The sequence below is a fragment of the [Leptolyngbya] sp. PCC 7376 genome (assembly GCF_000316605.1).
In the GTDB taxonomy this organism is placed as follows: Bacteria; Cyanobacteriota; Cyanobacteriia; order Cyanobacteriales; family MRBY01; genus MRBY01.
Genome location: NC_019683.1, coordinates 1 through 57,671, shown reverse-complemented (window position 1 = coordinate 57,671; position 57,671 = coordinate 1). Strand labels below are relative to the sequence as shown.

Here is a 57,671-nt window from a genome sequence, read left to right as displayed (position 1 = left end):
AATTTTAGGATTTGTGCAAGTTTTACAGCGATCGCCTAATCTGAACAGCGAGCAACAGAAAAACCTCGACATTATGCAGCGCAGTGGCGAGCATCTGCTGGATTTGATCCATGTGATTTTAGATATGTCGAAGATCGAAGCAGGTGGCATGGCACTCGCTCCTGAGCCAACAGATCTACGCCAACTGTGCCATGACCTCAGCAATCTATTTTTGATTCAGACCCAGGCTAAAAATCTAACGTTCGCGCTAAATTTACCACCCAGTCTCCCAAAATTTGTCCACGCGGATCGCCACAAGTTACGGCAGGTTTTAATTAACTTACTGAGCAATGCGTTCAAATTTACGACAGCGGGCTCTGTTTGTCTCACCATTACGGAGATCGTCAGCCAACCCAAGGAGATCACTTTAGAATTTACAATTGCCGATAGCGGTATTGGCATCCCTAAATCTGAGCAAATCAAAATTTTTGAGCCTTTCCAGCAAACTGATTCTGGAAAGCAATTGGCTGGGGGGTCAGGCTTAGGACTGACTATTTCACGCGAGTTTGTACGCATCATGGGCGGCGAAATTTCCCTAGAAAGTACCGTGATGGTCGGCTCAACATTTTCTTTTGAACTTAGCTTCCCGATTGTCGAGGAAGAGGCGATCGCCCCAACAAAAATCGTTGATCAAGTCCCAGCTTCAAGTCAGGCTCAATACAAAATTTTGATCGTCGATGACAGTCGGATTAATCGTCTACTCTTTACAAAATTATTGAAGCCCTACCAATTCCAAGTAGCAGAAGCAGCTGATGGTCGTGAGGCGATCGCCCAATGGCAAGACTGGCAGCCCCATTTGATTTTTATGGACTGGTTAATGCCGGTCATGGACGGCAAAGATGCCATCACTGCCATCCGTAAAAAAGAAGAGGGTGATGAGGCAATCATTATTGCTTGTACTGCCAGCCTCCAACTTGATGAAATATCGAGCTTCATTGACCATGGCTTTGATGATGTCCTTGGTAAACCATTCCATGCCAACGATGTTTTCCAAATCCTTAAAACCTATTTAGGGATCGACCTTATTGATGTAGAGCAACCAGAACTCTCAGACTCAGACTAATTTTTTCACCTATCACACAATAAAGTCACAGGCCATCGCCAATCCATGCAATTCAGAACAAGAGCTTAAACAGCAGGGCAACGTTGCCCCCAACCTTCATAAAGTTCTTCTGCATAGAACATAATGTCTTCGTTATCGAGATGAACCTTAGACTTTGCCATTGGGTATAAACTTTCAAGGCATTCTGTATCTTGCTGAACCACAATTGATGCTGCGTTGAGTAACGAATCTTGCATCACAGCTTTTAACTCTGGCTGACTAAATTTAGCGTAGAGCAAAATAAAAGTTTTCGTTTGATTTTCCGTTTCAGGGTAGAGCACATGGCCTTGATATGTCTGCACCTCAGGAGACTGCAAACAGAAAAACTGTGTAGACGGAAAAACATATTCCAAAAAATTATGCATCACCTCTGGAATTGCCCCTAACATCGGATTGGTGGCAATCTCCTCTGGCGTATAGTGATCCTTTTCGACTGTTTGTGCCACCTTTGCGTAAATGTCATTTTTTTCGACAAATTTAGATTGACAAGACTTACATTTAAAAAATTCTCGATGCGTGCCATTTTGATGATTGTGATCGTAATTAATCATCAAACTGCGGAGAAATTCACTCTGAATACTTTTCTCTGCTGTCACCCCTAGAAATTCATATTCTGATGCCACTTGGCGATGCAATTTAGGCACTGGCAACTTCGGCTCAAAGCCACCATAAGTCCAAATCAAATCACCATCAATAATCAACTCCAGAGTTTCGCTGATGGGCGCTTTCCCAAATTCACCATCTCGCCATAAACGACCCACACCATCAAATTCCAACGCATGGAATGGACAGGTGATCGTATTGCGTTCCTCACAAATCCAACCATTCGATAACGGGGCTTGCATATGGGGACAAATATTATTTAGCCCAAAAATCTCGCCAGCAGCATTTTGCCAAAGGACATAATCTTGACCATTCAGGGTGAGCTTGTAGGGACAATTAATACCTAGCATCGATCGATGGGCAACCAACCAAGGTGCACCGGGAAGAATAGCTTGCATACTTTCCATCTATCTAATTAAACACTCGTTTAGCTAATTAAACATATGTTTAATTAGCTCGTCAAGGGTGTTCAATGGCAGCAAAGCTTAGGCTATAGGGAGTAAATCTCGTTCGCTAGCTAAATCTATCTATGCCAAAACCGCCTCGCTCTGTCTCAAAAAAACAAAAGCAAAGTCGTAATCCAGAAGCCACAAAAGCAAAGATTTTGGCGGCGGCAACTGAAGAGTTTGCGCAGTACGGTTTATCGGGTGCCCGCACTGGGGCGATCGCCAGTCGCAGCGGTATCACAAAAGCAATGCTCTGCTATTACTTTCAAAATAAAGAGACCTTGTATCGGCGGGTTTTGCAGGGGTTGGTGGACGATATTAATCAGGCTTTTCAGCCCATCAACTGGGAAGCACTCTCGCCACGACAGGCCTTAGAAGCAGTCGCCCGTAGCTATATCACTTTTGAAATTAGCAATCGACACCATGGCATGTTGTGGTTTCAAGAGGCGATTCAAAACCAAGGCCGTTATGGCGCAGAAACAGGTTGGCAATCAGGTTTTCACGATATTGTCGATATTTTGGAGCGAGGCATCGCAACAGGAGAATTTCGCCCCCTGGATCCATTCCTGACAGCTATTAATATTTTGGGGGTCTGCTCGTTTTATTTTGATGCCCATGAAAATCTGAAGTATCTCGACGCTGAGAAAAATCTCCTCAGTGCAGAAATGGTAGAGCAGCAAACTGAAGCGGCTATCGAGTTTATTCTTGCAGGTGTCACACTTTAAGCAAGGCTTCTTGCAATAGGGCGATCGCCAACCGTCTTTGAGGGGACAAATTACGGTAAATTAAATCTCTGTCCCATTCTCGAAACCGATGCAAATTGCTACTTGGAACGTCAATTCTGTCCGCTCTCGCAAAGACCATGCCGTGCAGTGGCTCCAGAAAAATGAGATCGATATTCTTTGCCTCCAAGAGACCAAAGTAGTCGAGCCAGACTTTCCTCGCAAACCCTTTGAAGATATCGGCTACCACACCTACGTTTCAGGCCAAAAATCCTATAATGGTGTCTCTTTATTTAGCCGTGAACCTCTCGAAGAAGTATCGATGGGATTTGCGCCAATTGTTGGGGAAGAGTTAGCGGGTGATTTTGACGAACAAAAACGAGTGATCACTGGCGTAATTGGGGATTTGCGGGTGCTGAATCTCTATGTGCCGAATGGTTCGTCAGTGGGTAGCGAAAAATACGAGTACAAAATGGGTTGGTTTGAAGTACTCAAAACCTACGTCAAAACCCTTTTAGAAGAAGGGCGAGAAATGTTGATTTGTGGGGATTTTAATATTGCCCTAGAGGAACGGGATATCTACGCACCAAAAAAAGAAAATCACATTATGTATTCCGCCCCTGAGAAGGAAACTTTGCGGGAAGTGTTGGCCTTAGGCGAGTTTGCGGATGCCTTTCGGAAGGTGAACCAAGAGGAAGATCAATTTAGCTGGTGGGATTATCGGACACGGGCATTTAATACTAATCGCGGTTGGCGCATTGACCATATTTATCTCACGCCAAAATCTTACGAAGCAGCAAAGAATTGCTGGATTGATCGCGAACCCCGTGGCTGGGAAAAACCCAGTGACCACACTCCCGTAATTGTTGAGCTCTAGGGAAACAGTATGGAAAATTTAGTTCTGCGTAATCAGGAATTCCGGTGGGGCGATCGCACCTATGTGATGGGAATTCTCAATGTCACTCCAGACAGCTTTAGTGATGGCGGACAGTTTAACTCAGTTGATACAGCCCTTGCTCAAGCTGTCAAAATGGTTGAGGCGGGTGTTGATATTCTCGATATTGGTGGACAGTCAACTCGTCCTGGTGCGGCTCAAATTTCCGTGGCAGAAGAGCTAAATCGAACCATCCCAGTGATTCAGGCGATTCGCCAACAATTCGATACGGTCATCTCCATCGATACCACTCGCTCTGAAGTCGCAAAACGGGCGATCGCCGCAGGAGCAGACATCATTAATGACATCTCTGGGGCAACCTTTGATGAACAAATGTTGTTTGCGGTAAAAGCATTGAATGTTCCAATTATTTTGATGCACATTCGGGGCACACCAGAGACGATGCAATCACTCACGGATTACGACAACCTCATTGCGGATCTCAAAACTTTTTTCGAAGGGCGGATTCAGACAGCAAAAGATCTGGGCATTCGAGACGATCAAATCATCCTCGATCCGGGCATTGGTTTCGCCAAAACAGCCATGCAAAACTATGATCTGATCCGCCAACAGCAGGATTTCCGGGAGATGGGCTACCCGCTATTAGTGGGCCCGTCTCGCAAAAGTTTTATTGGCCATGTCCTCAACCAAAAAGATCCACAAAAACGTGTTTGGGGAACTGCTGCGGCCTGTGCTGGGGCGATCGCCTTCGGTGCAGATATTCTGCGAGTACATGATGTGCCAGAAATGATCGATGTCTGCAAAATTAGTGATGCCATTTGGCGACCACAATCTAAGACGTAATCACCAACATTTCATTGCCACCTTTCTGAAATTCATAGCTGACAGTTTCAATTCGCACTTGGAAATTTTGCTGCTTTAACTGCTCAATGACTGGCGCAACATGGGGAGAGCGATCACCCATTAGATTGAGCAATGGAAATATCCTCACCTCTGCAGCCACTCGCAATAACTCCTCCACTGAAGCAAGATGAAACGCCAGTGAAAGCTTATCGGCATAAAGGAATAAAAAATGGGAGCACAAACACAGCTCAAATTGCCTATCGGCAAAACCTAACTCTGGCAAACTCTGAGCTTGATAACGCCCCTCTTTTTTACCTTGGTCATAATCCACCAAAAACCTTTCCATTGCCTGTAATCTCGCTGCGCCTAATTCATCAGCATCCACAAAATTTTTCCAAACAAATCGCTCCGATTGCTCTGCCACCTGCGAGATAACCGTGTCATAAACTGCTTCAACTCGCTGCCGAATTTGCGCATCCGAAAACTGATACACCGGATCAACAGAAATCACCTTATGCCCTTGCTGAAACATCTCTGCGTTAAAACTGCCAGGCCCATCACCACATCCCAAAATAGACTTGTTTAAATCAGTCTCTGACAGATTAAACATGGCTTGATACTCAGCAAAGTTTCGACCCCATGGAATAACATTTTCGAGTTTCATAGAGTCATACTCCAACAGTTCTCCAGGATTATAGAGAATCAAACCAACTAGAGGCGATCGCCCTCATTTCTGCAAACAGCAATGCTCCCGTTGAAGATAAAACAAGATATCAATGCTCATCCGAAAAATATGATTAGAGCAATTCAAGACTGTTTATTTTTGTATCGCAACATCGAAGTGACTGTCCCTATCTCCTTGGCGATCGCCCATAAGAACTTACACCAAGGACTATTAAATGACATTGTCTTGTCAAAACAGTACCAACTCACTCGCTACTATTGGGGCTCCTCTGACCTAAATCGTGTCAGATTTTTCGGGCCTAAATCCAGACGACAATTTTGCTTCCACTTCTACGGCAAACTCTCTGGCAACAGCCATGAAACCAAGTTCGCCGGAACCATGCGATTACGCAACCTCGACTTTTATCAAGTTGCCTGTGCCGCCTTATTTCTGATTGTCTTTCTATCCACCCTGATGAAATGGGCCGCAATTTCACCACTCACCATGTTCCTAGGCTTTCTCTACAGCATGACCCAATGGCATCTTGCGTTTTATCAAAAAGAGTACCAACATCTTCTCACCAGCCTCATCAAAGGCGATCGCCCAAAACTTCCTTAAATGCCAACAATATTAAAGGTTCAATCCGTTAGAGCAAAATAAGTGGCGATCGTCACTACCATCACTGACAAGAACGAATCACATCACCTTGTGAGTCGCAACTAAAATGTCAAGCTATGTGACAAAAATTTAAGTTTGGTTTATCAAATTGTGTCAGAATGCCTATGAAATCTAGGGTTACTAGGTATTTTTTGCTAAAACTTTTTAAGGTCAATCCCAAAAAATGCCCTATTTACCTGATCATCAAAACTCCATTAGATGAGATGATCCCTAGATTTGGAATAACTATAGGTTTTTTAGATCCATCTACTTGCTGAAGTACAGGAGAATCGCTATCTATGTTCACTAACGTCAAGTCCGCCATTCGCCATATCAAACCCGATGACCTCAATGGTCGTACGTTAGTGAAGGTGGTCTATGTCGTACTGGAGTCTCAGTATCAGAGTGCTCTATCCGCTGCGGTAAAAACAATCAACGCGAACCACCCCAAAATCGCGATTGAAATCAGCGGCTACCTTGTCGAAGAATTACGGAATCCCGAAAACTACGACGAATTTAAGCAAGACATTGCAGAAGCAAATCTCTTCATTGCTTCCTTGATCTTTATTGAAGACCTAGCTCAGAAAGTCGTTGAAGCAGTCACTCCACACCGCGACAACCTAAATGCGGCGATCGTCTTTCCTTCGATGCCCGAAGTTATGCGTCTGAATAAGATGGGTAGCTTCTCTATGGCGCAACTTGGTCAATCCAAGAGTGCCATCGGCGAATTCATGAAAAAGCGCAAGGCGAAGTCTGGCTCCTCTTTCCAAGATGCCATGCTGAAGCTTCTCCGCACCTTGCCGAAAGTCCTCAAATATTTGCCTGTTGAGAAGGCGCAAGATGCGCGCAACTTTATGTTGTCCTTCCAATATTGGCTCGGTGGTTCTCCCGATAACCTCGAAAACTTCCTGTTGATGATGACCGATAAATACATCCTCGATGGCAAGTTGAACGAAGGTGGTGAAACAGAATACGAAGAACCAGTCGTTTACCCTGACATGGGTATTTGGCATCCCCTTGCCCCCAAGATGTTCGAAAGCTCCACAGAATATCTCCAGTGGTATAACGAGCGCGACGACATTAATGATGATCTCAAAGATCCTTTAGCCCCCTGTATTGGCCTTGTGCTTCAGCGGACTCATCTTGTGACTGGTGATGATGCCCACTATGTGGCAATGCTCCAAGAACTTGAGTATTGTGGCGCACGCGTGATCCCAGTATTTGCCGGTGGTCTAGACTTCTCAAAACCTGTTGATGCGTTTTTCTGGGATGACACCGTTGCTGGTGTTGAAAGATTACCTCTGGTTGACTCTGTTGTTTCCCTCACAGGTTTCGCGCTCGTTGGTGGGCCTGCTCGTCAAGATCACCCAAAAGCAGTTGAATCTCTAAAGAAGTTAAATCGTCCCTACATGGTTTCTCTTCCCCTCGTTTTCCAAACTACGGAAGAATGGGAAGAAAGCGATCTTGGACTACACCCTATTCAAGTTGCGTTACAGATTGCAATTCCTGAGCTGGATGGAGCGATTGAGCCTATCGTGATGTCTGGTCGTGACGGAATGACGGGTCGCGCCATTACCCTCCAAGACCGTGTTGAAGCGATTTCTTCCCGCGCCTTGAAGTGGGCAAACCTCCGCAAAAAGCCCAAACTCCACAAGAAACTCGCAATCACGATCTTTAGTTTCCCACCTGACAAAGGAAATATTGGTACAGCAGCTTACTTAGACGTGTTCGGCTCGATCCACGAGGTGATGAAAGGGATGCGTGACAACGGTTACGATGTCCAAGATATTCCTGAAACGGCAAAAGAACTTCTCGAAGCTGTCATTCATGATGCCGAAGCACAGTATACGTCTCCTGAGCTGAATATTGCGCACCGCATGAGTGTGGAAGAATATGAGCGCCTCACGCCTTATTCTCAACGTCTCGAAGAAAACTGGGGTCCCCCACCAGGAGAACTCAACAGCGACGGTCAAAACCTACTGATCTACGGTAAGCACTTTGGCAATCTCTTTATTGGTGTGCAACCGACTTTCGGTTATGAGGGAGACCCAATGCGTTTGCTCTTCTCTCGTTCTGCGTCACCTCACCACGGTTTTGCCGCCTATTACACCTACATCGAGAGAATTTGGGGTGCTGATGCAGTACTGCACTTCGGTACGCACGGTTCGCTCGAATTTATGCCGGGTAAGCAAATGGGGATGTCTGGGGAATGTTATCCCGACAATCTCATTGGTAATACGCCCAACATTTATTACTACGCTGCGAATAATCCTTCGGAGGCAACGATCGCCAAACGTCGGAGTTATGCAAACACGATTTCCTATTTGACGCCTCCCGCCGAAAATGCAGGTTTATATAAGGGTCTCAAGGAATTGAGCGAATTGATTGCGTCCTACCAAACCCTCAAGGATGGTGGCCGTGGTGTTCAGATTGTAAACACGATCATGGATCAGGCGCGGGTCTGCAACCTCGATAAGGATATAGATATTCCCGATGTCAATGCGGCGGACATGAGCAAAGAGGAGCGCGACAATGTGGTCGGCATCGTCTACTGTAAGCTCATCGAAATTGAATCTCGTCTCCTCCCTTGTGGTCTCCACGTTATTGGTAAGCCTCCTACCGCTGAAGAGGCGATCGCCACATTGGTAAACATTGCAAGCCTTGACCGCGAAGAAGACGAAGGTTTCCTCGGATTGCCTAGCATCATCGCGAATAGCATCGGTCGCAACATGGAGGAGGTTTACCGTAATAGCGACAAAGGGATTCTCGAAGATGTCAATCTTCTCCAAGACATCACCGAAGCTTGCCGTAAAGCAGTTCGTGCTTTGGTTGAGCAACAGATCAATGACGAAGGTCGCGTATCCCTTGTCACACGATTAAACTTCCTTAACCTTGGCAAGAAAACTCCTTGGCTCGAATCACTTCAGGAAGCAGGTTACGGCAATATTGACGACGAAACTCTCAAGCCTCTCTTTGATTATTTAGAGTTCTGCCTTGAGCAAGTCTGCGCCGATAAAGAGCTTGCTGGTCTTCTGAAAGCCCTCGAAGGTGAGTATGTTCTTCCCGGCCCTGGTGGCGACCCTATCCGTAATCCCAACGTTCTGCCCACTGGCAAGAATATTCACGCCCTTGACCCTCAGTCCATTCCAACAATGGCTGCAGTACAGTCAGCAAAAGTTGTCGTTGACCGTTTGATTGAGCGCCAAAAGCTGGATAACGATGGTGCTTATCCCGAAACGATCGCCTGTGTTCTCTGGGGAACTGACAACATCAAAACCTATGGCGAATCCCTTGCACAGATTATGTGGATGGTTGGTGCACGCCCTGTACCCGATGCCCTCGGTCGCGTAAACAAGCTTGAGCTAATTCCTCTCGAAGAATTGGGTCGTCCTCGTATTGACGTTGTTGTGAACTGTTCTGGTGTATTCCGTGACCTCTTCATTAACCAAATGAACCTGCTTGATCAAGCAGTGAAGATGGCTGCGGAAGCTGATGAGCCTCTCGAAATGAACTATGTTCGCAAGCACGCTCAAGAGCAAGCTAAAGAAATGGGTATCAATATCCGTCAGGCTGCGACTCGTATCTTCTCCAATGCTTCTGGTTCCTACTCTTCCAACGTTAACTTGGCGGTAGAGAACAGCTCTTGGGAAGAAGAGAAAGAGCTTCAGGATATGTACCTCAACCGTAAGTCTTTCGCCTTTAACTCCGATAATCCCGGTGTGATGGACGAAAACCGTAAGGTTTTTGAATCATCTCTCAAGACTGCGGATGTTTCCTTCCAGAACCTTGATTCTTCAGAGATTAGTTTGACTGACGTATCTCACTACTTCGACTCTGATCCCACCAAAGTGATTTCTCAATTGCGGGATGATGGCAAAAAGCCAGCTGCATTTATCGCAGATACAACCACTGCGAATGCTCAAGTTCGTACTTTGTCTGAGACAGTACGCCTCGATGCACGCACGAAGCTTCTTAATCCCAAGTGGTATGAAGGCATGCTTTCCCACGGTTATGAAGGTGTACGAGAACTATCCAAGCGTCTCGTAAATACCATGGGTTGGTCTGCTACTGCGGATGCGGTAGATAACTGGGTTTATGAGGATACCAATGACACATTCATCAAGGATGAGGAAATGTGTAAGCGTCTGATGGATTTGAATCCCAACTCCTTCCGCCGCATGGTCACAACGCTCCTCGAAGTGAATGGTCGTGGTTATTGGGAAACTAGCGATGAAAACCTAGAGCGTCTTCAAGAGCTTTATCAAGAAGTAGAAGACCGCATCGAAGGCATCGATAACTAAGCTAAAAATTAAAATTAACGAATAATCAAGGTGGGCTAGTCCCACCTTTTTTCATAGCTCACAGTGTATTGACGATGTAAATATGGTTTGGTTATTTTATAAGTGATGGCTGTCTTCTACACGCTAAACGGCATTACTTTTGTTTGGGATGCCGAAAAAGCACAACTCAATATTCAAAAGCATGAGGGCGTCACTTTCCAGCAAGCAGCAGAAGCTTTCTTTGACCCTTTTTTGATTGTGGTTGATGCAAGCCGTAATGATGAATTTCGTGATGCGGTGATTGGTTTAGATACAAAGTGGAATCTACTCTTTGTGGTTCACATTGAAAGAGAAGACGAGATGATTCAGATTATTTCAGCCAGAAAAGCAACTCGACAGGAGCGTGACCAGTATGAAGTTTCAAGATCTCAAAAAACGATTAGACAAAAATCGTCCGATGACAACAATTACAATGCGGATGCCTGAAGATGTAATTGAGGACTTGAAACGTATTGCACCTTTACTTGGTTTTTCCGGATATCAGCCTTTGATGCGAACTTACATTGGTCAAGGATTACGTAAAGATCTTAAAAGGCTAGAGAATGACTCCCTAAATACATTAATTGAAAGTTTAAAACGACATGGCGTTAGCGAAGAGATTATCAAAATGTCATTAGAAGAAGTTGAGTGATTTTTTAGTTAAAAGATGCCTCAAGATCGCCCTGTACCAAAAATCTATAGACAAAAATATTTAAGTCAGCCTTTAGTTCTCTATCGAGGTAGTGCCGAATTATTTTGTGAAGACCAGCAGTTATTTGGCAAAGTTACATTGGAACTAGGCTGGCATCCTTACCCAAATATAACTATCAAGTTTGTATACAATTATACGCAAGTAAAAACAGGCTTTTTAGATAGTTCTTCCTCTAAATACTCTTTAAAGCTTCAGGATATAACTCCTCAAAAGATTGTTGACTTCCGTTGGTTTAGAGATAAGCCTTTAAGGAATAAACAGAGAGAGTTGTACGGATATCTTCGAGAGCCTTTAATTATCGGCTCTTGTAAAGATTTGACTTCTCTAGTATTTAATATTACTAACTTTTTCTCTTTTAGTATTTTTAATCAGTGGGATACTTTTCCTGATGGTAAAGGAGGGTGGATCGAAGTTCAACGAGAAGGATGGCTAGGTTTTGATGGTCAGTTTACTTTTGACTATCAGAATTGGCATATTGTATTGGGCGATTTGCGTAGTGATTGGGAAATTGAAGAGCACTTGGAGGAAAGAGGAGGATTCTTAATTACACATATTTTCAAGGTTGAACATTTGGATAATACAATCCTCAATTTTCAAGAAGCTCAAAAGATTGTTAAAGCGTTCTGTTACTACTTGTCATTTGTTAGAGGATTATGGATTTCACCTTTGTTATGCTCTGGGTTTGATCAATCTGGAACATGCGTATTTGAAGAATGGAAGACTCCAGAAATTCAAGCTGACTCTTGGTTCTCTTTAGCTAACTGTTGGACAACATCTGATACAACTGAATGTGTATACTATTTTTCCGGCTTTATGGATAAGTGGAATGATCCGCAATGGAATAGTGTTATTCAAGACTCAATTCAGTGGTATATAGAAAGTTCTAAGCATACAAGTGGGAACAACACATGCATTGTTTTAGTACAAGCAGCATTAGAAAAACTTGCATGGACATATCTGAGTACGAATGAATATCTTAGTCCTGATGGTTTTAAAAAACTAACATTTGCTGATAAAACCAAGCTCATGTTAAAGATTCTAAAAATTGAGCTTATTCCATTAGACGAGAATTGGGAAATTACTAAGCTATCCAAAGAAAAGAACTGGCCTGATAGTGTTGAAGCTATTGCTCAAGTGAGAAATTTAATTGTTCACCCGACAGTGAATAAAAAGCAAAGTCAGATAACAATCTCAGAAATCATGATGGCCGAAATTTTTGAAGTAGCTCACTATTACCTATGGCAGTCTCTCTTGAAAATCTTTGGTTTTAGTATCCAATAGAGTATTTTTTCCTATCGATAATCTTCTCGTAATTCTTGCACTGCATCAAAGATTTCATCATATAAAATCCATTGGTTGAACTGAATGAGATCTAGATCTGGCAGCAAAACACTCTTTTCTATTTTTTGATATTTTTCATCATTAAGTCTGTAGAGAGAGAGTTTCTCACTTTGCCAAAACCAGACTTCTGAGACATTTAGGTAACGATAAATCTCTAGTGAATTTAGTCCACCACTGGTAATTACGACTTCAATGGCTAAGTCTGGTGTGTCCTTGCGGGAATTTAGACAATAACATTGATCTGGTTCAATACCTTTTTGTTGAGTTTCTGAGCGAAATGTAGTGGAGCCAAATGGATAAAAACGAATCCGTTTTTCTAGAAAATATGTTTCGAGCAAAATACCGATCGCTTTTTTTATAAATTCATGACGACTACTAGGAGCCATAATTTCTAATTGATTATGGGCATATTTGAAACGAGCTTGATTGGTATCTCCATTAGCTTCCAAAAGGCGGGCATAATCATCCCAAAGAACTTGGTCAACAATGAAGCGTTGTTCTTGATCTATTTCTTTAGTCTGAATCAAGGCCAGCACTTGTTGGAGATAATTTAAGCGATCTAAAACTAATGTCATTTAGAGTTTGTCCTCGCCTAGTTGATACCGCTATCTTAGAGCAGAATTTCTCAGCATTACTATGGGGAAAGTATGAGAGGCGATCGCCATGGCTCAGAAAACAATCAAAGAATTAATCGCTGAGATGTCTTTTCGGACAGTTGAACCGGAAGAGATTGAAGCAGCACGGGAATATGAGCGATCGCAGATTCCAGATGACCTAGAGATTCCGCAAACTGGTCAGATATTTGAAACGGTTCGGGATGTAGAAGTGACGGCAATGATCACTTACTCGGCTCCTGTCACTGGTGGTGAGGAATTTACCTTGCCAGCAGGAACCCAAATAAAAATCCAAGATCAGACCGATGAAAGACCCATCGTCATTGCGGCTGATCCCATTGATTACGAAGGCATAGAACAACAATTTATTCCAGAAGCTGATCGGCTATCGCCCCGCTATTCTGGTTACTTTCTTTATATCGACACCGTAAAATTTGTGGATGGATTTCGACAGATTAAACCATAGGTAATATGCTGCAAAATTCAGGGAAATGGGGTGCGATCGCCAAAATTATCAGACGTTTCTAGGGGCATCTTTTACACTGGAAGGTGTCTCTTCATATTGCTGCATAATTCATGGTTGCTACCGTCAGTCTGGATGCTATCCTCCACAAACATCGCATTCGCCCCGCGATTCAAGCTCTACAAACTGAACTCGTCGAGTGGCGGCGCACATTCCACAAGAAACCAGAATTAGCCTTTCGCGAGAATTTAACCGCAGAATTCATTGCCCAAAAGCTCACAGAGTTAGGCATTGACCATCAGACAGGTATTGCCAAAACAGGGATTGTCGCAGTCATCAAAGGTAAAGATGAGGGAAAAGTTTTAGGGATTCGCGCAGACATGGATGCGCTGCCAATCCAAGAAGAAAATGAAGTGGATTACTGTTCTCAACATGATGGTGTCATGCATGCTTGCGGCCATGACGGACATGTGGCGATCGCCCTCGGTACAGCAAAATATTTGAGCGAAAATCGTGACAGCTTTAACGGCACAGTTAAAATCATTTTCCAGCCAGCCGAAGAAAGTCCCGGTGGTGCAAAACCAATGATCGAAGAAGGGGTGCTTAAAAATCCCGATGTCGATGCAATTATTGGCCTACACATCTGGAATAATTTGCCATTGGGAACGGTTGGCGTTCGTCCCGGCGCATTAATGGCAGCAGCAGAAACCTTTCATGTGCGAGTACAGGGCAAAGGAGGCCACGGCGCACTGCCTCACCAAACCAAAGACGCGATTGTCATTGGCTCGCAAATCGTCACCGCCTTCCAAACCGTCGTTGCCCGCAGTGTAAATCCCATCGATTCTGCGGTGGTAACCGTCGGTGAATTTCACGCAGGGGATGCCCATAATGTCATTGCTGATTTTGCAGAACTAAGTGGAACAGTTCGTTACTTTAATCCCGAATTGCGAGACTTACGCGATCGCCTCGAAGCCATTATTAATGGTGTATGTCACAGCTATGGCGCAACCTATGAGCTGGACTACATTCGGATGTATCCTCCAACAATTAATGATCCGGCGATCGCCGCCCTCGTAAAAACAGTGGCAGAAGAAAGTATCGAAACACCCCTTGGCGTCGCACCAGAATGCCAAACGATGGGTAGCGAAGATATGTCTTATTTCCTTCAGGAAGTGCCCGGCTGTTACTTTTTCCTTGGATCTGCGAATCCGCAGCTCGACCTCGCTTATCCCCATCATCATCCTCGCTTTAACTTCGACGAAAGTGCCCTCGGCATGGGGGTTGAAATGTTTGTACGTTGTGTCGAAAAATTCCTCGCCTAACTGCGACATTCCATTTTCGTTATCTTTATACTTTTCCCATTATTTAGAACATATTGTGAGTGATTCCGAACAAATCAGAATGTTGCTGTCCCATAACTTTGATATTAAATCTGGGGTTGTCACGCCTTTAACTCGAGGCGAATTTGTCGAAGTATTTCAAGCAGGACTAAAAGACTATCCTGATTGCAACTGCCGCCTGATTAGCCACCCTCACTGGTCAGTGGAAATCAAGTTTCCTCAAGGTAAATTCACACCTCAACAAATTGGGGAAGTTTGTGCCAAAGCCATGCACCAAAAACGCCAAGATAGACAAACAGGCGATCGCGATCTACCGGAAATTTTGATTCTCGGCGGCATTAAGCTTTCTCCAGCGACCAGTGAACTTCCCGAAACCTTGCAACCCGGTGAATGGGGTGTAGATGTTGTGGAAACCCAAAGCCGCGATACATTCCTTGAGGCGATCGCCTGGGAAACTGTTACTGCCCAAAAAGCACCCGGCAGCATCTTTAAAGTTGAATTAAAGACCAACCCCTAATCCCAAATTGGAGGCGGATCAGCCAGTCAGAAAAATAGTGAGATGGGGCGATCGCCAAACGGCCAGCCCATCAAAATTTCGACACGAACCTGACTGGCTTACCCTCCCACACCGAACCATCGTGTAAATAAAGATTAATTAAAGACAGCAGCAGACCCTACTAAAAAATTCACAATCAAATACACGAAATAAGGGGATCACACCTACAAGAAATTATATGATTACCATAGTCTCAACTTCTTGTTCTGGGCTCCTTTACCTCAATAAATGGCTTCAGTTTTTCCCTAGTCCAATGGCACTCTCACCATTACTGACGGAGTAATTCCCCTTACTACTGGCTTTAATCCATTTCGTGTCTACCCCGCGGCTCCATTCCCTATGTTTAATAGCTTCTTTGACGGTTTCATTTCATACGGTCGTGCAGATAGCAAGGCCTTCGCAAGCAAACTACAACAGGATCTCAGCGAAGCCGGATTTAACATGTGGTTTGACCAGAACGACATTCCGCTGGGTGTAGACTTTCAAAATCAAATCGACGATGGCATCGAAAAAGCGCACAATTTCCTCTACATTATTGCGCCCCATTCCGTTAATTCACCCTATTGCCTCAAAGAAGTTGTCCTTGCCCTAAAACGAAATAAACCGATTATTCCGTTACTCCATGTCGAGAACATCACCTTTGAAACTTGGCAGCAACGTAACCCTGGTGGCACAGCAGAGGAATGGGAAACCTACAAAGCCGCAGGAAAACATTCCAGCTTTCCGAATATGCATCCCAGCATCGGCAAAATTAACTGGATTTATTTCCGTGAAGGTCTTGACGACTATCAAGAATCTCTCAAAGGCTTAATCGGCCTCATGCACAAGCAAGAAGACTATGTACACCAACATACATTCCTCTTGACGAAGGCATTGGAGTGGGATCGTAATCATCGCCAAACTCGTCTCCTCCTAACTGGGGATGAGCGTAAAGCGGCAAACAAATGGTTAAGCCACCGTTTTAAGGATGAACAGCCACCCTGCGAACCAACAGCATTGCACTGTGAATATATTTGCGAGAGTGAAAAAAATTCCAACAATCAACTAACCGATGTGTTTCTGAGCTATTCGGAACATGATCAGAATGTGATGCAGGTGGTGGCGCGGCGATTGAGACGTGAAGCGCAAACCATATGGACGAATACAACGGATATTAAGACTGGGGCAGATTTCCAGCAGGAGATTAATCACGGTATTGAGCGGGCAGATACGATCGTTTTTCTAATTTCAGAGGATTCTTTAAATTCGATCTATTGTCAGCAAGAACTGGAATATGCAGCGGAACTAAATAAGCGCATTATTTCACTATTGGTTTGTCCGACGGATATTGAAAAGATTCCAGAGAAGTGGCGATCGCTGCAATTTATCGACATTGCCAACACCGAAAACCCAGAGCAATATGAGCAGGGTTTAACTCGTCTGATTAAATCATTACAAGAAGATAGCGTTTACCACTATCAGCACAAAGCGATTTTAGTTCAGGCGCTGAAGTGGAAAGAGCAAGACGGTAACGCCAGTATCTTGTATCGAGGTTTTAACCTCAAAAATGCCCAAAGTTGGGTTACTCTCGCCGCAAAACATCCCCGCTATCCAGCTCTGCCCATTCACCATGAATTTCTAGAGGCGAGTGCGGCCCAGCCCCCCGATCAGTCGCTGGATGTGTTTATTTCCTACTCGCGCGCAGACACTGATTTTGCGCGGAAAGTGAATGAAGCATTGCAGATTCAAGGTAAAACGGCTTGGTTTGACCAAGAGAGTATTGCGTCTGGAGCAGACTTTCAGCAGGAAATTTATAAAGGCATTGAACAATGCGACAATTTCCTATTTATTATTTCGCCCGATGCGATCACCTCAGAATATTGCGTGGATGAGGTGGAGTTTGCAGCGAGTTTAAACAAACGTTTTGTCACTATCCTCCATCGTCCAGTAGCGGAAGAAAAGGTGCATCCAGCCTTTGCAAATATCCAGTGGATTGATTTTAGGCGGCACAATGGTGATTTTAATGCGAACTTTAGCGATCTCATTCGCACACTCGATCTTGACCGCGACCACGTAAAAAGCCACACCAAATGGCTCCAGCGATCGCTTGAATGGAAAGAGAAAGGCAAAACCAAGGACATGCTGCTACGAGGTAGCGAATTTACCCTTGCAGAGGCGTGGTTAAAATCAGCGGAAATAGAGCAAAAAAATCCACCTGCGACAGAGCTGCAACAGGGATTTATCACGAAAAGTAAGGCTGCCATTGAAGCGGCAATTCGTCGGGAAAAACGACAAAAAACGATCCTACAAGGTTTACTTGTTTTAGTGAGTGGTGTTGCGGCGATCGCCGTCATTATTGGTGTTTATGCTCTCAAGCAAAATAAACAACTCAAAATCAGTGAAACCCTTTCCATTACAACAACGACAAAAGCGCTATTTGCCCTGAATGACCAACTCGATGCCCTCAAAAAAGCGATTAGTGCAGGCGTCAAACTTAAAAAATTAGGGGTGGATACCGCCCCCAACGTGACGAAGGAAGTAGAGGAAGTTCTGCGACAATCCGTTTATGGTTCCCGCGCCAAAAATCGTTTTTCTGGTCACCATGCCCCCATCCTCAACGTTGCCTATAGCCCGACGGGGGAATATATCGCCTCTGCCAGCGTCGATAACACCGTTAAACTCTGGACACCAGAGGGTGAGTTATTGCAAACGATTGAAGGCCATAATGACTCCGTTTTGGCGATCGCCTTTAGCCCCGATGGCAAACTCCTCGCCACAGCAGGTGTTGACCGTGTAATCAAACTCTGGACTCTAGACGGCAAACTCGTCACCTCCCTTATTGGACACCTCGACCAGATTAATTCCCTCGAATTTAGCGAAGACAGTAAAACCATCATTTCAGCCAGTAGTGATAAAACCGCCAAACTCTGGCGCGTCAAAGGGGGTGAACGCCTCGTAACCTTTACAGGTCATGTCGATAAGTTAAATACCGCCCACTTCCATCCATCCAAAGATATGGTGGCGACAGGTAGCCAGGATACAACCATTAAACTCTGGAATCTCGAAGGCGATCTCCTCGACACTTTAGAGGGACACACAGACAAAGTGACATCTGTTGCTTTTAGTCCAAACGGTAGCCATCTTGCCTCAGTGAGCAACGATCAGAGCATCAAATTATGGGATCTCCGCACAGGAGAAGCAGAAGACGATGTGAGTAATACGGATGAAGATCACGCTCTCGCCAACAGAACCCCAGTAAATGACGTGAGCGATCTCGACAGTATTGTTAGTCATACTGCCCCCATTAACTCAGTGAAATTTAGTCATGACGGCGATTTTTTAGTGACCGCCAGTGATGACAATACGTTAAAGATTTGGTCTATTGATGGTTATCTTCTCACCACCCTTGCTGGCCATACCGATCGGGTTATCCACCTTGATGTTCATCCTAATGACAAAACGATTATTTCTGGAAGTTTGGATAACACTCTCCTCGTTTGGGAATGGCAGGGTAGTCCTCTTCTGAAAGTGCTTTACGGTCACAGTCAGGCAGTCTCTGGTATTACCTTTAATCAAGATGGTCAACGTATTTATTCCGTTGCCCAAGATGGGCGGTTAAAAGAATGGAGCCTAGAAGGCGAAAATCCAATTTTCTTGAGTTTTGAAGACGAGAGAATGAAAGCGCAACTTGTGTCTCTCGCCGTTAGCCCAGATGGTCAGCAGGTTGTCACAGGCGACGAAGAAGGGAATATGTATATTTGGACATCGGAGGGTAAGCTCGTTTCCACCTACGATGCCCATAATGACGATATTTTGGCGATCGCCTTTAGTCCTGACGGGAAACAATTTGCAACGGCAGGCCGCGATAAAGTGGCAAAAATTTGGGATAGAGGTGGGCGATTTATCACGCCCATCAATGGCCATAGTGACGCCATTACAGATATTACGTTTAGCGATAATGGCACCTTTATTGCGACGAGTAGCTGGGACAACACCGTCCGTGCTTGGAGCAGGGAAGGAAAATTGCTACACACCTTTGATGGCCATGAAGGCTCCGTGCTATCCGTTGCCATTCACCCAGATAGTAGCCTCATTGCCTCTGGTAGTGGCGACAATACTATCAAGATTTGGGATGTGAATAATCTCGAATTGCAGACAACAATTACGGGTCACCACGACTCGGTCTACAGCGTTATCTTTAGTCCCGATGGTGAAACCCTTGTTTCTGGTAGCGGCGATGATCGCATTAAACTCTGGAAACCGGATGGCGAATTTATCACAACCTATCGCGGTCATCGCAGTGATGTCATCGATCTCAATTTCAGTCCTGATGGTAAACAACTAGCTTCCGGTAGTGATGACAATACAGCCATTATTTGGGATGTCACCCAAAAACTCAGCCTAGATGAATTATTAGCTGAAGCCTGTAAATGGGGTTCTGGTTTCTTGAAATACAATGAGCGCTTAACCTCAGAAGATCGTGAACTTTGTGCAAATGTATCGGAGGTGTCTTCGGTAGAAGAATCTAAAAACGACGAGGTCACTCCCAATAATGATGAAGGAGTCTGATGGCTAAAGTAATGCGGCGATCGCCTATGCCACAGTCCCTCTCTCTTTATCCAAGTGAAGTCCAGCATTTTGAGTTCTGTATAGACTAATTATTTTGGCGATAGATTCCAGAAAAAAGTGGATAACACGGCACCGGGTTGAATCATCTACAATACAAAAGTTAGTTTGAGTCGTTGGTTGTAGACAGGTTTATGTTGAAAGGGTTTTTTCGTAAAAAATTGCTGGTTGGTTGTTGTCTCGCAATTTTAGGCTGTAGCAGTTTTTCTCCCCTCGCCCTCGCGGAAACACCCGCAGCTTCTCCCTCAATTCAGCCTTATCTCGACCAAGTGATCGAACGCATCACAGAATTTAAGCTCGATAATGGTTTGCAATTTATTGTCCTAGAAGACAGCAATGCTCCCGTGGTTTCGTTTGTCACCTATGCCGATGTGGGCGGTGTCGATGAGCCAGATGGGAAAACAGGGGTTGCCCATTTCCTAGAACACCTTGCATTTAAAGGCAGTACGAATCTCGGCACGACAGACTACGAAGCAGAGAAGGTTTTACTCGACGAACTCGATGTGATTTTTGCGGATCTCCAAAGTGCCAAAACCGCTAAAAACGACCGGGCGATCGCCGAATTACAAGAAAAATTTACAGCAGTCCAAGCCGAAGCTAATCAGTACGTTGTCCAAAATGCCTTCGGTCAAGTGGTCGAATCCGCTGGAGGAGTTGGTTTAAATGCCGCCACTTCCGCAGACTATACCCAATACTTTTACAGCTTTCCCAGCAACAAACTCGAACTGTGGATGTCTTTGGAATCCGACCGTTTCCTCGATCCAGTGTTCCGCGAATTTTATAAAGAAAAAGACGTCATTCTCGAAGAGCGTCGGATGCGAACCGACAACTCTCCCATCGGTCAAATGGTGGAAGCATTCCTTGACACAGCCTTTACAACCCACCCCTACAAACGCCCTGTTATTGGCTACAACGAAGATATCCGCAACCTCACTCGCCAAGACGTGAAAGAATTTTTCGAAGAACATTACGCCCCCGATAATCTCACCATTGCCATTGTGGGAGATGTCGATCCAGCGCAAGTTCAGATGATGGCAAAAGCCTATTTTGGTAGATTTCCGACGGATCAAAAGTCAGTTTATACACCACTTCCAGCAGAACCACCCCAAACAGAAACTCGCGAAGTCACCCTAGAACTGCCGACCCAACCTTGGTATTTAGAGGGTTATCATGCCCCATCCGTAACAGACCCTGACTTTGTGGTGTATGACATTATCGCGTCAATTTTGAGTGATGGTCGTACCTCTCGCCTCTACAAATCTCTAGTAGAAGAAGAGCAAGTTGCTTTAAATGCCGAAGGCTTCGGTGGTTTTCCGGGAAGTAAATATCCAAATCTTATGCTCTTCTATGCCCTCACTGCACCAGGAAAATCCGTGGATGATGTGGCTGTAATATTGGGCAAGGAACTAGACAAACTAAAAACTGAACTCGTTGACGAGAAAGAACTAGAGCGGGTCAAAACTCAAGCACGAGCAGGTTTGCTGCGATCACTAGATTCAAATTTAGGGATGGCGAGATTATTAGTGAGCTATGAAGTAACTACTGGTGATTGGCGCAATCTCTTTAAACAGTTAGATCAGATTGCAGCAGTAACAGCAGAAGATATTCAGCGTATCGCTCAGGAAACGTTTACGCCAGAAAATCGAACAATTGGAAAATTACTTCCCGTCGCAGAAGAGTAGTAGAATCGGCGATCGCCTCGAACTGACAAACCGGATGCCCGTATAATGTTAAGCGATGTAACATTCCAGTGCTTTAACCGTGGTCAAGCTCGAATCACCGCCCTCTCCATCACTGTCTTCACCGAAGCCATCTAAGCCAAAATCAGAGTTGGCAAATATTTGGTCGGATACTTTAGCGGTATTTTGGGGAGACTGGCTTAAGTTGCGGGTACGCCTAAAGCAGGTAGCAGCAACAGGTTTAATCTCACCGCTAATCTACATCTTGGCATTTGGTTTAGGTTTGGGTGGCGCTATTGATCGAGCGATTACACCACCTGCGGGCGACACCTATCTAGAGTTTATTTTGCCAGGGATGGTGGCACTCTCGTCAATGACGATTAGTTTTGGCGGCACAACATTTTCGATTTGTGGCGATCGCCTCTACAACAAAACTTTTGAAGAATTACTGCTGTTGCCCGTGCATCCACTCGCTTTGCATCTCGGCAAAATGATGGCAGGCATTCTCCGTGGTCTCCTCACCGCTAGCTCCGTCATTGTGGTGGCGATTTTATTTACGGGTAAAGTCTTTAGCTTCCTCAACCCCCTCTTTTTCCTACTCCTCATCCTCAACTGCTCGGTTTTTGCGGGCTTAGGTGTAATCGTCGGCCTACGGGTCAAATCCCTCGAAAGTGTTGGCATCCTCAATAATTTTCTGATTGTGCCGATGTCTTTCCTCGGTGCAACATTCTTTGATCCAGAAACATTGCCCACAGCATTTCGGACAGTAGTTTATTTAATTCCGCTGACCTACACCACAACAGGCTTAAGGTCTGCGGCCTATTTACCTTTATCTGAATTTCCTTGGCATGCGATTCCCATTTTGGCAGGTGTGGCGATCGCCTTGGCCTTTGTGGGCGCTTATCAGTTTTCCCACCAAAGAAATTAGAGGTTAGCACAATGACATGGCAAGCGGTCAAAGGCGTTTTATTAAAAGGGCATCAAGTGGCTTCCGGCTTAGCAAAAGATAGTCCCTATGAAGCTGGAACCATTGCTCTCCAAACACCCCATTTCAAACGATTAGGTCTAGACCTGACGCCTTATTTTGCGGGTACATTAAATCTATCCATTGCCCCAAAAACATTTAGATTGCGACAACCAAGCTATACTTTCCCCAATCTAAAATGGCATCCAGATTTTGACTCAGAAACATTTTCTTTTTGTCCCTGCCAAATCCTTGTGGGCGATCGCCAATATGATGGCCTAATTTATTACCCACACCCCGAGACAAAGATCAACCATTTTCAAGATCCACACACAGTAGAACTTATCGCTCCACCCATCTCTGATATCGAATATGGCGATCGCCTGACCTTAAAGGTAAGACCCCATGAAGTAGCGATAGAATAACCCCAAAGTTGGGATTTCCCTAGTCTTTCAAAACCCCTTAGCACCTTCGATATTTTCATGCCCATGTCTTTGCCCCCTTCCCCTAGCGGCGAATATTTTTGTTTAGAAAATCTCGATTTGTACGACGATCCAGAGTGCACCTCCCTCGGTAGCCAAGCCGCTCAAGGTCGCCGTATCCAGATGCTAAATAAAGAAAATGACCATGCCGTTAGAGTAATGACTGTCGAAGATGGTTATTGTACTTGGCTCAAAAAAGACCGATTGTCTGCCCTCGAAATCGCCGAAGATCATTACGAGTTTGTCCCTTATAGCCGTAACGAAATCGAGGAAAAATTAGAAGCCGTTATCATTTTTGCCCAGGCTGCAAAACGAGTGAACAACACCTACCTCTGGGGTGGCACCACAGCACCAAACTATGATTGCTCTGGCTTTGTGCAGTCTGCGTTTGCATCCGAGGGCATTTGGCTACCGCGAAACTCCTACCAACAAGGGGATTTCACCGAGAGTATTAGCCTAGAAGACTTGTTACCAGGCGATTTAATCTTTTTCGCCAAGGAACAACGCATCGATCATGTCGCTCTGTACCTCGGAGAGGGTTATTATATCCACAGCTCTGGGCGAGATATGGGTCGCAATGGTATTGAGATCGATCGCCTCTGGGAGCCTTGGGATACGATTAGCCGCGCCTACCACCAAACTCTTTTGGGATTTGGTCGGGTGAATGAGAGCTACGCCCCACCATCGTTAATTTGTCAGCTTATTTGATGCTCAGCACTGCCCCTGTGAATACTCCCGTGTCTTCTGTGACCACTAGCACAATTTCTGTTGTGGTGCCAATTTACAACGAAGTGGAAAGCCTTCCGCACCTCGTTAAGGCGATCGCCGATGTGATGCAGGCAAACAACTATACCTACGAAATTGTTTGTGTTGACGATGGCTCTCGTGATGGATCAGCCGCCTTACTCAAAAAATTAGCAGAAGAGCGGGATGACTTACGGGCAATTTTACTGCGACGAAATTACGGCCAAACCCCAGCAATGGCAGCAGGCTTTGAAAATGCAGCAGGGGAGATTGTGATTTCTCTCGATGCCGATTTACAAAATGATCCAGCGGACATTCCCAATCTGTTGGAAAAAATGGATGAAGGCTACGATCTCGTCAGCGGCTGGCGGAAGGATCGTCAGGATAATAAATGGACGCGGCTTGTGCCCTCAAAAATTGCCAATTTATTGATTGGTCGAGTGACAAAAGTGACGCTACATGACTATGGTTGCTCGCTCAAGGCATACCGTTCTGAATTGCTGGCCGACATTAATCTCTATGGCGAACTACACCGTTTTATTCCTGCATTGGCATCTATTGAGGGAGCCAGAATCGCGGAAATTCCGGTACGCCACCACGCCCGGCAATTTGGTAGCAGTAAGTATGGGTTAGATCGAACATTCCGTGTCCTTTTAGATTTGCTCACAGTTTGGTTTATCCGTAAGTTTTTAACTCGCCCAATGCATGCTTTTGGCTATCTGGGTCTACTGATGATGTCTCTTGGTTTTATACTCGGGCTTTATCTGTCGACCGTGAAAATTTTGATGGGCCAAGCGATCGGCGATCGCCCTTTACTCATCCTCGTTGCAATTTTATTTCTAGCAGGCTTACAACTTTTTGGATTTGGTCTTTTGGGTGAACTCTTAATGCGAACTTATCATGAGTCTCAAGGTCGACCAATCTACCGTATTCGTTCCATTTTTGGTAGTTCCAAAGATTTTAAAAAATAGGTTCGCAAAATCAGCAATCAGCCTTTTTGAATTATGAGAAAATAGCACGTTGCTTTTGAGCTGTTTCAATCGCTTCAAATAGCGCTTGGAAATTTCCTTCTCCAAAGCCTGTTGCCCCTTCTTTACGCTCAATAAATTCCCAGAAAAATGTTGGTTCTTTAAATATTGGCTGGGTGAAAATTTGCATTAACATCATTTCTGGCGATCGCACCACATCAACAAGAATTTCAGCTTGTTTAATGCTCGACCACTGCGATAGTTTTGAGAGAAATGGATATCGCTGTGCCAAGTTGCAATAATAGGTTTGGGGAACAGTTAAAAAATCAAGTCCTTGCCGCCGTAGTTCATGAATTTTTCCGGGTAAATCTTGTTGTCGAATTGCAATATGTTGGACACCTGCACCACGGTTATAGTCAATAAATTCCTGAATCTGTGAACGATTATCACCCGGTTGATTAATAGGGATTTGAATACCACTGGGATGTTTTAAAACCCGCGAAGTCAGGCCAGAATATTCTGTTTGAATTTGAAAAGATTGCTTCTGCTGAAACCCCAGTTTTTCGATATACCAACTCAGGGTTTTCTCTAAATCACCTTGGGCAACATTCAACACAACATGATCAATATTACTATTACTTTTAGCTATATTTTTTTCAGGGATTAAAGTGTGTTTAAATCCAACAGGATTTTCGATTGTTGTTGGCATTGAAAGATTTAAATTTAGATTAAGAAGTAGCGCCGGGCTGACAAAAAACGCCACATCTGCGACACCACAAGGATGTTGGTTGAGATAATATTTAACGGAATTATTGGAGCTATGAGGTGCAGATAAAACAAATTGAAGAGCTGACGATCTAAGCAGTACATCACAATCAGAAAGATGAGGAAAATGAACCCGAGTTTCCACACTTTCAAGGTCAAAGATTTGCTGAAACTGCTGTTGCCAATAGGGAAGATTGTCGACATAAAAATGCACATAGGCGATCGCCAAATCCTGAGAAATATTCACAACCATAAACCCTAGTTAATAGCGAAAATCGATCACAATCGTGGTGGGAGAATGAGCAAAAGATTTCCTGCTGATTCGTTGTGAGCCGACTACAAACTATTTTAAACTCGGGTTTTTTGGATGGAAAAAATCAACATAAAGCGTCATTTAATCGTCTTCACTTTGGGAGGAATACCACAGCAAACGTACTGCCAAAATTGCAAAACCAATGGCAGCAAAGCCTTTTAAAGCCTGAGTTGGAATGAATTGCGCCACTGTCCCCCCAGCAATCACCCCCAACAAGCTTGTCGTAATCAATGCAAGGGTTGAGCCGAAGAATACAGCGATCGGAGATTTTGAGCTGCCACCAAGGGCGATCGCCGCCAACTGACTCTTATCACCAATCTCTGCGAGAAAAACAGTGATAAACGTTAAACCAAGTAATTGCCAATCCATAATCTTTTCCAGCTATGCCACCATATCGACAATCAACAAACCTGCAATCACCAGCATCAAAATGCCAACTAGCGTATCTAAAACATCTGGAGCTAGCTTTTTTGCGAGCCAATAGCCAATGAGTACTCCAAGCAAACTAGTGCCAATCAAGGCCAAAGCTGCTCCCAAAAAAACAATCCAAGGAGCCGTCGACTGGGCTGCAATTAATAACGTAGCCAATTGGGTTTTGTCACCCATCTCAGCAATAAAAATTGTCAGAAAAGTCGAGCTAAATACTGTCCAAACTGACCATCTTTTTTCTGTGCGAGGTGTAGGACTCGTAGCCATAGTGTTCAAAAAAAGGAAATAAGTAGAGATAATGTAATGAAAAATCTTAAAACGCAACAATGATAAGTGTGCGTCCAAACCATCGCATAGTCTAGCAGTTTCCGCGATCGCCCTAAATATTGTTGAGCCTAATCACAACACAAATAAAATGAGCTCCACGATCAAGCAGACCAATCTATAGTCAGCCTTTGAGCGGAGAAATGTAACATTCAGCACCTCGCGAAATCATCCAATAGAGCCTTGCAAAATGCAGAATAAGGACTGGAAAAAGCAGCTTCTTTATGGGGATCAATGGTATAACCATTAGAAACCATGTAACATTTCGCAAAGAATATCTATGACATCAGCTCCTGTGCGCCCTAGCGCCACAACTCTTTTGGAAAAACATCCGAATTTGCGGATGCGGGATATCCTAAATACCATCCCAAAGTCTGTTTACGAGATTAATCCGTTAAAGGCTTGGTCTAGAGTCCTATTGAGTGTGGTGGCTGTGGTTGCCAGCTATGCTCTCTTGGCGATCGCCCCTTGGTATCTTTTGTTACCTGCTTGGTTCCTGACGGGCACTGCTCTAACAGGCTTTTTCGTAATCGGGCACGACTGTGGTCACCGCTCCTTCTCCCGGAAAAATTGGGTGAATAACCTCGTTGGTCACCTCGCCTTTTTGCCCCTCATCTATCCCTTCCACCCTTGGCGATTACTTCATAACCACCACCACACCCATACGAATAATATGGATGAGGATAACGCTTGGGCTCCCTTCACTCCCCAAGACTACGATGACGCGCCTGTATGGCTGAAATTCATCTACAAGCACATGCGTGGTCGTTTCTGGTGGTTAGCTTCCATTGCTCACCAAATGAAGTTGCACTTCGAAATGGATCGTTTCGATGGCAAAAAAGGTGAACAGTTCCGTTTTTCCGCTTGGTTTGTGATTGTCTCTGCGGCAATTATCTTCCCCGCGATGTTCTACTACCTCGGTGCTTGGGGTGTCGTCAAATTCTGGTTAATGCCTTGGATTGGTTACCACTTCTGGATGAGTACTTTCACACTTGTTCACCACACTGTCCCTGAAATTCCTTTCAAATATAGTGACGAGTGGAACGAAGCAATGGCGCAACTCGCTGGTACAGTTCACTGTGACTATCCCACGTGGGTTGAAGTGCTGTGTCATGACATTAATGTCCATGTGCCTCACCACCTCTCAACTGGTATTCCTTCCTACAATCTCCGCGCTGCCTATGCAAGCATTAAAGAAAATTGGGGAGAATATGTTTACGAAACCAAGTTTGATTGGGAATTGATGAAAACTATCACTGATGAATGCCACATCTATCATCCTGAGACAAACTATATTCCTCTTAAGCAGCATCTCCAAAATCAAGCTTAGTCTTCGCTAAATCTTGATAAGAAAAGCGTTTTAGAAAACAAAATATTTAGATTCGACACTCCAAATTTTTGGGGTGTTTTTTCTTACAAAGAGTATTCTTTTATACAAGAAAAAAACAAGGTTTTAGAGAGATGGAAATAATGAGAGGCGATCGCCAAAACTTTATCTCAGTAGTCTCAAAAAAAAGTTTTCAATAAGACCCTAATTTTTTTATGTTTTAGTCACAAAATTTACATAAATCCAGTTTCTAAACCAACACAATGGGATTTACGCGCTTCGGTCCATCTGCCGCCCTAGACCTAGAGGTTATGACATGAACGCTTTTATTTTGCACACATCCCCGTTACAAGCACGCGTCTGGCAGAAAATTTTACAATCCCAAGACTGGTCAGCATCAGTTCTCGACCAGCAAAACGATTTGCAGAAAAAAGTGCTCGTCAGTGAAGCAGAGAACCAAGCACCTGACGTGATTTTGATGTCGGAAGGCTCCGCTAACATCAGTGTCACTAATTTTTGTCGCTGGCTCGTCTCTCGCCCGACAAAAATCCCATTAATTTTACTGTCGAAAACACCCGCTCAATCAAAACTGATATTGACAAACCGTCAACTCGCAAAAGCAAAAGGTGCTTACGATCTACTCCCTGCCTTTTCTGCAGACACGATCGCCATTGAAGCAGTAAAAGGTCTAAAATGTGTAGCGGCGGCAACGGGGGAAGAAAAGATTCAAAATAGCGCCCTCATGAGCTGCATTGTTGAGTTGAAGGGAGAATTTACTCCTCCGAAAATGACAGCAGGGACTCAAACTCAAACAAAAGCGGCTAAGACGAAAAAAGTCGTGCGCAAATTTCGCGGTCAGGAATATTAACCTTCAAACACAACATATTTAGATGAAATATTAGATTGCTTGTATGTTGTCTTGATTGACTGTGGGATAATTTTGCAACAGCTAAGAGAGCACTAAATTCAACAGTTATGGATCAGAGGTGGCAAGGGTTTTGGATTCGGGATTGGCAACCAGGCGATCGCCTCCCAGCTGCCGCAGTTGTTCAAGCGGTTCTGGAAGAATACGATGTCGGCTGGGAACCAGAGCGAGCAGACAAAGAAGTCTTCGAGATTGAAACCCACTACTGGCAAAATGATGGAGAATTCTGGGTCATCGAGCAGGATGGCAAGATTGTTGGCACGGCTGGCTATCATCCAATTAGTCGCGGAGAAAAAGCCGTTGAAATTCGAAAGGTGTATCTACTGCCATCAGTGCGCAGCCAAGGTTTAGGGAAATATTTGATGACCTCACTCGAAGGGGCGATCGCCGCCAAAGATTATCAGCAAATCTGGGTGGAAACAATTACCCGTTTTCAAGCAGCCAGGCATATTTATGAATCCACAGGATACGAAGCTGCAACAGACATCGAAACTAAACGCTGCGATCTTGTTTTCGTTAAACACATCAACAACTCATCCGAACCATAAAAATTCAGACAGAAAAAGACACCATTTAGGTGCCTAAAAACTATTTTGGTTTGAAACTTTCAATCCAAATTAAAAGATTTCCATTAACGGAACATGCTGCTAACAGAGCTTTCTTCGTGAATCCGCCAAATTGTTTCACCAAGGAGGTTCGCAACGGTTAATACAGTTAACTGTTCAAACTGCTTTTCTGATGGTACTGGAATTGTATTTGTGACAATCACTTCTTCAAACAAACCACTCGATAGACGTTCTACCGCAGGGCCAGAAAATACGGGATGGGTTGCACAAGCATAAACTTGTTTTGCTCCCTCTTTCCTGAGGAGACGTGCGCCTTCCTGCAGAGTCCCCGCAGTATCAATCATGTCATCAACCAAGATCGCGGTTTTACCTTTGACATCACCAACAACATTGAGCACTTCTGCAACATTGTGAGCCTGACGACGTTTATCAATGATCGCAAGGGGAGCGTCGTTTAACTTCTTCGCGAAGGCACGGGCGCGGGCAACACCACCAACGTCTGGGGAAACAACAACAATATCATCTAGATTTTTGCTATTGAGATAATTCAAAATAACGGGCGAACCATACACATGGTCACAAGGAATATCGAAATAACCTTGAATTTGGGCCGAATGCAGATCCATCGCCAACACACGACCCGCTCCAGCTTGGGTAATGAGATTCGCGGCTAATTTTGCGGTAATAGATTCTCGTCCAGCAGTTTTACGGTCAGCACGTGCATAACCATAGTAAGGAATCACAGCTGTAATCTGACGGGCAGAAGCACGACGACAAGCATCGATCATGATCAACAACTCCATGAGGTGATCATTGACCGGACGGCAAGAGGGTTGGATGAGATAGACATCGCAACCCCGAATTGATTCTTGAATTTGAACGTACATCTCGCCATCGGCAAATTGCTTCCGAATCATCGGGCCGAGATCTAGTCCGAGATAACGGGCAACTTCATTCGCTAAAACTTGGTTAGCAGAACCGGCAAAAAGACGCAGCCGGTTATTTGATGTCGTGGTCTGGATAAGGGATTGTTGTAAGGCGAGGGTAGCGGAATGGCTCACAGCAGAATAAACCTCTATTTTGGGTTGATAAAGGACATCCAAAAGGGGGAAGCACCATAATCATTCCCTTGATCATTTCCGGGGCTTGCATCGCTAGAGTCTTTGTTTACGATTGCCAATGTGTTGAGCTCAGCAAGCTATGCGGTCATGTTTCTGGGGAGTCATCAAAATAGATGCAGCAGAAAATGGTTAATAAAATATGAAAAAAATGTTAAAGAAGCGACTGTTCTTTCAGGGACTATTGTACTCAATAACTTCTAGAATGCAATTTGAATTTTACGTATGTTAGAAAACTGTTTATTTATAGCAGGTACAGACACTGAAGTCGGAAAAACAGTGGTTAGCTCAGCTTTAATTGCCTATTGGCGGCATTTCCTGCCTCTGGCTCCTCTAGGAGTCATTAAATTGATGCAAACGGGGATCGGCGATCGCCAGTGGTATGAGAACTTTTGTGACGATCAGACAAGTTTAATTGTGCCTCTGGAATATAAAACGCCCGTTGCGCCACCTGTCGCAGCGAAATTAGAAGGGAGAGAAATCGATCTAGATTTTGTGTGGCGATCGCTCCAGAATTTGGCCGCAGAACAGGAGTTTGTGATTGCAGAATCTTTGGGAAGTTTGGGGTCTCCGGTAACGGACGACAAAATTGTGGCGGATTTGGCGGGAGAATGGCAGTTGCCGACGGTGCTGGTAGTGCCTGTCAAGCTCGGAACCATTGGTCAGACGATCGCCCAAGTGAGTTTGGCGCGAGAACGCAATGTTAAATTGCAAGGTCTGATCCTTAGTTGTGGAACGCCAGATGCCCAAGGAGAAATCGAAGAGTTGGCTCCCCCAGGCATCCTTGAAAAATTCACGAATATTCCAGTGTTAGGCGTATTGCCCTATGTAAAGGATTGGGGCGATCGCCACTCCCTAGCCCAAACTGTCGCAACTTGGAATTTAGAACAATTACTACCTAGCAAGGCATTTGAGTTAACGCGAAAAATCTAAGGCTCTTTCGTCACGGTAATTTGCCCGTGGTCAATGCGCCAACAGCGATCAGCAATACTTTCTAATTCATCGGGGTCATGGGTGACGATGAGCAATGTCCAATGTTCTTTAAGTTTGGCGAGGAGTTTTGCTAGTTGCGATCGCATTGACCAATCCAAGCCTGCCGTTGGTTCATCGAGCATCAAAAGATTAGGCTGTCGAATCAATTGCACCGCCAAAGCTAACCGTCGTTGCTGTCCACCACTGAGGTCATGGGGAGAACTTTTAAGATCCAAGTGCGTCAAATCCACTTCTGCTAAAGCTTCCTGCACTTGCTCTAAACGTAATTCGGGGTGCCCAAACCGCAACTCCTCTAAGATTGTCGATGCACAAAAATGTCGCTCAGGAAATTGGAAAACTAATCCAGCTAATTGTTGGAGATGAATACTCGTTAAATCCTGTTTTTTCCAGAGAACCTTTCCTTGGGTTTGCTCTGCCAAACCTGCCAAAATCTCTAGTAAAGTTGTCTTCCCTGAACCACTTGGCCCGACAATCATGCCCAACTCCTGAGGCGCAAGGGAGAGATTGACTTCCCGCAAAATCGGTTGCGTTGTTGCCGCCGGATGGTAGGACAAGTTTTTGAGATATAGCATTCGGGGATCTGCGATAAAGCTTTGTTTAAGGTAGCATAGCTATTTGGGTCGCAAGTCACATCTCAGAGTAATCGCCCTACAACAATTTCCTTGATTGGGAACCCTCCGAAAGCCTTCTTAATATCAAAAATAGTTGATACTCAGTTAAATCTAAGTTTGGTTTAGAAGCCTAGTATCCTCTGCCAAAGCTGCTAAATTAGGAATTGAGGAAAGAGAGAAACAACCTCTTTCTTGGCAGATAAAACAGCCATTGTCCAAGTTAGTTTAAGGAGAGTAAAACCGCTGTTTCTTTACATATCTGTCTCGTCGAAAAACGATACCACCCAAACTCAAAATCTATACTTCCAATAACTGGTAAATATAGGGAGCAACCCAGCTGAAGAACTCTGTCTTGTCTGGCATTCGAGCGATGCAGCTGCCGCCTCTAAACGATATAGCTCTCAAAATGGAAGTCACTGGGATAGTAGTTCTGGGTGGTATTGTTATGTTTAGACATCCTATTTTGCCGAAGAAAAATTTCAGTTCTTTTTTACTCTAAATAATCTCGCTACATAGATTTAGAAAAAAGTTCTTATTCTTAGTATTTTATCTACACTTAGAAATTCAAAAAATAAAAGGTGATCGCCACCGCATTATTTAATTTAGAGATAGTTTTTTAGGTTCAAAATCTGATTATCCAGAGAATTTTGCACGTTTTGTGAATGGCTATAGTGAAAGCGTGTAATGGTAAAAGGCTTGATCTTTGATGTAGCCGCGCGACTCATAAAGTGACTGAGCTACGAGGTTTTCGACTTGAGTCGATAAAGCCAAACGAATGGCGCCACTTTTCCGAGCGAAATCTTCAGCAGTTGCCATCAGCAATTGTGCAACGCCTTGTTTTCGGGAAGTGGGTTCCACAAACAAATCATTCAAAATCCAGATTGGCTTCATTGATACAGAAGAGAAGCTCGGATATAACTGTGTAAATCCAACCAGGCAATCGCCTTTTCGTGCGGCAAAAATCACAGACTCCTCTTTCTGCAAACGCTCTCGGAGGAAATCTTTCGCTGCTTGAATATCGGAAGCAGCCTGATAAAACACACGATATTGATCAAATAATTGCGCTACTTCGTCTAACTCACCAAGACCTGCCCGAAAAACGTTCATCATTCTTGAGTGCTCTCAATTTCCATTTCACTCTAACTTATCGCTCCCATCCGATAGAAAAGCATGAGTAACTTTGTTAGCGCGAAAAATAGCAATAATCGCTTTGGATCTATTCCGATCATTTTAGAAAAAGAACACTTCTCGCCCTTTAAAAACAAACACAAAGCATACCCTTACATACAAGACGATCATCGTGACAAGCAACTAAATTGATGTTTTGTTACATTGTCGAAACGAGGTTGGAATCTTGAGCTGTTGGGGTGAGACAATTAGATTAAGGAAAGTTTAAGGCAAATCCTTGCAGCGGAAACTTAGGGGTAAGGTCAATGGACGAAAAAATTACATGTGCGAAATGTCATAGTTGCAAACATTTTAGATTTGTTGTGGGGAAATGGGGGCGGTGCTCCAAATTGCATGTTGAGGTAGATGGATGCAAGAAAACTTGTCCATTTTGTAAATCACCCTTTTGAAATTAAACCAGTAGAAAGCGCAGAATCTAAGAGTAATGATTAAGCATCTTGACTGCTAAGAAAGAACCGCTTTAATTCTTCTGAAAGCACAAAGTAATTTATCCAGATTGTTTAGCTTTTTTCTGTTGACGACGTTTCCAGAAAAAGAAGCCTAAAGTAATTAAGACAAGTAGGTTACCGATGATATGGCTCGGTTCAGGAACATCTTTACTATTGCCATTATTACTCTGCTGGCTGGGAGCCACATTTTTCGCGACAGGCACTGGAGTGGTTTGAGCTTGTGGTGCTTGATTTGTGTTTGGTGTTGGGGCTATTGCAGATTCTGCAGCCATATCATCGGTTGAGGCAGATCCGGCAGAAGTCGGCGCATTCAGAGCATCAAACTCCATACCCTCAGGCTTTTCGAGGGGGACATCTTGGGTCAGTGTCTCGGCACGGGAATCCACTCGCACTTCATCGCTCACCGCTACAAACGAAGTGTAGTCAGAAACTAACCGGTAATCCAGCGCTGTATTGGTCACGGTATTAACGCCTTCTGTAGTTTCCATCCAATACATATCATTCATGTATTCTTTGATTTTTGCCCGCCCCCAAAGCTGGGCGATCGCCCCATTGCCTTGCACTTGATCAAAGTTGACATCAAAGACTTTTTCGTAGGGTTTACCACCCGCGATTGTGCCCGTAACCTTAAGTTGACCGTTCTGGCGATCACCCTTTTTCCCATGGAGAACAAGAGGTTGACTGTCATAGAGATCGGGCATATGTTCCGGATAAATTTCAGGGCGATCGCCACCACCAACCCAACTCACTTCAACATTTGTGAGCACTGGATTATTAATTTCCTCGAAAAACTCTGCCACCACTCCTTTCGGATCTTCAGATTCAGGCAAAATTTCCGATTCACCCCGTCCCACTTCTGCCAAACGATTAATCAAAAAATGATTAGTAGAGTAGCCAACCCCAAACGTAAAGATACGATTACCCGGTTTGAGCTGCTTTTCCATCATGCCGATAATCGTGCGATCATCGCCAATCAACCCATCCGTCAACAACACAATTGTGCGCAACCGACCATCTTCCGCCTCAGGAAAAGTCATCACTTCATTAATGCCATTCATTAATTCGGTGCCACCATTTGCCGAGATTTTATTGACATATTTCAGCGCTTTTTGGCGGTTAGTCTCAGTATTGTCGAGCGGCACACGAGATAACTTTTTCGTGGTATTCGAAAAGTCCATAATCGTGAAAGTATCCTGCGGATTTAGCCCCTGAATAAATTGCCGCATTAACTCCTTCGATTGGCGAATGGCCGCTCCTCGCTGAGAGCCCGATGTATCCATGAGAAAAACCACATCCTTTGGGACAATTTCGTCCTTTTGGTAATCCACTGCTGGAATGAGATAAGTCGCAAAATGTCCACCTCGCTGATCCGCCTGAGCCAACATCGTCGCTTGGGTCTCTTTACCAGTCACTTGATAGCGAACAATCAAATCTTTATTCGGGATTTCATCAGCATTAGCAAGGGAAATTCCAGTGCTGCCACTGAGAGATTGGGTCGCAATTTCATGGGTTGGCGACGTCAGGTTTTGGATGGGGACACCCGCATCAATTTCGAGATTGACGCTGATATCCTGGCCAGAACGATTTTTCGGTAATGCTTTGGCACTCGTCGCACCACCAATACTTGATGCTTGAATGTTGCCATCGCCGTAACGGGGAGCTACCACCATTGGGAAAACAAATTCGTAATCTTCCCCTTCAAATTTGAGACTATTGCTATAGCGAATGGTCACCTCAATTTCTTCACCGGGCAGAATATTCGCCAAGGATTGCGTGAAAATATTGTCTCGCTCTTGTTCGAGAAGTGCTGCTGTTTTGCCGTCTTCTTTTGCTTCTTCGTAAATAGCTTCGGCTTCTTCAGAACGTTTAATCACACCACGAATGGTTTGGTTGCCAATTTTGATTTCCATGTCATCAACGGCAGCGTCATCGGGCAAGGGAAATTTATAGATCGCTTCAAGAGGCTGATCGTAGGGATTTGCAAACGTTTGGATGACTTCGACTTCAGCGATATTCCCCGAAACCTTGGCATCGACTTCAGTATTTTTCAGCGTTAAATTTTGCTCATTACCGTCAATGGTGGCGTATAAACCGGCAGGAAAGGGAGGCAAATCGGGATTCTGTACAACAACTGAAGGATTTAGCTTTTGGCGAATGGGCGTTAATAAAGCGTTCGCTCCCACAACGCCTAAGCCAATAATTAATGTTGCGGCGATCGCCCCTTTGAGTGGAAACTTTTTGGCTCTGGCTGGCGCATGCAAATCTTCTAAAACATCATCTGCTTGTTGATACCGACGGTTAGTGGCAGGCTCTAAAAGTTTGTTGAGAATGCGGGTGAGTTTTGGGTCGAATTTTTTATCGACAAAATCCTGCCACACCCATTTATTGTCGCCCGTATCAAGCAAATCAAAGGGGGCGATCGCCGTGAGCAGATGAATACAAGTGACTCCCAAACTATACAGATCACTCGCAAACGTTGCTTTTCCTCGCACTTGTTCTGGCGCAATAAAAGCCGCAGAGCCGATCATGGTTCCTGTTTTGCCGAGGGTAGTTTCGGTCGCATGTTTCGATGCCCCAAAATCCACGAGAACCAAAGTCGATTTTTCAGTGGCCTTTGTCGGTGTACGACGAATAATATTTTCGGGTTTAATGTCGCGATGAATCACCTGACGGCGATGGATAATCCGCAACACTGGCAACAACTCTTTTAATAATTTCGTGATGTCTGCCGCCGTAAATTTGCCGAGTTCCTCCAGCTCTTGCGCCAAGTTTTTGCCATCGATAAATTCTTGGACTAAATATTGGCGATCGCCTACCTGAAAATAATCATAGAGTGCTGGAATTTGATTATGATTGCCGAGAGTTTGTAGACGTTTTGCCTCCTGCTCAAACAATTCAATCACCTTTTCTTTTGCCTGCACCTGCTGCGGTAAAAATTGCTTAATCGCACAATACTTTTTCTGCGGATGCTCTTCATCAATTGCTTTAAATGTTCGCCCAAAGCCTCCTTGCCCCAACAGCTCCACAATGCGATATTGACCATTCAACAAAAGACTTTCACCACAACTCACGCAGTCCGTGGCGGTTAGCTCATTATTGGGGAGAGCACATTGGGGATTGGAGCAGAGGCTAAACTCAGGCATGGTTCGTCACATCACAGCTATCGTTCTTGTGCCCTATCCTAAAAGGTGATCGCCGCCATCTTGATGACGTTACCAATACTGAAACCTTTTTACAGCCATGACTTTCACCACCACTCTCGTCGATTACAATGACCCGAACCATGCAGCAGATCTCGTCTTTCTCTTAGATCACTATGCGTCGGGCGAATCTGGTGGCGGCAAAGGTTTAACCGAAGATGTCAAAACTCATTTAGTATCCCGTTTAGCCAAAATTCCCCATGCTTTTTCAATCCTGTGTTATGCCGACGAAAAACCAGCAGGACTAGCGAATGCCTTTCATGTTTTTTCGACCTTTAAAGCCAAACCCTTAATTAATATCCATGACTTGATTGTCCATGCAGACTTTCGGCGGCAGGGGGTAAGTCAGTTACTCCTCAGCGAAATCGAAAAAATTGCCCGCTCGAAAAATGCCTGCAAAATCACTTTAGAAGTCCTCGACAAAAACTATCCAGCTCTCAATGCTTACGAAAGGTTTGGCTTTGCAAGCTATGGCTTGAACCCAATTTACGGTAAAGCGATCTTCCTCGAAAAACTATTGGAATACTAGAAGGGCGATCGCCTGAAATTTCAGTTACCAAGACAAGCTCACATCAAGGATGCACAAACTCAAACTCTCTTTCTCTATTCCACATCAAGCGAGAGAGTACAAAGTTTCCAGTCTCTTGGTGGATCAAAACTTACTCTATCAGCTCTTGCTGGAATCGAATGCAACAATGCTGAGCTTGTATATGAAGAAGGACAATCATTCTTAGCATCCTTTAAAAGGACAACACTACGTCCATTTTTTTGCAAAGTACAAACCATCCAATATTGAGGCTTTTCGAGATCAAAACCATCCGCTTTGATATACAGATTTTCTAAAAAAGCAATCCGCTCATACCCGTTCGGACAATTATTACTTAGATGTTTAAGAGTAACCAGATTCGGGTGAGACTCCTCAATGATTAGACTACAGAGTACCCAGCTTTGTTGACCATCTGATAAATCATAGCCATCTGCATCAATTAACATTTCAGCCATTGACGCAACTGTTTGATATCCCTGAGGACAGCCATTATTCAAATGCTTTACCCTTAAGGCTAAATGATTATTTGCAGATTGATTTTCCTGGAGCAAAGTGAATCTAACAGCCTGAAAATCAGTCCACCAAATATCTAAATTGCTAGGCCAATAGTCAGAATCTATCTCAACATCAGGAGTGACATATCCTCCAACAACAAAGACGTCAATACCATCCTCTAAACCTAAATCTAACAGATGACCTTGGGGCGTTCTCACAAATGTATTTTCTTCCCTCCAGCCATTTTTTGGGACAGGAAATTCTAACTCCTGAAGAATTTTCAAATTGCTATCTGCCAACAAAAAACTCGATGTTCCACCTCGCAAATACAAAAAACTTTCTAGCTCATCACTCCAAGCAAATTCACCACCATTTGTATTATCTTTCCATAGATATTGAGTCTCATTTTCTGCTGTTAAATCAACAAAATCACCATAACCAGTTACAACTTCTACATGCTCAGAAAAATCAGCAGTTGAGGAACGAATCATATAAACACCAGATCCATTTACTGGATTTGAGACTTGGCCCGTCGAATCTATATAGGCCATATAAAAAAAACCATTGAGAAATACAACAGAAGGCTCACCAGCACCATAACTACCACAGCATATATTTTTAAGTAAAAAAGGCTCTAGAATGATTTTTATATCTTGCCAATTAATTCCATCTTTACTTGTTGTGTATCCAATTGCATTCACAGGAACTGATTCTCCTAGAGCAGACTGACCTCCGTTTCCAGCACTAATATACATATGATAAATATCCCCAACTTTAATAACACTTGGATTACCAACATAATAACCATATAGACTTGGATTATTATGACCTGGAGGCATTACATTAAGAGGTTCTGACCAGTTAATACCATTAGTTGATTCGGCATAAAAGATATTATCTTCTTGACGATCAGGAATGATAACAGTGGAGCGGCCTAGCCACCACATTTTAAATAAGTCACCTTCTTTCATGATTGTTGGGGCATAATCATAAATAGGAAATTTTCGTTCCGGATAATCTTTTTCTATGATGGAATGAAATAGTTCAAAATTTTGATATCGAATCTCTTTTTCATCTGCATTAAGTCTTTGTATATTAAAACCCAAGAAAAAGGATAACAACATTGGGGAAGCAACTTTAATTGTGGCATGTAGTTTCATCAAAATATCCTGTTCTAAAGCAAATCATTCAAACCTACTAGGAATAATCTTAGAAGCTTAAAAAAATCAACATCTTTCAATGTTTGATTTAAATTTTGTTGACATATATCAAGTCGAAATAAAACTGCAAATTATTTTAAAAAAGATAGTTAATTTTCTAATAAAAAGATGATCACCTTCTCACTTTCAGCAACCATGATCTAAGTTGTCAATCTCGCCCATTACCATGCATCAAATCATACAGCAGATCTATTTTTTTATTAGCTCTACTATATAGTCTAAATGAATCTGTTAGTGACAAAGGTTTACCTAAGAGGTTGTCTGAAAAGTCTTTATGTTCGATAAATGCTGCGTAAATTCCGCTAGGTTGATCGCCTGAAGTGCCAGATTTGGTAGTCCTAAAGAGGTAAGGATGAGTTGTAGTGATGAACAAAAAGCCAAATAGCTCCAATGTGGTTTGCGACTTGCTTAGAAAAGGATAAAGTCTTTCTCACCAAGCGCAAAACTCTTTGCCTCAAAGTACGGTTGAATCGCTCAATATAACTTGTCTTTCCTGTCTCTTTGCTTACGAATCGATGACGTTTGCTCGGGAAGATGAGGCCATAAGCAGACCAAAAATCACTTGACCTCTTGCAAAAGGTTATGGCAATTCAAAATTGTAGAGACCAGCAATGAGATTAAGTCTTAATCCCCATCTCCGACGGCGGTTACGATATCGACTGGATAATATACGAAATCTTTTGAGCATTCTGAATATAGCAGCGAAGGAGAAGGTTAGGACATAGAACAGAAGGCTATTCTGATGGCATCGAACAAATCCTCAGTCTTCTTGATGAGCTTACTTATCTCCTTCTTTAACCTCCCCCAAAACTTCTCTATCTTGTTCAGGTGTGGTGAGTAGGGTGGCAAAAATATCACTTCACATCCTGCCTTCGCCACCAATGTTTGTATTCTTTCCTTTGGATGAACACTGGCATTATCCAGAATAATAATTTGACCCGGAATCAACTCTGGCACTAAGCAATCCTCTACCCATTGGCAAACTAAGGCGCTGTTGGCATAGCCCTCAAATACCATCGGTGCTATCTGCTCTCCCTCTCGCCATCCTCCAATCACGCTAACTCGTTCTGTACGATGACCTAACTTCTCTGCGATAAACCTCTCTGACTTATGGCAGTAGCCATACCCATAATCTAAGGTATTATCAAATCCACTTTCATCGATATATACGAGTCGTTCTTGGCCATACTGCTTCAGTTGTGCCACAAATGCTTTTTCTAATTCTTTATCTCTCTCTTGATATCGATAGGTCTTTTTTTTCGAGTAAATTCAATTTTCCGTAGAGCTTCACGTCTGGATGCATCACTAATAGACTCTGGCCATTTCTCCGCCATTTCCTTCTGGGTTAGATGCCCATATTCCTCTGCAAAAGCACGAAAAGCATCTAGATCATTAATCTTCGGTTGAGGGCCTCGACGGTAATCTGTCTTCGGAGCGACTGAACCGATTTTCTCTCGTCGTTTCAGCCACAGGTCTAGCGTATTTCGGCTAATACCAAAGAAGCGACAGATATCACTTTTTCGTTCACCTTTATCGAAGGCGGCAACAGCTTTTAGGCGTAAATCAAGACTATGGGGAGCAGGCATGGCATCTATGTTTATTGCTTCTATCCTATTCTGTCTTAACCCACTCCTTGCCTGCTATACCATCTCAATGATGATTCTTTGAGCTGCTAAGAGCTGATTCTCCTGTTTCTGCTCGCAGTCAACTCTCCTCCTCTAGGCTTCTTGTGAGGAGTGAGACTCCGCTGATGCCGCTTGTGTAGACCTTGATATCCGGCGTCGGCAAGGCAGAATTGTCCCTGCTGAAAATGCACTCTACTCTTTTTGAGTAGTTTGAAGTCATGGGTGCTACCTTTCTCACAGTCACAACAGATAATCTGTGCCCACTGCCAAGCAATAACTATTTGAGCTTTAAGGGAATGATGCTTCTTTTTCCCTGAGTAGTAAAGATGTTGTTTTTTTGGGCTTTTCAATCGCCTGTTCTGTGGCATCCATACCACTACTGTTAGAGATAACTCTTCTGAACCATGGAGCTGTTTCATGCCGGGTCAGTGGCAATCGGTTTCTTTGATGAGTGTATTCTCTGTTTTTTGCACCATGCGACAAACTGTTGATTCATGAATGCTCCATGATTGAGCGATAGGAAAATAAGTGCGATATTCCCTCGGATATTCCAAGGTGAGGAGTAACTGATTTTCCAGGGATAAAACACTGGGACGACCGGGTTTTTGCTTTGCTTTAGCTTCTGCTAGGACTTCTACCAGACGATTGAAAGTCTGAAGTTTAACTCCACAGGCTCTCCTGAATTGTTCTGGAGATAAATGTTGGAGCTGTTCGTAAGTCGGCATTTCTATCGCTATGACTCTGATACTTTCCTCTTTTTTACCTACTCTCACTTCTTTTGCAAGAGGTCAACTGTGCCAGAGCTTGAGAGACGTAACCTTCTCTAGTACCTAAGAAGTAGAATTTATCACCTTCGGCATAGAGTTCATCGCCGCTCTTTTGAGTTGATTGAGCGAGGAGAATAGGCGTTTGTTGAAGTTCTTGAGCTGTTGCTGTGCCGTTCCCTGCGAGCATGACTGCACTACTGACTAGACCCCATACCCACCGCGCAGCAACCATAGATTTCCCTCGACCCAATACTTTTTTCGACACCAACCCCCATATTCTACTCATCCTTCCCTAGGGAAGGTGCCCGAAGGGCGGAAGGGGTCATCCGCATATTCCGCAACCCACCGAGAACCAAGGCATTTCATGCATTAGACTTCTGGCATAAGTCTTAACTTTTACTCTTGAAGGGCGACTAGGGCCAGCTCTCCGTCAGTTGCGACACCTATCGAAACCCCTTCCCGCCTTTGGCGACCTTCCCCAAGGAAGGATGTTTGTTGTAGGTCTATGGGCTTTTGCAAGGACTCTATTAGAGGAAGAGCAGAGAGACCGAGCTAAACTAAACATAGATTTCGCTGCCAACAAAATCATGACTGTCGCCACCAATCCCATCCCAAAAATGACTGTTGAAGAATACCTCATTTGGGAAGAACAGCAGGACAATCGCTACGAATACATCGATGGCGAAATCATTGCCATGACAGGCGGCTCCATTCCCCATAACGATCTGGCGGTCAACCTCTTAATCGCTCTCAAAGACCACCTCAAACCGAAAAGTTGTCGTGTCAATATTTCAGATGTAAAAGTCCAGGCAAAAGCCAATAGCCGTTATTTTTATCCCGATGTTGTTGTCAGTTGCCACCCCGAAGACCAACAAGCCAAAAAACTGATTCAATATCCTACCGTTATCATCGAAGTCCTATCCCCTAGCACTGGCAAATACGACACCACGGATAAACTCAAATACTATCGACAGATTCCGAGCCTACAAGAATATCTTTTAATCGCCTCTGACAAAATCCTGGTCGAGCTATACCAACGCCAACCTGATACCGAAAAATTTTGGTTGTATAGCTCCTATGGTGAAGGCGAAACCTTTATGGTTCCCAGCATTGAATTTGAATGCTCCGTCGATACCCTCTACGAAAATGTCACTATTGAACCAGAGACCTAAATTGGTGACCTACCGTTGAGTTTGAGAGTGGTGAGGATTTTTTCGTAAGTTGCGACACCTATCGAAACCCCTTCCCGCCTTCGGCGACCTTCCCCAAGGAATGATGTTTGTTGCAAATCTATGGGGTTTTTCAAGAACTTTAATGAGTCCAAAATAGTAGGCGATCGCCCTTCAGAGATATTAGGATGTGGTTGATATTGATTCATCCCCAAGAAAAACAATGGCGGCGATCGCCTCGGAACAAGTACTGCAAACTTTAGCTATACATCGTCCTGAATTAGAAAAAATGGGCGTTAAATCCTTGCGGTTATTTGGCTCTGTTGCTAGGGATGAAGCCACTGATGATAGTGATATTGATTTTTTAGTGGAATTTTTTGAGGAGCCTTCTCTATTCGAGATCTTCGAGGTGCGTTATTTTCTCGAAGATTTATTCCAACGCAAGATTGATATAGGTCTAGAGGAAGCCCTAAGAGAGCATTTACGGGAGCCAGTTTTAAGGGATACGATCCATGCCTTCTAGAGATTGGCAACTTAGAGTTCAGGATATTCTGCAAGCTGCCCAAGACATCGAAGACTTTACAGCAGACATGACTTTTGAGGAGTTTGAGAACAACAAAATGGTTGTGCAATCAGTGTTCTACAATTTCGTGATTATTGGGGAAGCATCGAATAACATTCCCGATGAAATTAAGATGCGGGACGCGAGTATTCCTTGGCGAATAATGGGTGATATGCGTAACGTGATGGCTCACGAATATTTTCAGGTGAGTCTCCGCGTCGTCTGGCAAACAGTTCATCGGAGTCTGCCACCTGTAATCACAAAGCTACAAGACTTAATCGCTTAGGGGCGATCGCCTTCCACAAATGCATGAAGTTAACGGTGGCGATCGCCTGGTTTTTTCCACACAACAAAAAAGGAAAGCGATAATCACTTTCCTTTAAGGGATTCAATATTCATTGAAAACTTATTTTCGTTACCTAGAACCTAGTAGCTAGCACCACGATATTTAAGGTTGGTGTGCTGAACAACAGTGATTTTTTGCTTTGGCTCTTGGGCATGGAGTTCAGAACCACGGTATTTACCGATAGTCTGACCTTCAGTGGATTCCACAACAGTAGAACCTTGGTTGAAACGAATGCCTCTGTAAGAGAGTGTCATGATATTAGCTCCTCAAAATATAAGCGTAGAGTGAATGAGGTGCGTTCCTTGGGGATAAATCCTTACTTCCGTCTCTCATAAAAACCTAGTGGTTTAGAAGCAGAGAGATGAACGACTTATTTATGCTTTCTGTATAAAATAATACAAAACTGATTTTTCACTGTCAACCCCAATAGTTGCGTTTTTCTGACAAAAGGATGATCGCCCCGCTAAAGCGCGTTTCCAAGAGAGTCAGAAACATTGCGCAGAGGGAGAATGATGAATAGATCCGCAGTTTAAACAAAGCATCTCTAAATACGGCTCCAGCCAAAAGACGAAACTCTACGACAATGTGAGCATTGAAGCCATTGCCGAACCTTGATCTCTTGCTAGAGTGGAAACACTTTATTGCGACGAGAATTCAGACAAAAATCATGGGTGCATCCAATATTGGCGAAGCAATCTACAACTACCAACACGCCCTAAACCTATTCTCAGAGCAACCAGATCTACAGAGCCTTCTAGAAACTCTCTACTCTCGCGATCGCCTTTGTTATGAGCTAAAAGATTCGCCACCCATTTCTGTCGGCTACCAAGACCAACTCTCTCACCTCGACCATGATCTCAAACAACAGGCCAACCTTATCTGTGAAACCATTGATTTAAAACCAATCCGCGACAGCCTAAATCCACCAGTAGACTCATGGTGGTGGTTCCCAGAAAATTTCCTCAAGCCACACGAACAAGATCAATATGACTGGGTGTGGCGCAGCAGCACGCTGGTAGGGTGGACGGTCAACCTGGCGCTGCTGACCGATATCACCAGTAAATTTGTGAGTGGTGGCTTGGGATTTGGTGGGGCTGGCGCAATTATTTTTCCGAGTTTGCTGACGTTAGTCAAAGCACGTGGTGACCTGACCGATGTGGGACAAGATAGCCTGCGGGGTCTGTTTACGAAGTTAGGGATTAAATCCCAGTGGCGCGAGGAAGCAACGACGATTTCCACTTGGGCTTTATTACTGGTCATTTTCGGATTTTGGACAAGTCTCCCCCAAATTTCGAAACTCTACAATTACCTTGGTTACCGTGCTGAGGAATCCGGTGATATTTCCACTGCTGAGCAGAACTTTAAACGGGCGATCGCCCTTGATGAGGACAACACAGATGCCCATTACAATTTGGGAAATCTGTACGAAGATCTCCGCAAAACTGATGCCGCAAAAGCTCAATACGAAATTGCAGTTAAAGCAGATCCGAAGAGTGCCGATAGCAGTGTTGCCTTTGCCCAAAATAATCTGGCGAGATTGCTGATCCTCGATGAAGACTATTCCAATGCCGTGGTCTTACTCAGACAAGGTTTAGATAATCTTGATCAAACTGCTGAAAACGAAGAGCAGCAGCAAAGTCTGCAATATAGCCTTTCAAAGAATCTCGGTTGGGCAAGATACAAGCAAGGACTCAACAACCAAGCCGATAATTATCTCCAAATTGCCTCCTCACTCAAGCCAGATAAAGCTCCCGCTTATTGTCTACAAGCGCAAAATTATCAAGTTGAGGAGCGAGAAGAAGAGGCGATCGCTGCGTGGGAGAAATGTCGCGATTTAGCGGATCCAACCCAACCCGATCAAGATCGGTGGCTCGTTATGGCACACAAGGCTTTAGACGGATCAGCGAGCAATACAACAGAAGAATCACAAACTCAATAGAACCCGTAGAAAAGGACGTTCTCACCCATTGAAAACGTCCCAATATTTGCAAATTAATTATTCGCGGCAGATCTTGAATTTATTCAGCGAGCCAACGAACAGCATCCTTCGCGTGATAGGTCAAAATCAAATCTGCACCAGCCCGCTTAAAGCTTGTGAGCGTTTCGAGAACCACCTTCTTCTCGTCAATCCAACCGTTAAGCGCTGCAGCTTTCACCATGGCATACTCACCGGAAACGTTGTATACCGCGACGGGAAGACTACTAATTTCCTTAACACGATAAATGATGTCCATATAGGAGAGGGCGGGTTTCACCATGACGATATCTGCACCTTCCATGATGTCCAGCTCAACTTCTTTAATGGCTTCGCCGGAGTTGGCAGGGTCCATTTGATAAGTCTTTTTGTCACCAAACTTAGGAGCAGAGTCCAACGCATCCCGGAAAGGGCCATAGTATGCGGAGGCGTACTTAGCGGAATAAGCCAAGATACCAACATTAGTCCAGCCTGCGGCGTCCAATCCCTGGCGGATAGCGCCGATACGACCATCCATCATGTCGGAAGGAGCAACGATATCAGCACCAGCTTCGGCATGGGAGAGGGCTTGCTTCACCAATATGGCAACGGTTTCATCATTCAGGATTTCGCCGTTTTCAACGATGCCATCATGACCTTGGTTGCTGTAGGGATCCAATGCAATATCAGTGATGACCGTCAAATCGGGAAAGGCAGCCTTTATTGCTTTAACCGCGCGCGGAACCAATCCATTGGGGTTGTAGCTTTCGGTACCAGCGTTGTCCTTTAGATCTTCCGCTACCAAGGGGAACAGGGCGATCGCCGGGATGCCCAGCTCAGACACCTCTTTGAGTTCTTCCAACAGCAGATCCAAGGTATAGCGAAAGCTGCCGGGCATGGAGGTAATTTCCTGCTTGGTGTTTTCCCCTTCCATTACAAAAACGGGGTAAATCATGTCATTCGCCGTTAAATTTGCCTCTCGTACCATCCGGCGGAGAGAATCAGTTTGGCGCAAACGGCGGGGACGCATTGAAGGGAACATAGGTACTAAATTATTGCTAAAAGCGGAAAATAAAAATGACTTCTAGCTAGTTTAAGGTGAACATCCGCACTCTCTTACGCAAACGTAACAGTCCTCAATGATCTGCAATTATTGGCCTGTCGATGGTGGAACAGTTACCAAGGGTTACCGATTAGGCTGTAGGCCGCCCAGTAGTAAGGATGAGAAAAATCAATTTCTCCGGATTCTCGCTTAAAGGCGCTGCGTGTTAGCTGAGCAAGTTCTGGGCTCGGCTGCTCATATTCTTTGTGAATCATTGCCAGTTGAGCTTGTCTGAGGGCAGAGATTTTTGTTGTCTCCTGACTAAGGGCTTGGTAAAACTCACTCATCAAGGTTACTGACGCGGCATCACTGACGTACCATAGCGAGGCGATCACCGCTCTAACACCAGACTGCAATGCCAAGCCCGCAAACCCCAATTCTGCTTCTTCATCACCAAGAGCTGTCCGACAAGCACTTAATACCAAAAGTTCGACAGGTGGATTGCGCCAATTGAGTTGATCCATTTTGTCGAGGGTCAAACGTTCATCGGCAAACTGAATATAAGAATTATCGGGTGTGCCACTCTGGAATTCCGCATGGGTCGCGAGGTGAACAATACCGTAATTATTTTCTGCACGCTCCTGTTTGAGATTTTCAAGCGTAAAGCCTTCATTTAAAAATGTTTTGCCTTGGCGGAGATTCGGAATAATCGTGTCTAGCTCAATTTCGACACCGGGTAAATCTGGCAACTCGTCGAATGTTGAAGCTCCCATCGCTAAGGCTGGGCGATCGCCGATACGAGAAGCCCCTTTTGTCATCAATTGGAAAGCAGGCACCACACCAACGCCATACTTTTCTACTAAAAATTCTTTGCCATCATGGAGCGCTCCAAACGGAATCGTGCGTAATCCTGGCCCCGTACAGAAAAGCAAATTATCAATCTCTTCGATATCTAATGTTGCGGCAATCGGCTTAATGATCCAGTCATATAGCGTTTGGGCAGACTTGAGATAAGAATTTCGAAAAATGGGATGTTGGCTCGTCACCCCTCGGAAAAAATCCATTTTAGTGCTGATTATTTCGGCCTTATTTACCAGCGTTGTACGGGAAACAGGTTTGTGATTTGGCGTCAACATACTGAGATTAATTTGATCGCCAGACGTCATGATCCAAATAAGAGCTGTCCTCTCCCCAGTAAGCTTTGCATTCTCCTGTAAGGCCGCAGACATCTTTCTGACATCCATCGCCTCAAACTTAAAATTGGTATTGAAATAATTTTCGTATTCCTGTTGCCAATCACTCTCCATTTTCATAATGGAGTCGTAGAAAGGATTGGTTTGGGCCATCACCGTCGGATTCATGAAGTGCCACGGGACGGCGATCGCCAAAAGACAACTCAAAGTAAAGCAAATAATCAGACGATACAGACGAACGAAAGCCATCACAAACCTAATCCACGGTGCTGTCTAAATGTATTATGGCCAGATTTTCAATCAGTTGACGGAGAACTCAGGACGCTTCAGTTAACCTTGGGTAAATTCTCAGCAACATCATAGATAAAACAATTTGTCAGCCATCGATCCGTCGCTAGACGATAGGTTTCCTTGCTACTGTCACTCATATTTTGATCGGTTACAGCGCTGAGATCTTCGAGGATGGCACGAATGAAAGGCAATGGCTCTTCAACTTTAACTGTGGCTGCTTCGACATTCGCAAATTGTCGATCAAGCTGTTCCTGAAATTTCGTTAAAGGGTCAATGCTTCCCACCCAATACACTTGCCAGCGGCCAACAGGACGTTGCTGTGCGAAATCAATTTCAGCAGTTTGTGTTTTGCCAGGTTCTACCTGCAATGGACTTTGAGGTGTCAACAACAGCATTTCTTGCTTCGGACTGAGGGCAAAACCAACAAGATTGAGAGCTTGTTGTCCTAAATTTTTATACTGAAATGCCAAGGTTTCATTTAGCTTGACCTCCGCAGCCTGAAAAGTTGGGGCTTTAGAAATATTAATTGGCGTTGTCTTCTGGATGAGTGGCGATCGCCGAGGTTCGAGACGATTTAAACTGCTCTGAGTTTGTAGTGAAGTCGTTGTTTCATTTACCAATAGCCGCAGCCATTTCAGAGCCAATAGACGTTCGAGAGTCGGCTCTAGCTCCTCTACAGAAGACTTAATTGCTTGATTACTATCCTGAGGCAATAGCTCAGGCAAAGGCTCACCACTCAGCGAAAACAAACGATAACCTTCATCAAAAATATAATCGGCCCATTCTGCTGGATTACTGATATTAGCAATGCCAACAATCCCAGCAAAAGCACTGGTTGCATCCACTCGCTCAATCCGGCTGAGCTCATCTCCGAGGGCAACGCGTAAGGTGAGATTACGGGGAAGAACTCGCAAATATTCCTGCAAAGGAGTATTTGGCACTAAATCTTTCGCTGATGTTTTGGCTTGAGCCGATAAGCCATTTTTTGAAGTGATCGAAAGAATCTTAGGGGTTGTCTCAATAGTTTTCACTTCACTTTCTGAGGCGATCGCCTGTAGCACTTCCGGTGCGTACCCAATCAAATTGAGCTCGACGGAACTCCCATCTACAGCCACCACATGTCCGACACTAGGTAAAGTGATGCTAGTTGGCAATAATCCATAAAGTGGGATTGATTTTTTCACAAATTGCGGTGCAGGTTGTCCTTCTGGCAACAACTGCAACTGTTGATAGCGGAAATTCAAAAACGAATTGGCTTCCGATATTGTTGCTTTCGGATTAACTGCGAAGAGATTTTGCGCCAAAGTCGCAGTAAACAGGCCAACATGGGCCCCATTAATCGCAAACTCTTTGCCTCCGTTTAGCTCTGCGGCACTGAGCTTGATAATGGATTTACCACCAAGATTTCGCTGGATAATATTTCGTTGTAGCTGTTCTTCAATCGCTGTCTCAGAAGGGTTGGCAATACTCGATATGGACTTCGGATAAGCTCGGCCTCGCAAGTATTGATATTCCCCTTCAGGCAATGGCGAGAAGCTAGTATCAAGAATCAATGCAGACTGCGCAACATTGAGCGATTGAATAAAACCCTCAATTGTTGAGACGGCGATCGCATTATTGACCACCACTTTGTTGGTCTTACCGATCACCCCATCTACAGGCATCAAAGCATTAATCGAATCTCCCTGAGCAGTATTAATACTTGTGCCGTAGCCACTAAAGTGAACGAACAAGAAATCCTCGGGGGTGAGAATATCTTTCAATTGCTTTTGAAACGTTGTAAAAATATTGTCGCGATTAGCAGCTTCATTTTTGAGAACAATGATTTGTGCTGGGTCAAACCCAAAACGGTGCATCAATAATTGCTTTTGGATCTCAATATCAACACCACAACCATTAAGATCATCAACTTCAGGGTAACGGTCAATACCAATTAAAAGCGCGAATTTCCGCCCGGAAAACTTTTCAAGAGCCTGGGCATAACGATCAATTTGGCCTCGCAATCCTTGGTCAAGCACACCAAATGAAAAGAGGGCTAATCCCAACCCTTGTAAGAAGCTGCGTCGATCCAATTTCATCTTGAACTAGTGCCCTTGGGAATCCTGCTATCAGACTACCAGTCATCTCTCTATATGACTACTCTGTAGGCATATAAAAGAACCTAACTTCAAATTATTTCAAGTAAGAATGTATTACCTCATATGGCATTACAAACTCAGTGTATTTCTACGGGACTGACGGGACTCGAACCCGCGACCTCCTGCGTGACAGGCAGGCATTCTAACCAGCTGAACTACAGTCCCCTGTGGTTTAAGTCACTTTTAATAATATATTCACAGAAAAAAGTTATGTCAACCCCTCAGACAAAAAAATCTTATTTGGAAGTTTAAGGCAGTCTTATTGTACTCATCCCATTCACTCTCAAAATCACGAGGAAGCTCAGGCCGCTAGGTTGCAATAGTGAGTGTTATTGGCTCTAGATAAAGTGTAAGTAAATATTTTCAAAGTACGTTGGGCGATCGCCGAGTTAATGCATGGGGATTGAGTCAAAAATCAGGTCCAATGCTTTATAAAATTTCATCTGATACATTGGGGAGCAAATACGCAGTAAAACTTGGCCTAGTTCTTTGGGCTGAAGAAAAAGCTATAAGATAGCGAAAGATCTTTTGGTGAGAGTTGTATGCCCTCAGTTTGTATCACCCTTGGTACGCGACCAGAAGCCATTAAATTGGCTCCTGTGATTCGTCAGTTTCGGCAAGCGACTGATTTTGAAACTTCAGTAATTTTGACAGGTCAACACCGCGAGATGGTTGATCAGGTGATGCAATGGTTTGATCTAAAGGCTGATTTTGATCTAGAGATTATGCAGCCGGGTCAAACATTATCGGATATTACCTGTCGCAGTTTGGATGGACTGCAAAAGATTTACCAGGAATTATCGCCGGATATTGTGTTGGTACAGGGGGATACAACCACTGCTTTTGCCGCAGCCCTCGCTGCTTTTTATCAACAGATTCCAGTGGGCCATGTGGAAGCAGGTCTGCGCACAGACAATATCCTCAACCCTTTCCCAGAGGAAGCCAATCGCCGATTGATTTCGCAAATTTCTCAGCTGCATTTTGCGCCCACAACTCAGGCGATCGCCAATCTCGAAAAATCAGATATTTTAGGGCAGGCGTATAACACCGGAAATACAGTTATTGATGCGTTATTAACAGTGGCGGCATCGGAGCCAGACTGCAATATTCCTGGTTTGGATTGGCCAGAGAAACGTGTCATCCTCTCCACTGTGCACCGCCGCGAAAATTGGGGTAGTCCCCTCGACAGCATTTTGCAGGGATTTTTAAAAGTCGTGGAAGCATTTCCCGATGTGGTGATCTTATTACCTATGCACCGCAATCCGAAAGTGCGTGAACCGATTCAAAAGGTGTTGGGTGATCATCCCCAGATTTTTCTCACTGAGCCCTTAGATTATCCGCAGCTCGTTGGGGCAATGCAGCGATGTGATTTGCTCCTAACCGATTCGGGGGGACTCCAGGAAGAGGCACCTAGTTTAGGTAAGCCTGTTTTGGTATTGCGTAAAACGACTGAACGTCCCGAGGCAGTTTTGGCGGGAACCGCAAGGCTTATCGGCACAGAGCAGATGGATATTTTTCAGGCAGTAAAAGCGCTGCTGACGGATCAGGAACAATATGATCAAATGGCCACAGCAACCAATCCGTTCGGGGATGGCACTAGCTCCAAGCAAATCCTCGAAATTGTGCGGAAATTTTTAGGCCAAATAACGTGAGTTCGGGATAAGAGAAGAAAAGGAGAAAGTGCATATTGTGGAAGTTGATAAGCAATCCACCACTTTCTCCCATGACCAGTCTAGAACCTTTGTTTTGTGCTGTTGATGATGTCTGCCAAGTCTTCGAACCTCAATGGCAACAACAGCTGCTGGCCTCGAAACAACGGCGGCGACGTCGCTCAAGAAGCTTGAGTTTAAGCGAGATAATGACGATATTGATTGCTTTTCACCAATCTCATTATCGTAATTTCAAATATTTCTATCTCATCAATGTGCGTCATCTATTGGCGAGGAGCTTTTCCCAGAGCCGTGAGTGACCAACGTTTTGTGGAGTGGATGCCTTCGACGTTAGTACCTCTATGTGTCTACCTACAGCACTGTTATGGTCAATGCACAGGTATTAGTTTCATTGATGCCACCAGTATCAAGGTTTGTCACAATCGCCGCATCTCTCAACATCGCGTTTTTGAAGGTCATGCCGCTCGAGGTAAAACATCTGTGGGTTGGTTCTTTGGTTTCAAACTATATCTGGTTATCAATGACCATGGCGAATTACTCAATGTGAAGGTCACACCCGGCAACACCAATGATAGAAAACCGGTAGTGGAGCTTTTGAAAGGGTTATCGGGAAAAATCTTTGCAGATAAAGGTTACGTCTCTCAAGCTCTGGCACAGTTGACCTCTTGCAAAAGAAGTGAGAGTAGGTAAAAAAGAGGAAAGTATCAGAGTCATAGCGATAGAAATGCCGACTTACGAACAGCTCCAACATTTATCTCCAGAACAATTCAGGAGAGCCTGTGGAGTTAAACTTCAGACTTTCAATCGTCTGGTAGAAGTCCTAGCAGAAGCTAAAGCAAAGCAAAAACCCGGTCGTCCCAGTGTTTTATCCCTGGAAAATCAGTTACTCCTCACCTTGGAATATCCGAGGGAATATCGCACTTATTTTCATATCGCTCAATCATGGGGCATTCATGAATCAACAGTTTGTCGCATGGTGCAAAAAACAGAGAATACACTCATCAAAGAAACCGATTGCCACTGACCCGGCATGAAACAGCTCCATGGTTCAGAAGAGTTATCTCTAACAGTAGTGGTATGGATGCCACAGAACAGGCGATTGAAAAGCCCAAAAAAACAACATCTTTACTACTCAGGAAAAAGAAGCCTCATTCCCTTAAAGCTCAAATAGTTATTGCTTGGCAGTGGGCACAGATTATCTGTTGTGACTGTGAGAAAGGTAGCACCCATGACTTCAAACTACTCAAAAAGAGTAGAGTGCATTTTCAGCAGGGACAACTCTGCCTTGCCGACGCTGGATATCAAGGTCTACACAAGCGGCATCAGCGGAGTCACACTCCTCACAAGAAGCCTAAAGGTGCGGAGCAGAAACAGGAGAATCAGCTCTTAGCAGCTCAAAGAATCATCATTGAGATGGTATTCAGAATGCTCAAAAGATTCCGCCTCTTATCCAGTCGATATCGTAACCGCCGTCGGAGATGGGGATTAAGACTCAATCTCATTGCTGGTCTCTACAATTTTGAATTGCCATAACCTTTTGCAAGAGGTCAAATGCACTGGTATTAGTTTCATTGATGCCACCAGTATCAAGGTTTGCCATAATCGCCGTATCTCTCAACATCGCGTTTTTGAAGGTCATGCTGCTCGAGGTAAAACATCTGTTGGTTGGTTCTTTGGCTTCAAGCTGCATCTAGTAATCAATGACCGTGGCGAGTTACTCCAAGTGAAAGTCACCCCCGGCAACACTGATGACCGCAAGCCAGTGCTGGAACTATTGCAGAATTTATTTGGCAAGGTTTTTGCAGATAAAGGCTATATCTCTCAACCTCTGGCACAGCATTTACAAGAAGAGCATGATGTGACGTTGCTGGCTAAGCCTCGGCGCAATATGAAGAATCACTTGATGCTTTGGCATGACAAAATCCTTGCCCGTAAGCGAGCTTTAATTGAGACGGTCATTGACCAGCTGAAGAATATTTCTCAGATTGAGCACCCTAGACATCGTAGTCCTGCCAATTTTTGTGTTAACTTGCTTTGTGGTCTAATTGCCTACTGTCATCAGCCTAAGAAACCCTCTCTTCAGCTTGATTAGAAGCTTCTTTTCCTATCCCGAACTCAGGTTGTTTCAGTTTTCTGGGCGAGAGGTTCTTGCTGCGTTGCACAGTGAATACTGCCACCACCAGAGGCGATCGCATCAATGGCAATTTGCTCGATCACCCGATCTGGAAAAGCCTGAGCGATAATCTCTTTTGCATTCTGATCCGCAACCTCATCCCAAAATTTCTGCATAATCACCGCACCATTACAGAGATAGTAGCCAATATAACCCGCCGCAAAATCCCGAACCCCAAAGTTCTCATTAATAACATCGGGAGCATCAATCACAGTCACATCCAGGGGATTATCATCAATGTCTGTCGCTTCTTGCAAGACTTCAATATTTTTCCGCGTGACATTGTAATCATGGGACTGCTGATAGTTATCACGGCTCACCAAGACTTTCTCTTTCTGAGAAAACCGCGCATAAAAATCAACATGGCCATCAGTAATATCTTTACCTTTAATGCCATCCAACCAAATTACTTTTTGAATCCCCAACAATCGCTCTAATTCTTTCTCGACCTCGGTCTGACTCACATTTGGATTACGATTGTCATTCAAAACAGCACTTTTCGTCAGGATGGCAGTGCCATGGCCATCAATTTCAAAACTACCTCCTTCTAAAACAATATTTGAGGGGATAATAGTCGCGTTTGCTTGATTCGTAATAAAATCTGCAACCCTTGCATCGAAGGAATGCTCTTGTTTGCCACCCCAACCGTTGAAGTTAAAATTCACACCGTATTTTTTCCCTTCGCTATCCAGCACAAAAGTGGGGCCAGTATCACGCACCCATAGATCATCTGTGCGACATTCAATCAGCTCAATTGGGTATTGATAACGCGTTAAATCTCCCAATAGCTTTTGCGCCTCGGCCATATCTTCTGGCGATACCAACATCGATACAGGCTCATATTTGGCGATCGCCGTGGCAATGCGAACCAAATCACGTTTCACCGCAGGAATCTGCTTACGAGTCCAAATATACTCATTAGCAACAAAAGCCATCCATGTTCTAGCGTGTGGTGCTCCTTCATCAGGCATAAACAATGACCCATCAACTGCAAGATGACGAAGTTGATTTGTTTTACAGCCCACAGCAAAACCACCTGCCATTAAAGCAGTCAATTTGATTAGAGTACGTCTAGAAATGCTCAAATACCGCTCCAGTCCAGTGAGATTGCTACAGCTTCCTGCAACACTACACTTCCAATTCAAGAAATTGTGTACAAGCAGTCCAGCGATCACCCGAAAGACATTCACCACACCACACAAGCACTTTATCTAGATAGAACTCCTGTTATCATGAAGTTTTGTAACGGGAGCAAATCCAATGAAAGCTTTTTTACAGGGGCTGCGTGATCCGGACATGATGCCATCGGCCCTGCGTGTTGCCCTACTTGTTGGCACCATCCTTTTCAGCATTAACCATGGCAATGCTTTATTAAAAGGAAAAATGGACAAATCACGGTGGTTATCGAGCCTCCTCACCTATGCCGTCCCCTACTGCGTCAATATCCATGGACAGGTCAGTAGCAAACGTAAATTTCAACGTAAACTCGCAGAAAAAAACATCCGTTCCGAAGAACAGATAGCAGCCCTAACACATGTTTAAAAATGCATTTTCAGAGAACGTATGTGAACCAACAATAAGCGTTCTTTAATAAGCTTTTTGACCTTTAACTGCCGGATCTTTTAACCAACATTTTTCCAATAGGTTGATTTTATACAAGTACCAAAATCGGTTGGGATTCCACACTGCACATTGCTCAGATTTCCCGATGGGCTGATTGAGATATTGGAATAATGGATCGACCACCTGCCTAACTCTGGTAAACATAGGCATCGCCCTCACTTTTAATAGGATTTTTTGAAACGAAAAGCGACCATTCATCACCAAACGTCTGCCAAATTAAATTATCTATACGACAAACTTAGCCAAATTCCAGAGAGAAACTAAGGTTGGGAATATTTGCTATATTTTGCGATTTTTTAGGATATATCTGTAAATTTCCTCATTTCCTTCAGTTTCGAGACACCCTAAGTTGAAAGAAAATGTTGTAATAACAGGCTTTCTACGTAATATTTTTTCAAAGAATTACTATTTGTTGAGGAGATTACTCCAATCGTCACTGTATATCTTAAGCACACTCTTCTCCTTACAGAGAGACGAATAGATTAGCTCTGTTGGTGATGGTTAATGCGATCGCTAATCTTACTGACAAGCTGAGAGATTTTTTGATCCTTGGTGAGCAACTGCCCAATTTTGTCGCAACTATACATCACTGTTGTGTGGTCTTTTCCGCCAAATGCTTCACCGATCCGAGGCAAACTAAGATCCGTATGCTGGCGCATTAAATACATGGCAATTTGGCGAGCAGTACTAATTTCACGGCGGCGGGAGGCACTTTTCAGATCCTCGATGCTAATGCCCACCATCTCCGACACGATTTGCACAATCAATTCTGGAGCAGCAGGGGCATACTCAACGGTGGGATTCAGGATAGGTGCAAGGTTTTCGACGGTCATCGGCAAGCCAGATATAGCGATATGGGTCACTGCCCGCAAGAGTGCGCCTTCGAGTTCGCGAATGTTTGAGGTGTAGTGGGTGGCAATGTATTCAATGACAGAACGAGAAAGCTGAATATTTTCAGCCTCAGCTTTTTTCTGGAGAATCGCCATCCGTGTTTCAAGGTCAGGCGGTTGGATGTCTGCAATCAATCCCATCGAAAATCGAGAGGATAATCGCTGTTGTAAGCCGGGGATCTGGTTTGGGGGGCGATCGCTAGCTAAAACGATTTGTTTACCAGCTTCGTGGAGAGTATTAAAAGTGTAGAAAAATTCTTCTTGGGTATATTCTTTCCCTTCAATGAACTGAATATCGTCCACTAACAGCACATCAGCAGTGCGGTAATGTTCGCGAAAGGTTTGGATGCTATCTTTGCGGATGGATGCAATGAGGTCGTTGGTGAATTGCTCGGTGGAAACGTAAAAGATTTTGGCATCGGCATTGGTATCGAGACGATAATGTCCAATAGCTTGCATCAGATGGGTTTTCCCAAGTCCCACTCCACCACAAAGCACAAGGGGATTAAAGTCACCACCGGGAGATTCGGCGACAGCAAGGGCAGCGGCATGGGCCATACGATTGGTGGGGCCAACGACAAATCGCGAAAAAGTATATTTCGAGTTGAGATCTTGAGCTTTTTTGGGCGATCGCCGCAATAAATTATTGTTGTTTTGGCTGCTGTAGAGATTCGGGGTCGCCGCGAGGGTATTACCTTCTGGAGACGTAAGACGAACACTGACCGGAGAGGAAACTAGCTCGGCGATCGTCTCGGAGATTAGCGCCCCATAATATTTCTGAATATGGTTGAGGACAAAGGCATTCGGCGCACAGAGAACAACCTCATCGTCCTGCCACTGTTGCATCGTTGTCGGCTCAATCCAGGTCTCGAAGGTCGGACGGCTTAATTGTTGTTCGAGTTTGACTAAAACTTCTTGCCATAGTCGTTGGGGATCTTGCGTCAACGTCCGTGCCTCGGTGGTGAGAATTACAGGAAGGTAGATGTTAAACCGAAAGTAC

52 protein-coding genes, 1 tRNA gene, 4 pseudogenes and 1 riboswitch (1 of these 58 running past the window's edge) are annotated in these 57,671 nt (G+C 44.3%); of the genes and pseudogenes, 33 read left to right on the top strand and 24 right to left on the bottom strand.

The features are described from left to right. On the top strand, window positions 1-1,102 hold the final stretch of the coding sequence (locus LEPTO7376_RS00285; protein ID WP_160148346.1) for an ATP-binding protein. It extends 1,409 nt beyond the left edge of the window; the window shows 1,102 of its 2,511 coding nt (coding positions 1,410-2,511); its start codon lies off the left edge, out of view; the stop codon is at window positions 1,100-1,102. Window positions 1,103-1,167: 65 nt separating this feature from the next. On the opposite strand, the gene LEPTO7376_RS00280 is transcribed toward LEPTO7376_RS00285, so the two are convergent. Further along, complete coding sequence (locus tag LEPTO7376_RS00280; RefSeq protein WP_041763040.1) at window positions 1,168-2,142, bottom strand: Rieske 2Fe-2S domain-containing protein; 975 nt, start codon at window positions 2,140-2,142, stop codon at window positions 1,168-1,170. 131 nt (window positions 2,143-2,273) lie between these two features. Between LEPTO7376_RS00280 and LEPTO7376_RS00275 the strand changes: the two genes are divergently transcribed. The 3 genes from LEPTO7376_RS00275 to folP all read left to right on the top strand — a co-directional run bounded on the left by LEPTO7376_RS00275 (window position 2,274) and on the right by folP (window position 4,650). Beyond that, the gene (locus LEPTO7376_RS00275; protein WP_015132299.1) at window positions 2,274-2,915 is read left to right on the top strand and encodes a TetR/AcrR family transcriptional regulator; all 642 of its coding nucleotides are present in this window, start codon (window positions 2,274-2,276) and stop codon (window positions 2,913-2,915) included. An 88-nt stretch (window positions 2,916-3,003) separates the two neighbouring features. Next, window positions 3,004-3,789, top strand: a complete 786-nt coding sequence (gene xth, locus LEPTO7376_RS00270) for an exodeoxyribonuclease III (RefSeq protein WP_015132298.1) — start codon at window positions 3,004-3,006, stop codon at window positions 3,787-3,789. A 9-nt stretch (window positions 3,790-3,798) separates the two neighbouring features. Further along, the gene (gene folP, locus LEPTO7376_RS00265; protein ID WP_015132297.1) at window positions 3,799-4,650 is read left to right on the top strand and encodes a dihydropteroate synthase; all 852 of its coding nucleotides are present in this window, start codon (window positions 3,799-3,801) and stop codon (window positions 4,648-4,650) included. Here the strand turns inward: folP and LEPTO7376_RS00260 are convergent. After that, complete coding sequence (locus LEPTO7376_RS00260; protein WP_015132296.1) at window positions 4,640-5,314, bottom strand: hypothetical protein; 675 nt, start codon at window positions 5,312-5,314, stop codon at window positions 4,640-4,642. The genes folP and LEPTO7376_RS00260 overlap by 11 nt on opposite strands. A 129-nt stretch (window positions 5,315-5,443) precedes the next feature. Between LEPTO7376_RS00260 and LEPTO7376_RS00255 the strand changes: the two genes are divergently transcribed. The 5 genes from LEPTO7376_RS00255 to LEPTO7376_RS00235 all read left to right on the top strand — a co-directional run bounded on the left by LEPTO7376_RS00255 (window position 5,444) and on the right by LEPTO7376_RS00235 (window position 12,283). Next, on the top strand, window positions 5,444-5,932 hold the full coding sequence (locus LEPTO7376_RS00255) for a hypothetical protein (RefSeq protein WP_160148345.1): 489 nt from the start codon (window positions 5,444-5,446) through the stop codon (window positions 5,930-5,932). A 338-nt stretch (window positions 5,933-6,270) separates the two neighbouring features. Continuing rightward, complete coding sequence (locus LEPTO7376_RS00250; protein ID WP_015132294.1) at window positions 6,271-10,272, top strand: magnesium chelatase subunit H; 4,002 nt, start codon at window positions 6,271-6,273, stop codon at window positions 10,270-10,272. Between the two features lie 105 nt (window positions 10,273-10,377). Next, window positions 10,378-10,737: a BrnT family toxin gene (locus LEPTO7376_RS00245; RefSeq protein ID WP_015132293.1), complete on the top strand. Its 360-nt coding sequence runs from the start codon at window positions 10,378-10,380 to the stop codon at window positions 10,735-10,737. Continuing rightward, the gene (locus LEPTO7376_RS00240) at window positions 10,664-10,942 is read left to right on the top strand and encodes a hypothetical protein (protein WP_015132292.1); all 279 of its coding nucleotides are present in this window, start codon (window positions 10,664-10,666) and stop codon (window positions 10,940-10,942) included. Before LEPTO7376_RS00245 ends, LEPTO7376_RS00240 begins: the two co-directional genes overlap by 74 nt. A gap of 15 nt (window positions 10,943-10,957) precedes the next feature. Beyond that, window positions 10,958-12,283, top strand: coding sequence for a hypothetical protein (locus LEPTO7376_RS00235; RefSeq protein ID WP_015132291.1), 1,326 nt, complete (start codon window positions 10,958-10,960; stop codon window positions 12,281-12,283). An 11-nt stretch (window positions 12,284-12,294) separates the two neighbouring features. Here the strand turns inward: LEPTO7376_RS00235 and LEPTO7376_RS00230 are convergent, their stop codons facing one another. Then, the gene (locus LEPTO7376_RS00230; RefSeq protein ID WP_015132290.1) at window positions 12,295-12,918 is read right to left on the bottom strand and encodes a Uma2 family endonuclease; all 624 of its coding nucleotides are present in this window, start codon (window positions 12,916-12,918) and stop codon (window positions 12,295-12,297) included. An 88-nt stretch (window positions 12,919-13,006) separates the two neighbouring features. On the opposite strand from LEPTO7376_RS00230, the gene LEPTO7376_RS00225 reads away from it, so the two are divergent. From LEPTO7376_RS00225 to LEPTO7376_RS00185, 9 genes are all read left to right on the top strand, one after another. Next, window positions 13,007-13,423 carry a hypothetical protein gene (locus tag LEPTO7376_RS00225; RefSeq protein ID WP_015132289.1) on the top strand — a complete coding sequence of 139 codons (417 nt, stop codon included), beginning with the start codon at window positions 13,007-13,009 and terminating at the stop codon, window positions 13,421-13,423. 110 nt (window positions 13,424-13,533) lie between these two features. Beyond that, the gene (locus LEPTO7376_RS00220) at window positions 13,534-14,742 is read left to right on the top strand and encodes a M20 family metallopeptidase (protein ID WP_015132288.1); all 1,209 of its coding nucleotides are present in this window, start codon (window positions 13,534-13,536) and stop codon (window positions 14,740-14,742) included. Between the two features lie 55 nt (window positions 14,743-14,797). Then, window positions 14,798-15,277: a DUF2656 domain-containing protein gene (locus LEPTO7376_RS00215; RefSeq protein WP_041763038.1), complete on the top strand. Its 480-nt coding sequence runs from the start codon at window positions 14,798-14,800 to the stop codon at window positions 15,275-15,277. A gap of 378 nt (window positions 15,278-15,655) precedes the next feature. Beyond that, complete coding sequence (locus LEPTO7376_RS00210; RefSeq protein ID WP_015132286.1) at window positions 15,656-19,864, top strand: TIR domain-containing protein; 4,209 nt, start codon at window positions 15,656-15,658, stop codon at window positions 19,862-19,864. Window positions 19,865-20,055: 191 nt separating this feature from the next. Beyond that, entirely contained in the window at window positions 20,056-21,603 is a 1,548-nt protein-coding gene (locus LEPTO7376_RS00205) for a pitrilysin family protein (RefSeq protein WP_015132285.1), read from the top strand. Between the two features lie 112 nt (window positions 21,604-21,715). Then, entirely contained in the window at window positions 21,716-22,528 is an 813-nt protein-coding gene (locus LEPTO7376_RS00200) for an ABC transporter permease (protein ID WP_041764535.1), read from the top strand. Between the two features lie 11 nt (window positions 22,529-22,539). Then, on the top strand, window positions 22,540-22,989 hold the full coding sequence (locus tag LEPTO7376_RS00195; RefSeq protein WP_015132283.1) for a hypothetical protein: 450 nt from the start codon (window positions 22,540-22,542) through the stop codon (window positions 22,987-22,989). Window positions 22,990-23,046: 57 nt separating this feature from the next. Next, entirely contained in the window at window positions 23,047-23,754 is a 708-nt protein-coding gene (locus LEPTO7376_RS00190) for an NlpC/P60 family protein (RefSeq protein WP_015132282.1), read from the top strand. Further along, window positions 23,754-24,761 carry a glycosyltransferase family 2 protein gene (locus LEPTO7376_RS00185; protein WP_015132281.1) on the top strand — a complete coding sequence of 336 codons (1,008 nt, stop codon included), beginning with the start codon at window positions 23,754-23,756 and terminating at the stop codon, window positions 24,759-24,761. Before LEPTO7376_RS00190 ends, LEPTO7376_RS00185 begins: the two co-directional genes overlap by 1 nt. Before the next feature lie 31 nt (window positions 24,762-24,792). Here the strand turns inward: LEPTO7376_RS00185 and LEPTO7376_RS00180 are convergent, their stop codons facing one another. The 3 genes from LEPTO7376_RS00180 to LEPTO7376_RS00170 all read right to left on the bottom strand — a co-directional run bounded on the left by LEPTO7376_RS00180 (window position 24,793) and on the right by LEPTO7376_RS00170 (window position 26,532). Beyond that, the gene (locus LEPTO7376_RS00180; protein ID WP_015132280.1) at window positions 24,793-25,776 is read right to left on the bottom strand and encodes a 4-hydroxyphenylpyruvate dioxygenase family protein; all 984 of its coding nucleotides are present in this window, start codon (window positions 25,774-25,776) and stop codon (window positions 24,793-24,795) included. Window positions 25,777-25,917: 141 nt separating this feature from the next. Continuing rightward, on the bottom strand, window positions 25,918-26,205 hold the full coding sequence (locus tag LEPTO7376_RS00175; RefSeq protein ID WP_015132279.1) for a TMEM165/GDT1 family protein: 288 nt from the start codon (window positions 26,203-26,205) through the stop codon (window positions 25,918-25,920). A gap of 12 nt (window positions 26,206-26,217) precedes the next feature. Then, on the bottom strand, window positions 26,218-26,532 hold the full coding sequence (locus LEPTO7376_RS00170) for a TMEM165/GDT1 family protein (RefSeq protein ID WP_015132278.1): 315 nt from the start codon (window positions 26,530-26,532) through the stop codon (window positions 26,218-26,220). A gap of 337 nt (window positions 26,533-26,869) precedes the next feature. Between LEPTO7376_RS00170 and LEPTO7376_RS00165 the strand changes: the two genes are divergently transcribed. The 3 genes from LEPTO7376_RS00165 (at window position 26,870) to LEPTO7376_RS00155 (ending at window position 29,389) form a co-directional block, all read left to right on the top strand. Then, on the top strand, window positions 26,870-27,919 hold the full coding sequence (locus LEPTO7376_RS00165; RefSeq protein WP_015132277.1) for a fatty acid desaturase: 1,050 nt from the start codon (window positions 26,870-26,872) through the stop codon (window positions 27,917-27,919). 313 nt (window positions 27,920-28,232) lie between these two features. Further along, window positions 28,233-28,784, top strand: coding sequence for a hypothetical protein (locus LEPTO7376_RS00160; protein ID WP_015132276.1), 552 nt, complete (start codon window positions 28,233-28,235; stop codon window positions 28,782-28,784). 107 nt (window positions 28,785-28,891) lie between these two features. Continuing rightward, window positions 28,892-29,389 carry a GNAT family N-acetyltransferase gene (locus LEPTO7376_RS00155; protein ID WP_015132275.1) on the top strand — a complete coding sequence of 166 codons (498 nt, stop codon included), beginning with the start codon at window positions 28,892-28,894 and terminating at the stop codon, window positions 29,387-29,389. Between the two features lie 83 nt (window positions 29,390-29,472). Here LEPTO7376_RS00155 and LEPTO7376_RS00150 read toward each other — a convergent pair whose 3' ends face one another. After that, a complete protein-coding gene (locus LEPTO7376_RS00150) occupies window positions 29,473-30,468 on the bottom strand; it encodes a ribose-phosphate pyrophosphokinase (protein WP_015132274.1) in 996 nt (331 codons plus the stop codon). Window positions 30,469-30,750: 282 nt separating this feature from the next. On the opposite strand from LEPTO7376_RS00150, the gene bioD reads away from it, so the two are divergent. Then, window positions 30,751-31,458 (top strand): dethiobiotin synthase, encoded by a 708-nt coding sequence (gene bioD, locus LEPTO7376_RS00145; protein WP_015132273.1) that lies wholly within the window; start codon window positions 30,751-30,753, stop codon window positions 31,456-31,458. Here bioD and LEPTO7376_RS00140 read toward each other — a convergent pair. The 3 genes from LEPTO7376_RS00140 to LEPTO7376_RS00130 form a co-directional block, all read right to left on the bottom strand. Then, window positions 31,455-32,090, bottom strand: coding sequence for an ABC transporter ATP-binding protein (locus LEPTO7376_RS00140; protein WP_015132272.1), 636 nt, complete (start codon window positions 32,088-32,090; stop codon window positions 31,455-31,457). The two genes, bioD and LEPTO7376_RS00140, sit on opposite strands and share 4 nt — an antisense overlap. Window positions 32,091-32,795: 705 nt before the next feature. Then, the gene (locus tag LEPTO7376_RS00135; protein WP_015132271.1) at window positions 32,796-33,239 is read right to left on the bottom strand and encodes a GNAT family N-acetyltransferase; all 444 of its coding nucleotides are present in this window, start codon (window positions 33,237-33,239) and stop codon (window positions 32,796-32,798) included. 565 nt (window positions 33,240-33,804) lie between these two features. Beyond that, window positions 33,805-36,909: a protein kinase domain-containing protein gene (locus LEPTO7376_RS00130; protein WP_015132270.1), complete on the bottom strand. Its 3,105-nt coding sequence runs from the start codon at window positions 36,907-36,909 to the stop codon at window positions 33,805-33,807. A gap of 97 nt (window positions 36,910-37,006) precedes the next feature. On the opposite strand from LEPTO7376_RS00130, the gene LEPTO7376_RS00125 reads away from it, so the two are divergent. After that, a complete protein-coding gene (locus LEPTO7376_RS00125; protein ID WP_015132269.1) occupies window positions 37,007-37,495 on the top strand; it encodes an N-acetyltransferase in 489 nt (162 codons plus the stop codon). A gap of 74 nt (window positions 37,496-37,569) precedes the next feature. Here LEPTO7376_RS00125 and LEPTO7376_RS00120 read toward each other — a convergent pair whose 3' ends face one another. From LEPTO7376_RS00120 to LEPTO7376_RS00100, 7 genes and pseudogenes are all read right to left on the bottom strand, one after another. Further along, complete coding sequence (locus tag LEPTO7376_RS00120; RefSeq protein WP_216700272.1) at window positions 37,570-39,171, bottom strand: hypothetical protein; 1,602 nt, start codon at window positions 39,169-39,171, stop codon at window positions 37,570-37,572. A gap of 395 nt (window positions 39,172-39,566) precedes the next feature. Continuing rightward, window positions 39,567-39,791 (bottom strand): annotated as a pseudogene (locus tag LEPTO7376_RS24130) (IS1 family transposase); the annotation flags it as partial. A 17-nt stretch (window positions 39,792-39,808) separates the two neighbouring features. Beyond that, a pseudogene (locus tag LEPTO7376_RS26115) lies at window positions 39,809-39,925 on the bottom strand (IS5/IS1182 family transposase); the annotation flags it as partial. 17 nt (window positions 39,926-39,942) lie between these two features. Then, a pseudogene (locus LEPTO7376_RS28810) lies at window positions 39,943-40,814 on the bottom strand (IS630 family transposase). Between the two features lie 86 nt (window positions 40,815-40,900). After that, on the bottom strand, window positions 40,901-41,272 hold the full coding sequence (locus LEPTO7376_RS27005; protein ID WP_051188684.1) for a transposase family protein: 372 nt from the start codon (window positions 41,270-41,272) through the stop codon (window positions 40,901-40,903). Window positions 41,273-41,278: 6 nt separating this feature from the next. After that, on the bottom strand, window positions 41,279-41,578 hold the full coding sequence (locus LEPTO7376_RS27000; RefSeq protein ID WP_051188683.1) for a transposase family protein: 300 nt from the start codon (window positions 41,576-41,578) through the stop codon (window positions 41,279-41,281). A gap of 34 nt (window positions 41,579-41,612) precedes the next feature. Continuing rightward, window positions 41,613-41,852 (bottom strand): hypothetical protein, encoded by a 240-nt coding sequence (locus tag LEPTO7376_RS00100; protein WP_015132266.1) that lies wholly within the window; start codon window positions 41,850-41,852, stop codon window positions 41,613-41,615. A gap of 355 nt (window positions 41,853-42,207) precedes the next feature. Between LEPTO7376_RS00100 and LEPTO7376_RS00095 the strand changes: the two genes are divergently transcribed. The 3 genes from LEPTO7376_RS00095 (at window position 42,208) to LEPTO7376_RS00080 (ending at window position 43,637) form a co-directional block, all read left to right on the top strand. Beyond that, window positions 42,208-42,792 (top strand): Uma2 family endonuclease, encoded by a 585-nt coding sequence (locus LEPTO7376_RS00095; RefSeq protein ID WP_160148344.1) that lies wholly within the window; start codon window positions 42,208-42,210, stop codon window positions 42,790-42,792. Window positions 42,793-43,021: 229 nt separating this feature from the next. Further along, window positions 43,022-43,312, top strand: coding sequence for a nucleotidyltransferase family protein (locus LEPTO7376_RS00085; RefSeq protein WP_160148564.1), 291 nt, complete (start codon window positions 43,022-43,024; stop codon window positions 43,310-43,312). Further along, complete coding sequence (locus tag LEPTO7376_RS00080) at window positions 43,302-43,637, top strand: DUF86 domain-containing protein (protein WP_015132263.1); 336 nt, start codon at window positions 43,302-43,304, stop codon at window positions 43,635-43,637. Before LEPTO7376_RS00085 ends, LEPTO7376_RS00080 begins: the two co-directional genes overlap by 11 nt. A gap of 140 nt (window positions 43,638-43,777) precedes the next feature. Here LEPTO7376_RS00080 and LEPTO7376_RS24110 read toward each other — a convergent pair whose 3' ends face one another. Next, entirely contained in the window at window positions 43,778-43,951 is a 174-nt protein-coding gene (locus LEPTO7376_RS24110; protein ID WP_015132262.1) for a DUF4278 domain-containing protein, read from the bottom strand. Between the two features lie 38 nt (window positions 43,952-43,989). Further along, window positions 43,990-44,067, bottom strand: a riboswitch (Glutamine riboswitch). Window positions 44,068-44,364: 297 nt separating this feature from the next. On the opposite strand from LEPTO7376_RS24110, the gene LEPTO7376_RS00075 reads away from it, so the two are divergent. Beyond that, window positions 44,365-45,636, top strand: a complete 1,272-nt coding sequence (locus LEPTO7376_RS00075; RefSeq protein ID WP_041763029.1) for a tetratricopeptide repeat protein — start codon at window positions 44,365-44,367, stop codon at window positions 45,634-45,636. 79 nt (window positions 45,637-45,715) lie between these two features. Here the strand turns inward: LEPTO7376_RS00075 and hemB are convergent, their stop codons facing one another. From hemB to LEPTO7376_RS00055, 4 genes are all read right to left on the bottom strand, one after another. Beyond that, on the bottom strand, window positions 45,716-46,681 hold the full coding sequence (hemB, locus tag LEPTO7376_RS00070; protein ID WP_315861553.1) for a porphobilinogen synthase: 966 nt from the start codon (window positions 46,679-46,681) through the stop codon (window positions 45,716-45,718). Between the two features lie 146 nt (window positions 46,682-46,827). Further along, complete coding sequence (locus tag LEPTO7376_RS00065; protein ID WP_015132259.1) at window positions 46,828-48,135, bottom strand: CHAT domain-containing protein; 1,308 nt, start codon at window positions 48,133-48,135, stop codon at window positions 46,828-46,830. Window positions 48,136-48,212: 77 nt separating this feature from the next. After that, window positions 48,213-50,255: a caspase family protein gene (locus LEPTO7376_RS00060; RefSeq protein WP_015132258.1), complete on the bottom strand. Its 2,043-nt coding sequence runs from the start codon at window positions 50,253-50,255 to the stop codon at window positions 48,213-48,215. A gap of 151 nt (window positions 50,256-50,406) precedes the next feature. Then, window positions 50,407-50,480 (bottom strand) — tRNA-Asp (locus LEPTO7376_RS00055). 377 nt (window positions 50,481-50,857) lie between these two features. Here LEPTO7376_RS00055 and wecB point away from each other — a divergent pair. From wecB to LEPTO7376_RS00025, 5 genes and pseudogenes are all read left to right on the top strand, one after another. Continuing rightward, the gene (gene wecB, locus LEPTO7376_RS00050) at window positions 50,858-51,967 is read left to right on the top strand and encodes a non-hydrolyzing UDP-N-acetylglucosamine 2-epimerase (RefSeq protein ID WP_015132257.1); all 1,110 of its coding nucleotides are present in this window, start codon (window positions 50,858-50,860) and stop codon (window positions 51,965-51,967) included. A gap of 71 nt (window positions 51,968-52,038) precedes the next feature. Continuing rightward, window positions 52,039-52,642: pseudogene (locus tag LEPTO7376_RS28805) on the top strand (IS982 family transposase); the annotation flags it as partial. 67 nt (window positions 52,643-52,709) lie between these two features. Beyond that, entirely contained in the window at window positions 52,710-53,009 is a 300-nt protein-coding gene (locus LEPTO7376_RS28555; RefSeq protein WP_315861552.1) for a transposase family protein, read from the top strand. Beyond that, window positions 53,000-53,518, top strand: a complete 519-nt coding sequence (locus LEPTO7376_RS28550) for a transposase family protein (RefSeq protein WP_315861551.1) — start codon at window positions 53,000-53,002, stop codon at window positions 53,516-53,518. Before LEPTO7376_RS28555 ends, LEPTO7376_RS28550 begins: the two co-directional genes overlap by 10 nt. Further along, complete coding sequence (locus tag LEPTO7376_RS00025) at window positions 53,481-54,077, top strand: IS982 family transposase (RefSeq protein WP_264309041.1); 597 nt, start codon at window positions 53,481-53,483, stop codon at window positions 54,075-54,077. Before LEPTO7376_RS28550 ends, LEPTO7376_RS00025 begins: the two co-directional genes overlap by 38 nt. A gap of 23 nt (window positions 54,078-54,100) precedes the next feature. On the opposite strand, the gene LEPTO7376_RS00020 is transcribed toward LEPTO7376_RS00025, so the two are convergent. After that, a complete protein-coding gene (locus tag LEPTO7376_RS00020; RefSeq protein ID WP_225901151.1) occupies window positions 54,101-55,243 on the bottom strand; it encodes an agmatine/peptidylarginine deiminase in 1,143 nt (380 codons plus the stop codon). A gap of 175 nt (window positions 55,244-55,418) precedes the next feature. On the opposite strand from LEPTO7376_RS00020, the gene nrtS reads away from it, so the two are divergent. Continuing rightward, window positions 55,419-55,700, top strand: a complete 282-nt coding sequence (nrtS, locus tag LEPTO7376_RS00015) for a nitrate/nitrite transporter NrtS (protein WP_015132255.1) — start codon at window positions 55,419-55,421, stop codon at window positions 55,698-55,700. 563 nt (window positions 55,701-56,263) lie between these two features. Here nrtS and dnaA read toward each other — a convergent pair. Continuing rightward, window positions 56,264-57,616: a chromosomal replication initiator protein DnaA gene (gene dnaA, locus LEPTO7376_RS00005; protein WP_015132253.1), complete on the bottom strand. Its 1,353-nt coding sequence runs from the start codon at window positions 57,614-57,616 to the stop codon at window positions 56,264-56,266. Between the last annotated feature and the right edge of the window lie 55 nt (window positions 57,617-57,671).

What these genes read in the sequence shown, in the direction of transcription:
- LEPTO7376_RS00280 (WP_041763040.1), bottom strand. Translation starts at nt 2,142, where the DNA reads ATGCAAGCTATTCTTCCCGGTGCACCTTGGTTGGTTGCCCATCGATCG.
- LEPTO7376_RS00275 (WP_015132299.1), top strand. Translation starts at nt 2,274, where the DNA reads ATGCCAAAACCGCCTCGCTCTGTCTCAAAAAAACAAAAGCAAAGTCGT.
- xth (WP_015132298.1), top strand. Translation starts at nt 3,004, where the DNA reads ATGCAAATTGCTACTTGGAACGTCAATTCTGTCCGCTCTCGCAAAGAC.
- folP (WP_015132297.1), top strand. Translation starts at nt 3,799, where the DNA reads ATGGAAAATTTAGTTCTGCGTAATCAGGAATTCCGGTGGGGCGATCGC.
- LEPTO7376_RS00260 (WP_015132296.1), bottom strand. Translation starts at nt 5,314, where the DNA reads ATGAAACTCGAAAATGTTATTCCATGGGGTCGAAACTTTGCTGAGTAT.
- LEPTO7376_RS00255 (WP_160148345.1), top strand. Translation starts at nt 5,444, where the DNA reads ATGATTAGAGCAATTCAAGACTGTTTATTTTTGTATCGCAACATCGAA.
- LEPTO7376_RS00250 (WP_015132294.1), top strand. Translation starts at nt 6,271, where the DNA reads ATGTTCACTAACGTCAAGTCCGCCATTCGCCATATCAAACCCGATGAC.
- LEPTO7376_RS00245 (WP_015132293.1), top strand. Translation starts at nt 10,378, where the DNA reads ATGGCTGTCTTCTACACGCTAAACGGCATTACTTTTGTTTGGGATGCC.
- LEPTO7376_RS00240 (WP_015132292.1), top strand. Translation starts at nt 10,664, where the DNA reads ATGAAGTTTCAAGATCTCAAAAAACGATTAGACAAAAATCGTCCGATG.
- LEPTO7376_RS00235 (WP_015132291.1), top strand. Translation starts at nt 10,958, where the DNA reads ATGCCTCAAGATCGCCCTGTACCAAAAATCTATAGACAAAAATATTTA.
- LEPTO7376_RS00230 (WP_015132290.1), bottom strand. Translation starts at nt 12,918, where the DNA reads ATGACATTAGTTTTAGATCGCTTAAATTATCTCCAACAAGTGCTGGCC.
- LEPTO7376_RS00225 (WP_015132289.1), top strand. Translation starts at nt 13,007, where the DNA reads ATGGCTCAGAAAACAATCAAAGAATTAATCGCTGAGATGTCTTTTCGG.
- LEPTO7376_RS00220 (WP_015132288.1), top strand. Translation starts at nt 13,534, where the DNA reads ATGGTTGCTACCGTCAGTCTGGATGCTATCCTCCACAAACATCGCATT.
- LEPTO7376_RS00210 (WP_015132286.1), top strand. Translation starts at nt 15,656, where the DNA reads ATGTTTAATAGCTTCTTTGACGGTTTCATTTCATACGGTCGTGCAGAT.
- LEPTO7376_RS00205 (WP_015132285.1), top strand. Translation starts at nt 20,056, where the DNA reads ATGTTGAAAGGGTTTTTTCGTAAAAAATTGCTGGTTGGTTGTTGTCTC.
- LEPTO7376_RS00195 (WP_015132283.1), top strand. Translation starts at nt 22,540, where the DNA reads ATGACATGGCAAGCGGTCAAAGGCGTTTTATTAAAAGGGCATCAAGTG.
- LEPTO7376_RS00190 (WP_015132282.1), top strand. Translation starts at nt 23,047, where the DNA reads ATGCCCATGTCTTTGCCCCCTTCCCCTAGCGGCGAATATTTTTGTTTA.
- LEPTO7376_RS00185 (WP_015132281.1), top strand. Translation starts at nt 23,754, where the DNA reads ATGCTCAGCACTGCCCCTGTGAATACTCCCGTGTCTTCTGTGACCACT.
- LEPTO7376_RS00180 (WP_015132280.1), bottom strand. Translation starts at nt 25,776, where the DNA reads ATGGTTGTGAATATTTCTCAGGATTTGGCGATCGCCTATGTGCATTTT.
- LEPTO7376_RS00175 (WP_015132279.1), bottom strand. Translation starts at nt 26,205, where the DNA reads ATGGATTGGCAATTACTTGGTTTAACGTTTATCACTGTTTTTCTCGCA.
- LEPTO7376_RS00170 (WP_015132278.1), bottom strand. Translation starts at nt 26,532, where the DNA reads ATGGCTACGAGTCCTACACCTCGCACAGAAAAAAGATGGTCAGTTTGG.
- LEPTO7376_RS00165 (WP_015132277.1), top strand. Translation starts at nt 26,870, where the DNA reads ATGACATCAGCTCCTGTGCGCCCTAGCGCCACAACTCTTTTGGAAAAA.
- LEPTO7376_RS00160 (WP_015132276.1), top strand. Translation starts at nt 28,233, where the DNA reads ATGAACGCTTTTATTTTGCACACATCCCCGTTACAAGCACGCGTCTGG.
- LEPTO7376_RS00155 (WP_015132275.1), top strand. Translation starts at nt 28,892, where the DNA reads ATGGATCAGAGGTGGCAAGGGTTTTGGATTCGGGATTGGCAACCAGGC.
- bioD (WP_015132273.1), top strand. Translation starts at nt 30,751, where the DNA reads ATGTTAGAAAACTGTTTATTTATAGCAGGTACAGACACTGAAGTCGGA.
- LEPTO7376_RS00140 (WP_015132272.1), bottom strand. Translation starts at nt 32,090, where the DNA reads ATGCTATATCTCAAAAACTTGTCCTACCATCCGGCGGCAACAACGCAA.
- LEPTO7376_RS00135 (WP_015132271.1), bottom strand. Translation starts at nt 33,239, where the DNA reads ATGATGAACGTTTTTCGGGCAGGTCTTGGTGAGTTAGACGAAGTAGCG.
- LEPTO7376_RS00130 (WP_015132270.1), bottom strand. Translation starts at nt 36,909, where the DNA reads ATGCCTGAGTTTAGCCTCTGCTCCAATCCCCAATGTGCTCTCCCCAAT.
- LEPTO7376_RS00125 (WP_015132269.1), top strand. Translation starts at nt 37,007, where the DNA reads ATGACTTTCACCACCACTCTCGTCGATTACAATGACCCGAACCATGCA.
- LEPTO7376_RS27005 (WP_051188684.1), bottom strand. Translation starts at nt 41,272, where the DNA reads ATGAAACAGCTCCATGGTTCAGAAGAGTTATCTCTAACAGTAGTGGTA.
- LEPTO7376_RS27000 (WP_051188683.1), bottom strand. Translation starts at nt 41,578, where the DNA reads ATGCCGACTTACGAACAGCTCCAACATTTATCTCCAGAACAATTCAGG.
- LEPTO7376_RS00100 (WP_015132266.1), bottom strand. Translation starts at nt 41,852, where the DNA reads ATGGTTGCTGCGCGGTGGGTATGGGGTCTAGTCAGTAGTGCAGTCATG.
- LEPTO7376_RS00095 (WP_160148344.1), top strand. Translation starts at nt 42,208, where the DNA reads ATGACTGTCGCCACCAATCCCATCCCAAAAATGACTGTTGAAGAATAC.
- LEPTO7376_RS00080 (WP_015132263.1), top strand. Translation starts at nt 43,302, where the DNA reads ATGCCTTCTAGAGATTGGCAACTTAGAGTTCAGGATATTCTGCAAGCT.
- LEPTO7376_RS24110 (WP_015132262.1), bottom strand. Translation starts at nt 43,951, where the DNA reads ATGACACTCTCTTACAGAGGCATTCGTTTCAACCAAGGTTCTACTGTT.
- LEPTO7376_RS00075 (WP_041763029.1), top strand. Translation starts at nt 44,365, where the DNA reads ATGGGTGCATCCAATATTGGCGAAGCAATCTACAACTACCAACACGCC.
- hemB (WP_315861553.1), bottom strand. Translation starts at nt 46,681, where the DNA reads ATGCGTCCCCGCCGTTTGCGCCAAACTGATTCTCTCCGCCGGATGGTA.
- LEPTO7376_RS00065 (WP_015132259.1), bottom strand. Translation starts at nt 48,135, where the DNA reads ATGGCTTTCGTTCGTCTGTATCGTCTGATTATTTGCTTTACTTTGAGT.
- LEPTO7376_RS00060 (WP_015132258.1), bottom strand. Translation starts at nt 50,255, where the DNA reads ATGAAATTGGATCGACGCAGCTTCTTACAAGGGTTGGGATTAGCCCTC.
- wecB (WP_015132257.1), top strand. Translation starts at nt 50,858, where the DNA reads ATGCCCTCAGTTTGTATCACCCTTGGTACGCGACCAGAAGCCATTAAA.
- LEPTO7376_RS28555 (WP_315861552.1), top strand. Translation starts at nt 52,710, where the DNA reads ATGCCGACTTACGAACAGCTCCAACATTTATCTCCAGAACAATTCAGG.
- nrtS (WP_015132255.1), top strand. Translation starts at nt 55,419, where the DNA reads ATGAAAGCTTTTTTACAGGGGCTGCGTGATCCGGACATGATGCCATCG.